We start from the raw sequence: 55,335 nt of genomic DNA on the forward strand, positions 1-55,335 counted from the left end.
CGGCCGCGAAGAGGCCGCTGCCGGCGTCCTCGACCTGCTCGGCGCCTCCCGGCTGGTCACCCTCACCGGCCCCGGCGGAGTCGGCAAGACCCGGCTGGCCGTGGAGGTCGCCCGGCGGTCCTCCGACGCGTACCCCGACGGTGTGTGGCTCGTGGAACTGGCCGCGCTCGCGCCTTCGCCGGGCCCTCGGGCCGATCCCGACGCGGTGAACGCGGTGGCCGAGGCCGTCATGAGGGTCCTGGACATCCAGGAGGGAGACGGGGCGGGCGGGGCCCTGTCACCGGCCCGTCGGCTGGCCGGTGCGCTGCGCGACCGGCGGCTGCTGCTCGTCCTGGACAACTGCGAGCACGTCGTGGATCCGGTCGCCGAGCTGACCGCCACGCTGCTCCCGGACACACCCGGCCTGACTGTGCTGACGACCAGTCAGGAACCGCTCACCATCAACGGCGAGCGGGTGTGGCCGGTACCGCCGCTCCCCCTGCCGAGCGCGGTCGCGCTGTTCACCGCCCACGCCGGGAGCGGGAGCGGGGACGTCGCCGAGGCCGAGGCGGTCGCCGAGCTGTGCCGCCGCCTCGACGGCATCCCGCTGGCACTGGAACTCGCCGCGTCGCGCGTGCGGACCATAGGCGTACACGGTCTTGTCGCCCGGCTGGACGACCGGTTCGCACTGCTGGCCGTCGGGCCACGGAACGCCCCCGACCGTCAGCGGACCCTGCGCGCGGTGATCGACTGGAGTTGGGGGCTGCTGACGGCGGCCGAGCGCGTCGTGCTGCGCAGACTGGCCGTTCACAGCGGGAGTTGCGCCCCGGAGGCGGCCGAGACGGTCTGCGCGGGGGGCGACGTGCGGTCCACCGATGTCTTCGAGCTGCTCGCCCGCCTGGTGGAACGGTCGCTGGTCGTGCTGTCCGACCGGCCGGAGGGTCCCCGCTACCGGCTGCTGGAGTCGGTCAAGGAGTACTGCGTCGAACAGCTGTGCGTGGCAGGCGAGTTCGACGCCGTACTGGAGCAGCACAGCCGGTACTACGGCGAACTCGCCGTCCACGCGGGGCCGTTGCTTCGGGGGCCCGAGCAACAGCGCTGGCTGGAGCGGCTGGACGCGGAGGCGGCCAACCTACGGAGCGCGCTCGATTTCGCCGTACGGCACGGGGCGGGCGAAAGGGCGTTGCGTACGGTGAACGCGCTGGCCTGGTACTGGGTGCTGCGCGGGCGACCGGCCGAGGCCCGGCGGTTCCTGGACGCGGCGCTCGCGGCCTTCCCCGCACCCGCACCCTCGCCCTCGCCCGATCGCGCCCTGGCGACGGCGTGGCGGGCGGGTATCGGCCTGCTGCAAGGCGAGTCCGGGAATTCCGGGGACGCGGTCCTGGCGGCGTACGAGAGCACGGAGGGGACGGAGTGGATCGACGACCCCCTCGGCCGTGCCACGGCCCTGTGGTTCCTGGGCTTCGCGCAGATGGGATCCGGTGACGTGGCCACCGGGGAGAGCCTGGTGAACCGGTCCCTGGACGCGTTCCACGCCATCGGCGACCCCTGGGGTACGGCGGCGGCCCTGAGCGTACGGGCCCGGCACGCCATGGCCCGCGGCGACCTCGACGCCGTCCGGCGCGACGGCGAACGGAGCGCACGGCTCTTCGAGGAGACCGGTGACCGGTGGGGACGGCTCCAGACCGTGTTCCCGCTGGCGGCGCTGAGCCAGATCACCGGCGACTACGAGCACGCCGCCCGTCTCCAGCGCGACGGGCTGGCCATCGCCGAACAGCTCGGGCTGTGGACCGAGGCCGCCAAACGGCTGTGTGGCCTGGGCAGGCTCCATCTCCTCACCGGCGATCACGCGCAGGCCCGCGCGTGCCACGGGCGCGCCCTCAAGCTGGCGCGCGAACAGAACTTCAGGTCGGGAGAGGTGGACGCCGAGCTCGGGCTCGGACTCGGCGCACGCCAGGAGGGCGACCACGACCTGGCCGAGCACCATATGCGCGGGCTGCTGGCCTGGTTCCGCGAGGTGGACTACGGCCCCGGCATCACGCTGGCGCTGGCGGAACTCGGCTTCGTCGCCGAACTCCGGGGCGACGCGGAGGCCGCCCGCACCCTGCACCTGGAAGGCTTCGACATCGCACGCGAACTCGGCGACCCCAGAGCCGTGGCCCTGGCGGTGGAGGGGCTGGCCGGCGCGCGGGCAGCGGCCGGCCGGTACGGGGACTCCGCGAGGCTGCTGGGCATGGCGGCGGCGGCCCGGGACTCCGTCCGCGCGCCACTGCCGCCCGCCGAACGCGGGGACGTGGACCGTGTGTCGGCGGTGGCGCGCGAGGCGCTGGGGACGGCGGGGGCCGCGGGCTTCGACGCGGAGTTCGACCGGGGCGCGCTGCTGGACACGGTCGGCGCGCGGGCTCTGGCGACGGCGTGAGCGTGGCCGAGTCGTGGGTGTTCGCGGACGGATCCGAGGGGCCGGTGACTCCCGGCGTGGCAGTCGATCTGCTGCGGAGCAGGATCGCCGGCGGGGCTCTTGAGTCGTGGCTGGTCTCTTCGGGCGGGCGGTCGCTCGCGGTCGTCAGCAACTCCGAGCGGGCGATGGTCGTGCTCCTCGACGGCGAGGGGGATCCGGGCGCGCACGCCACGGATCCGGGGGCCGACGGCGGGAGCGACGGGTTCGTGCTCGCGAACGGGCAGAGCGACACGTATCCCGATGAGGACACCGTGCCTCTCGGTGAGGCGCTTCGGATCGTCGGCCATGTCCTCGCCACGGGCGGGCCGCCGGCCGACGCGGCGTGGACGGTCGACCGCTGACCACCGACTGCCGCCCGGCTCAAGGGAGCAACCGCCGCTCCTTCGCCAGTGCCACCGCCCCCGACCGGGTCTCGACCCCCAACTTGCCGTAGATCCGGCCCAGATGGGTCTTCACCGTCGCCTCGCTGATGAGGAGCGCGCGGGCGATGTCACGGTTGCCCAGGCCGCGCGCCAGCTGCTGGAGTATGTCCAGTTCCCGTTCGGACAAGGTGGGCCGCGGGCTGCGCAGTTGGGCCAGGACCCGGTCCGCGACGGGCGCCGAGAGCGCGGTGCGGCCGGATGCCGCGCCGCGGATGGCGGCGAAGAGTTCGTCCGGCTGCTCCGCCTTGAGCAGGTACCCCGTGGCGCCCGCCTCGATGGCGCGGGTGATGTCGGCGTCCGCGTCGAACATCGTCAGGACCAGCACGCGCGGCCGGCCCCCGCCCACCGGCCCGTACGCCTCTCCCGCGAGCAGCCGCCCGGTGGCCACCACGCCGTCCATGCCGTCGCCGAGCTGGAGGTCCATCAGTACGATGTCGGGCCGTACGCGCGCGGCCGTCGCCAGCGCCTCCTCGCCGCTGCCCGCCTCGCCGACCACCTCGATGCCGTCGGTGCCGTCGGTGCCGTCGGTGCTGGACAACAGCGCGCGCAGACCGGCGCGTACGACCGCGTGGTCGTCGCAGAGCAGCAGCCGTACGGGAGTTGTGGTCTCGGGCGCGGTCATGACACCGCCTCTCGGGGACTGTCGATCACGGATACGAGGGGAACGGCCACCGACACCACCGTGCCCTCCCCCGGCTCGGACTCCACGGTGAGCGTGCCGCCCAACTGCCGCGCCCGCACACGCATGGCGGGCAGCCCGTGCCCGCGCCCCGGGCTGGCCGCCACGGAAGCGGGCCCAGAAGCGGGAGCAGGTCCAGAAGCGGGAGCAGGTCCAGAAGCAGGAGCAGGCCCAGAAGCGGGCGCGGGAGCGAAGCCGCGGCCGTCGTCGGCGATGTCCAGCGAGATCTGCTCGTCCAGGCAGGTCAGGGTCAGCGCGGCCCGCGTCGCCCCCGCGTGCTCGCGTACGTTGGCCAACGCGCCCTGCGCGATACGCAGCAGCGCCGCCTCCACCCGTTCCGGCAGCGGCCCCGGAGTGCCGTCCAGCCGGAAGACCACCGTCAGTTCCGCGCCGCTCTCGCGGTCGGCGAGCGCGCCCAGTGCCGGGGCGAGCGTGCGCTCGGCGAGGTCGGCCGGGCTCACACCCCGATCACCGCACCGATCACCGCGCCGATCGCGCAGCCGACTCCGCCAGTACCTCCCGCAGGAGCAGGCCGAATTCGTCCGGCCACTTCGCGTATCCGACGTGACCGCCGGGGAACATCACCAGCTCCTTGCCGAGGCGCTCCGCGAGGGCGACGGCCGGGCGGTGCACGTCGTGCGTGCGCGAGTCCTCGCCGCCGGCCACCGCCACGCGCCCGGCCAGCGGGGCGAGCGCGGCGAAGTCGGGTACGAAACGTGTGAACGGCCGCATCACATGGGCGAGGAAGAAGTCCGTGTTGTCGTTCGCCTCGGGCAGCACCGGCGCGGGACGGCCGCCGAAGACCGCGCTGAACTGCTCCATCGCCGCCGGGATCCCCTCGCGGCGGTACGTGGCGTGGACGGCGTCGATGAAGGCCAGCCGCTCCACGGCGTCCGGCAACAGCCCGAAGGCGGGCGGCTCGTGGACGACCAGCGCGGCGATCCGCGCCGGTAGCCGGCCCGGTCGCGGGTCGGCGAGTCGCTGCGCGAGCTGGAGGGCGAGCTGGAGCGCGATGAGCCCGCCCGAGCAGCTGCCGAAGACCCGGACCGGCTCGTCGGGTTCGGCCACCAGGTCGAGCAGGCGTTCCGCGTCGTCGGCGTGGACCTCGACGCGCTGGTCGACCGGGGGGCCGTCGAGCGGGCTGCGGGAGTTGCCGCGCGGGTCGAAGGTGAGGACGCGGTGGTCGACGGCGAAGTGGGCGGCCAGGCGGTCGAAGACGGCGGCGTCGGAGTTTCCGCCGCCCATGAGCAGCAGGAGCGGTCCGCTGCCCCGTACCTCGTAGTGCAGGACCGCGCCGGGCACCGCCAGCGTGCCGACCAGCGCCTCCGCCTCGGTCTCGGTCGGGGTGTCCACCGTGTCCATCGCGCTCCAGACCAGAATCGGCGTAACGCCGCAGCGTCATCACGTTTCCACCCAGAGTAGCCATGTCCAGTATCGTGCGAGGGGAGCGACAACCGCGCCGATCGCACCGATCCGTATCCCAGGGGGTGGCCGACATGGCAGACGACACCGGCGGCGCGGCCAGGCCGCGCCTCCTGCTGAACGCCCAGTCCTTCGGCTTCGGGCCACCGGCCGCGACGGCGATCCTCGCCCGCGAACTGGCCCCTTTCTGCGAGGAGTTGGCGTACTTCGGGGGTGGGCACACGCTCGACCTCCAGCACCGGCCGCCGTACCGGGCGGTGTACGGGACCACCGGCCTGTCCGACGAGGAACGGCTGGCGTCGCTGCGCCGACTGGCGCCCCGCTACGACCTGTTCGTCACGGCCATGGACTTCGCCGAGGCCGAACTGGCCCGCTGCGCCGGGCTGGAGGTGGCGGTGTACGACGCGCTCACCTGGTTCTGGCCCGAGATCCCGGCGGTCGCCGGGGACGCCGCGCTGTACATCGCGCAGGACTTCTTCGGGGTCCGGGAGCGGATCGCGGCGGACCCGGCGCTCCGGCGGAACGCCGTGATCGTGCCGCCGATCATCCCGCTCCTGCCGCCCCGGCAGATCTGGCGGCCCGAGCGCCCGGGGACCGGCCGGCGCCGGCACGTCCTGCTCAACCTGGGCGGTCTCCAGAACCCGTACTGGCAGCGGTCCGACGCCGTCGCGTACGCGCGGCTGATGCTGGACGCCGTACGGTCCGCGCAGCCCGCCGGCCGGCCGGTCGTCGTCACGACGAGCCGCGGGGTCGCCGAGGCGCTCGGCGACCCCGCCGTCCGTACCGCCGACCGCGACACCGTGCTCGACCTGATGAGCGGCGCCGCGTACGCGTGCATGACCCCGGGCCTCGGCAACATCTACGACTCGGCGGCGACCGGCGTACCGACCCTGTGGCTGCCGTCCGCCAACGAGACCCACCATCTCCAGGCCCGCCTCCTCACCGAACACGGCTGCTGCGACGCCCGGGTGGACTGGCCGGACGTGGGCGGCCCCGCCGACTACGGCGCACCGCGGCCAGCCACCCCGGAGGCGCTGACGAAGGCGATCGTGGACGTGGTGCGCCGCCTCTCGTCCGAGCCGTCCCTGCCTGCCCTGCGGGACCGGCTGGCGGACCAAGTGGCCAAGGCCACGGCCGGACTTGGCCTCGTACCCGGCGGGGCGCGGGCGCTGACGGAGCGATTCGGCCACGGCGGCACGCGGGAGGCGGCGGCGGCGCTGGTGCGCTGGTGCGGGGAGAACTCCGCCCGCCGACCCGCACCGGACCCGCGGCGACCGCCCCGTACCGGAACCGCTCCCCGTACGTGAGGATGGCCGGGACCGGCGCGCGGCCGGTCCCGGGAGCCGATGGGAGCGGGTCGTCGTGCTGTTGCGGCAGCTGGAGTACCTGGTCGCGCTCGCCCGCGAGCGGCACTTCGCGCGGGCCGCCGACGCCTGCTTCGTGTCGCAGCCCTCGCTCTCCGCCGCGATACGCAAGCTGGAGCACGAGCTGGGCGTGCCCATCGTCCGACGCGGCCGGCGCTTCGAAGGGCTGACCCCGGAGGGCGAGCGGGTACTCCTCTGGGCGCACCGGATCCTCGCCGAACGCGACGCGCTGCACCACGAGTTGTCGGTCATGCGCGGTGGCCTCACCGGCACGCTGCGCCTCGGCGCCATCCCCACCGCCCTGACCGCCGCGTCCCTGCTGACCACGCCTTTCTGCGAGCAGCACCCCCTGGTCCGTGTCTCGCTGGAGACACTGTCGTCGCGCGACATCACGCGGCGGCTGACCTCGTTCGAGCTGGACATCGCGCTCACGTATCTCGACGACGAGAGCCTGCGCCAGGTACGCAGAACGCCGCTGTACGAGGAGCGGTACCTGCTCCTCACACCCCACGACAGTCCGCTCGCCCGGCAGCGGTCGGTGCGCTGGGCCGAGGTCGCCGGACTGGCCCTGTGCCTGCTGTCACCGCAGATGCGCAACCGCCGGATCATGGACGAGTACTTCGCCGCCGAGGGCGCGAACGTCACCCCGGCCATCGAGACCGACACCGTCGCGGGTCTCTACACGCACATGTCGGCGGGCCGGTGGTCGAGCGTGATCTCGCACGCCTGGCTGCACATGTTCGGCGTCCCCGAGGCGATGCGGGTGGTCCCGCTGGTGCATCCGACGCACGGCCCGCGCGTGGGTCTGGTCATCGCCGACCGCAGCCCCGAACCGGTGCTCGCGAAGGCGCTGTTGGAGACCGCGCGGCGGGTGAGCGTACGGGAAGTGCTGAACGGCCTGCTCGACGCGCATCTCGCGCCGAGCGAAGCGGCGGAGCCGAAGCCCGAGCGATAGAGCCCGGGGCGAGAACCCGAGCAGGGGAACCCGCACGATCGAACCCGCACGTCCGAACCGAGCGATAGCCGGCGCCTATCCCGGCATAGAGAAGTTCGCTTTGCCAGGGCCGACGCCAGGACCCACCGTAAGAGGCACCTTCCGAAGCACTCCCGCAGCAACGGACGAGGAGCCGCAAGTCATGGCGAAGATCCTGTGTGTGCTGTACGACGACCCGACCGACGGCCAGCCCACCACGTACGCCCGCGACGACCTCCCGGTCATCGACCACTACCCGGGCGGGCAGACCACCCCCACCCCCGAGGGCACCGACTTCACCCCCGGCCATCTGCTGGGCAGCGTCTCCGGTGAACTGGGCCTGCGTTCCTTCCTGGAGAGCCGCGGCCACACCCTCGTCGTCACGTCCGACAAGGAAGGCGCGGGATCGGTCTTCGACCGCGAACTGGTCGACGCGGACATCGTCATCTCCCAGCCGTTCTGGCCGGCCTATCTGACGGCGGAGCGCATCGCCACCGCCAAGAACCTGAAGCTCGCCGTCACCGCGGGCATCGGCTCCGACCATGTCGACCTGGACGCCGCCATATCGCACGGCGTCACCGTCGCCGAGGTGACGTACTGCAACAGCATCAGCGTCGCCGAGCACGTGGTGATGACGGTGCTCGGCCTCGTACGCAACTTCATCCCCTCGCACCAGATCGTGCTCGACGGCGGCTGGAACATCGCGGACGCCGTCTCGCGCTCGTACGACCTGGAAGGCATGCACGTCGGTACGGTCGCGGCCGGCCGCATCGGGCTCGCCGTCCTGCGCCGCCTCGCCCCCTTCGACGTCCAGCTCCACTACACCGACCGCCACCGCCTGCCGGAGGCCGTCGAGCAGGAGCTGAACCTCACCTGGCACGAGTCGACCGCCGCCATGGTGCCGCACGTCGATGTCGTCACCATCAACGCGCCGCTGCACCCGGAGACCGAGGGCCTGTTCGACGACAAGCTCATCGGCACCATGAAGCGGGGCGCGTACCTCATCAACACCGCGCGCGCGAAGATCGTCGACCGCGACGCCGTGGAGCGCGCGCTGCGCAGCGGTCAGCTCGCGGGTTACGGCGGCGACGTCTGGTACCCGCAGCCGGCCCCGGCCGACCACCCGTGGCGCACCATGCCGCACCACGCGATGACGCCGCACATCTCGGGCTCGTCGCTCTCCGCGCAGGCGCGGTACGCGGCCGGCACACGGGAGATCCTGGAGTCGTACTTCGCCGGGAACCCGATCCGCGACGAGTACCTGATCGTGGAGGGCGGGGCGCTCGCCGGCACGGGAGCGCACTCGTACTCCACGAAGGAGAGCTGAGCCCCGGCGCGCGACAACTCCCCGCGAGGTGCGACCGTGCGCGCCCATGACGGCGTTCCGGGAGCACACGCGGCGGGCAGGTGAGTGGGTGAGCGGGCGCCGGAGGCGCTTCCGGCGCCGCTCAGGTCCGAGATCCGGGCGGTCCCGGACCGCATCCGGCGGCACGACTCGCCCGACAGCCGCCATCCGTACCTCGCGATCGGTCACCACACCGAGAGCGGGGTACGGCGCGTGGTGGCCGTTCAGCCGGTTCTGAAGGAGCTCGGACTCACCCCGCGCGCCCTCAGCTCGGCCACCACCTCCCGGCCGTCGGGAACGTACCTGGCGCCATTGCCGGTGAGAACGAGGTGCGTGAGCCCGCCGATCTCCAACAGCGGGGCCAGCGTGGGGACCTGGAGGGTGTACGTGCCCCGGAAGTCCATCTTGCTCAGGGCGGGCAGCTTCGCGAGCGCGGAGATGTCGCGCAGCCCGAGCGAGTAGCCCCTGATCGACTCCACCGTCGTGCTGCCGATCAGGAAGTCGTAGTCCGGCCACTCCTGATAGGCGAACTCCAGCTCGCGAAGCGCCTTCATCCGTCCCAGCGGGGGCGCCTTCAGCAGGTCGCAGCACTCGATCCTGAGCCGGCGCAGGGTGGGCGAGTCGACGAGGGCGCCCAGCGACTCCAGTTGTCCGGCCCACTCCAGCCGCAGTTCGGTCAGCGGAGCCCGGCCCACGAGACCGTCCAGGTCGTGCAGGAGGTGGCATCTGAAGATCCACACCTGCCGCAGCTCCGGCAGATCGCCGACCCGGCCGACATCGGTCAGTGCGGGGCAGCCGCGTACGTCGAGAACGCGCAGGTCGGGAAGGTCCGGCGCGCCGTCGAGGGTACGCAGGGCGGGGATCCGGTCGAGCGCCAGCACCCGCAGGCCCGGCAGATCGGGCAGGAACCCGAGATCGGGTCCGCCGTCGACGTTCGCCAGGAAGAGGCTGCGCGGGGCGGGTGCGCCGGCCAGCGAGGAGAAGTCGGACAGCGCCATGCAGTCGCGCACCCTGAGCAGATCGAGGCGGGTCAGGGCCTCGACCCCGGCGACGGAGGTGAGCCGTTCACAGAGGGCGAGTTCCAGGGTGGTGAGGCCGGGCAGGCCCGCTATCGCCCGCAGGTCCTGGAGTTCGTCGCATTCGGTGAGGATCAGCTCGGTGACGTCCGGGTGGTGGCCGAGGCCGTCCAGCGACCTGAGGCGGCGGACCTTGTCCATGCGCAGCACGCGCAGGCGGGGCATCTCCGCGATGCCCTGGAGGGTGGTGAGGTGGGCGCAACTGGTGAGGTCCAGCTCGGTGATCGCGCCGACGTCCGTCAGGGCGGACAGATCCTTGATCCCGGTCCAGCCCAGGTCGAGCGTGGCCAGCCGGCGCAGGCCGCTGAGCGGGCGGATGTCGCGCAGCCCCCGGCATCCCTGGAGGCTGAGGGATTCCAGGCCGGGCAGCGCCGCGCCCAGTCCGGCGACGGACTGGACGCCCGTCATGCTGAGGTCGAGCCGCCGCAGCACGCGCAGCTTCAGCAGCGGGCCGATGTCCTTGACCTTGCGGCAGCGGTGCAGGCGCAGACTCTCCAGAGCGGTGAGCCGACCGAGCGGCGTGAGATCGTCGATGCCCGAACAGCCGCCCAGATCAAGGCTGATGAGCCAGGTGTACTCGGCGAGCGGCGTCAGGTCGGTGAGCCCGGAGCAACGGTCGAGATGGAGCGCGCGCAGGACGGGGGCGAGATGCCGCAGCCCCTCCGGGAGGACCTTGCTCACCTTGAGATCGGTGCGGTTCTCGCGCGCGTAGGCGGGCACGAGGAGCAGTTCGGCGAAGCCGTCGGGGTCGGCGACCTTGGGCCACATCTTCAGGAGCACGTCGGTGCTCGGCTCCCCGACGACGGCGAACCGCGCGGCGAGCGCGACGGCCTCCCCGGGGTCGACGGCCGGGGCGCCGGCGCCCCGGACGAGCAGTTCGCGTACGGCCTTACGGGCCTGCGGCGGCTTCACGGTGGCCAGCAGCCCGCGCCAGGCGTCGAGTTCACCGGCGCCGTGGGAGGGGGCGCCGATCGGAGAGTTGGTCATGCCACGGCAGGATAGGTGCCGGGTCCGACAGCGCCGGCTGTGCGGCTGTGCTGGCTGTGCCGCACCAGGGCGCGCGGGAGCGCCACGGCGCGGTTCTCCTCGGGAGACCCCTCAGGCCCCGACCTCGAACGAACGCAGCCACAGCTCCAGCGTGAGGACCAGCCACAACTTGCCTCCCTGGCGCGGCAGCAGCGTGCCCTCCCTCCGTAGCCAGGACCGGATCGTGTCCTCACGGAACAGGCCACGGGCACGCGCCGACCTGCCGAGCAGCAGGTCGTGGCCCAGCTCGCGCAGGGGGCCGTCCAGCCACTGCTGGACCGGTACCCGCATCCCGCTCTTGGGCCGGTCCACGATCGTCGGCGGCAGCAGGTCCCGTACCGCCTCCTTGAGGATCCACTTCTCGCTCGTCCCGGCGAGCTTCAGCCGGGGCGGCACCCGGAACGCGTGGTCCACGACGGCGCGGTCGAACAGCGGGGCGCGGCCCTCCAGCCCTTGGGAGGCGGTGATGCGCTCCACCTTGGTGAGGATGTGGTGGGCGCCCTTGGTCCGCAGGTTGGTGTGGAGCAGCTGGTTGAGCAGGCCGGTCATCCGCCCCTGGCTCAGATAGGGCGTCAGCAGGTCCGTCACGGGCGGCGCGTCCGCCAGTTCGGCCAGCGCACCGGGCGTCAGCAGCACCGGCAGGTCGCCGTGGCACTTGCGGTACGAGTCGACGTAGGCCCGCGCCCGCGAGTCCACGCCCGGCTCGTCGCGGTGCAGTTCGTGGATGAGCATCGGCAGGTTCTTGGGGCCGCCGAAGACCGGGTCGCCGCCCTCCCCGTTGAGCACCACGCTCATGCCGTCCGCCGCGACCGCTTCGGCGAGCATCAGGTTGGGCACGGTGAGCGGGTCGCCGACCGGGCTGTCGAGCAGCGCGACGGTCTCCGGCAGCCGCGCCGCGACCGCCTCGCCGGGCACGGTGAGAACCTGGTGCTCGGTGTGGCAGTGGGCGGCGACCAGCCCGGAGTAGGCGAGTTCGTTCGGGGCGTCGCCGCCGAAGCTGATCGAGTACGACCGGACGGCCTGGTCGTGCAGCTTGGCGGCGAGGGCGGTGACCAGGCTGCTGTCCACACCGCCGGAGAGCAGGACGCCGACCGGTTCGGCGGCCGGCAGCCGCCGCGCGGTGGCGGACTCCAGCAACTCGCGCAGCTCCCGAGCGTGTTCGGCGGCCGGGCGCTCGTCGGCCACCTCGGCCGGCTCCCAGTACGTCTCCTCCACCGTGGACCCGTCGGGCTTCAGCCGTACGCACCGCCCCGGCAGCACCTCGTGGATCCCGCGCAACAGGGTCTCCCTGCCGGGCAGATACGCGAAGGTGAGGAACGACCGGACCGCCGGCAGATGCAGCCCGGTGTCCAGCGCCGGCCAGCGCTGGAGCGCCCGCAGCGAGGTGGACGCCGCCCATGCGGCCCGGTCGCCCGTGCCGGCGCGGGCGTGGAAGAGGGTGCGGGCGCCCATGTGGTCGCGTACGAGGACGAGTTCGTCCCGTTCGGCGATGGCGAGCGCGAACATGCCGTCGGCGGCGGCCAGTCCGGCGGCGCCGAACCTGACATACGCGCGCAGGAGCAGTTCACCGTCGGAGCAGTCACCGGGGGCGCCGTCCGCGCCGAGCCGGGAGCGGAGTTCGGGCGCGTTGTGGAGCGTGACCTCGCCGATCGCGTGCACGTCGCCCACCCGGTACGGCCCCGTCGCCGCGCCGGGCCCGTCGAGCAGGCCGAGCGCGTGACGGCCGTCCCGCGTCCGCACTGGACGGCCGCCCATGGCCGCCACCTGCCCGGCCGGGTCGTCGGCGGTCAGACACGCACACCAGCGGGACATCGCGTCCCCCTTCTCTTCTCTCTGTTTCTCAACTCCGGTGGCCTGTAGGCCCCGAGAGGGCCCGAACACCCCGGCTCAGCCGAAGTCGTCGTCGGTGTCTCCGGAACCGTCACCCCAGTCCCCGTAACCGCCGTCGTCCCCGCCGTCGCCCCCACCACCGCTGCCGCCGTCGCCGCCCGACGCGCTCGCCTCGGCCTGGCGGCGCAGTTCCTCCTCCTCATCCGGGGAGAGGAAGGCGGGCGGCATGGTGAGCGCCGCGCCGACGAAGGCACCGGCGGTCACCGCGCCCAGCACGGTGCCCAGCCGGCCGCCGAACGACGTCCGGTTCACCGTGAGCACCCCGTCGCTCCACAGCGTCCGGCCGTAGCCGGCCTCCCTGCCGTAGAGGGGACGGCGGCCGTCGGCGTAGACACGCTTGACGATGCGCCGTCCCAGCAGCTCGTCGGTGCCCGAGCCGCCGCGCTCGTCCCGCCACCGCACGACGCGACCACCCCGACCGCCGGCCTCCGCGCCGCGCCACTCCTGGCCGCCGTCCGAATACCGCCGGTGGACCGTGCGGTCGGCGAGCAGTTCGTCGGTGTAGGTGATCTCCCGCCTCTGCGGCTGCGGCACTGCGGTTCCTCTCATGCGGTGGGCCAGCTCAGGAAGCCCGCCCTGCGTACCTGACGAAGCTCGGTCAACTGCGAACGCGGCGTGCGTACTTCCCGTACGAGACGGTGCACCGTACGGAGCAGTGACGCCGGGTTCACGGCGGCGACCTCCACGAATCTGCCGCGCCGCAGCCAGTCGCGCTCCCAGCGACCGAGCTCGAACGCGAGCCCCTGACCGGGGCCGGGACCGGCCGCGGGAAAAGCCGCCGGAACGGCGGCGTACGCCGGGCCCCGGCCGTGCACCAGATGCAGCGCCCCCGCCTGCCGGGGCCGCAGGCCCAGCGGGACGACCCGCACCCCGTCCGGTACGTCGACGGACCGGACGAACCGCGCGGGAAAGGTGAGGCCGCGCGCGCTCGCGTCGTGCAGGAGATAGACCGTCGCCCGCTCCGCCAGTGCCAGCATCCTCAACACCCCTTGGTCGAGGGGCAGTTCGGAGGGGCCGTAGACCGGGCACGCCGACTCCATCGGCACGCCGTTGGCCCGCAGCATGGCCGCGATCTCGTCGGACTCGCACACCAGCAGTCTCGGCAGGCCGTAGTCGAACAGGTCGGCTTCCGGTGTGTGCCGTCCGGCCGCCCGCCGGGGCTTCGGCACGACGGGCGGCAGCAGGCCGTCCAGCGGGCCGGGCCCGTGGCGCCGCAGCGCGGCCAGGTACGCGTCGTACGTCAGCGCGGGGGCCGAGGTGAAGTGCGTACGCCGGGGCGCCCGGTGCCATGGCATCAGCACCCGGCACACCTCGTAGTACAACTGCCGCTCGGTGAAACGGAGTTGTCCGGGGGCGGCGGCCCTCTCCGCCGCCGTCCTCAGCACACGGTCGAGGATCGCGTCCCCCACATGCCTCGTCTGCCCTGCCTGCTCCTCGCCGCTCATGACGCCGTCGGCCAGGTGAGGAAGCCGACCTGTCGCGCCCGGCCCAGGTCCGGGTCGGCCAGCCCCTCCGCCCGGTCCACCGCCCGCGCGACGACGGCCAGCAGCTTCGCCGGCGGTACGGCCGCGAGCGGGGACCACCAGCCACGGGTCAGCCAGTCGGCCTCCGCGGCGGTCAGCGCCGACGACGACAGACGTATCGCGTCCAGGTCCCCGGGATCGAGCGGCTTCCGCAGCCGCACGGCGTTCTCCTTGTCCATCACGGTGCGCGGCAGCATCCCGGCGATCACCACCCGGCCGTCGAGCGCGGCCCTGGCGGCGGACGCGAAGGCGAGCCCCGCCGGGCTGGCGTCGTGCAGGACTATCCCCACGACCCCCTGTCCGCCGGGCCGGGCCGGGCCGGTGGATATGTGCCGGAGCTGGTCCGTCGACCCCACCAGCGCGAGCGAGTGCGTCTTGTGCGCGCCGTTCAGCGTGAGGCAGGCCAGCACGTCACGGTCCGGACAGAGGAGGGCCAGCCTCGGGCCCGGCTCCCCGACGCCGGGGACCACCGGGTACTGGGCGCTTCTCTCGTCCGTCAGCCCGGCCGGCGGCCCGCCGTGGACGACGGCCCAACGGCCGATGATCGCGGTCCGGAAGACGTCGAGCGACATCGGGACCCGCACCGTGCCGGTCCGCTTCGCGCGCCGGGAACCCCGCGCCGTCACCAGGAGACTCAGCGCCAGGACCAGCACGCCCACCACGAGGGCGGGGCGCACCACGTCCGGATCGAACCCGGAGCTGCCGCTGACCACCAGCAGGATGAAAGCCGTCAGGATGACGAGGAAGGCGGCGACGCATCCGTACTCCACAACCCGGGTGGGTGTGTGGTTGCGCGCGGCGGCGTACCAGAGCTGGGTGGGCGTGTAGCGCAGACCCTCGCCGTTGCCGAGCTTCTCGATGAGCTTGCGCATCCGGATGTCGTGCAGGCGGAAGGTGTTGTCCTTCGGTTCGAGCGCGAAGACGCGCTTGCAGACCGAGCAGGTCCTGCCCCCTCGTTCTCTGTACCGAAGGCTCTTCTCACAGTGCGGGCAGATCACGGCGGCCCCCTCCAACTGCCCCGACAAGCACATGGTTTCGTTATGTCGACCGGACAGATCCTAGACGACGGAGCTTGATTCACATGTCCAATTCCCATACAAGAATGAAACACGAGGCGAACGCGGAGAACGAGGTCCACGACGTCTCCGAATTCACCGATGCGGCCAGGAATGTGGTCACGCCTGTACTGCAACTCCCCGAAGACATCGCCCTGGCCGTGGTGAATGCCTTCACGAAGGTCGTGAGAGACGCGAAGAGAAGCGAATCGGCCACAACGTCGAACAGCGACGGGATAACACGCTTCCAGACTTTCGAGGAGGGCGACGTCTATATGCTCGAAGCGCCCTTCGATGATTTCTTCGCCGATCGCTATCTGATGGATTTCTACAATGTGGAGGAACGCGGCGTCTGCTCCCGTATGCATATGCACACCGGGCTGCGGTTCGTGCGGATGATGACGGGCCCGGACACGAGGATCCGGGTGAGCAGCCTCTCCCCGTTCGACATCACGGGCGTCTCCGGGGTCACTCCCTTCTCCCTGCGGTCCTTCGAGGACGAGCTGCCCGACACCCCGCCGGGTGTGGAGCGGACCCGCTACAACCTGGTCGTGCCGCCCTGCTCATTCGTGGACATGCAGATCCCGCGCGGGGTGAGCCACCAGTTCAACGCCGTCGGCGAGCACGCCGTGATCGATTCCGTGCACCCGGAGGAGTCCGTGGAGACATTCCGCGAAAAGATGTCCGGGTTCAAGATGATGGCCCAGACGGTATTCCTGGCGGACGAACTCCCCACGTCCGACACGTGCGCGGATCTGCCGGCATGAGGGCGGCTACGTGTCGTCCTCGGACGTCGTAGAGGTCGTGGACGCGGTGGACGCGGTGGACGTCGTAGAGGTCGTAGAGGTCGTAGAGGTCGTGGAGAGCCTGCGCAGCCATTCCGTCATCAGGGCCACTTCCGCGGTGCTGAGCCCCGACTCCGCCGACCGCCCCAGCAGGACGTTCAACTGGGCCGCCGCCGCGGGCAACCGCGTCCGGTTCGCGGCCCGCGTGCCCGTGCCGCCCTCCGCCGCCACGTCCGGGGTGAAGACGGTGGCGTGCACGGCGTCGCGGACCCGCCGGGAGGTGTCCCTGTCGGTGAAGGTCGAGGGACGGGCGACGAGCATCAGCGCCACCCCGACGTTGGCCGACATGACGACCTGGGCCGCCGCCTCGGGCGCCAGCCGCAACTTGCCCTCCTCCGCCGCCCGTCGCAGATCCCTGGTGAGGATCTCGTGGGACTCCAGGGCCGCCGCCGGGGGCGTACGCATCGCGGGGGAGTACATCAGCCGGTACAGATTCGGGTTGTCGAGCGCGAACTCCACATGGCTGTCCCAGCCCTTGCGCAGATCCTCTATGGGGTCGTCCGCCGCGGCGCGCTGCCGCTTGGTCTCCAGGTACTTGTCGAAGCCGTAGTCCACGACGGCGGACAGCAGCCCTTCCTTGTCCCCGAAGTGCCGGTAGAGCGCCGGGGCACCCACCTGCGCGGCGTCGCACACGGCCCGGGTGGAGACGTCCCCGTTGGGCGACTCGGCGACCAGCCGGGCCGCGACTTCCAGGATCCGCGCGCGTGTACTCATCGCCGACGACCGTATCAAGGGCCCCGTAGCGCTGTTACGCACGAGGAGCCTCCGGAGCGGTGGGAGCCGCGGCGGCGTGGGGAGCGAGGAGGTCGTCCAGGCCGATACGGGTGAGGAACTCGGCCCGTATTCGGTCCGCGACCCGGCTGACCTCTTCCGAGCCGTCGTTCGCGGGGTCCACATGGACCCGGAACGGTCGCCTGCCGTACGGGGCGTCCACGACGGCGACGATGGCGTCGGCGACCTGTGACACGTCGGCGCCGGCCGGCGCGAGGTCGGCCAGGCGCCGCGCGACCTGGTCCATGAGCCCGGCGTACCGCTCCTCGTAGGCGGGGACGACGTCCTGCTCGGACGGGTGCCCGCCGGTGGTGAAGTGGTTGGTGCCCGAGGTGAAGGAGCCGGGCACCACGATGCTGGTCTCGATGCCGAAGCGGGCCAGCTCGGCCGCGTACGAGACGGCGAGGGAGTCCATGGCGGCCTTCGCGGCGAAGTACGGCGCGAGATAGGGCGGGGTGCCGCCGCGGCTGGAGGTGGACCCTATCCACAGGACCAACCCGCGCCGCTGGGCGCGGAGATGGGGCAGCACGGCCCTGTTGACGCGCTGGGTGCCGAGCACGTTCGTGTCGTAGACGGCCATCAACTCCCGCGGCGTGAACGCCTCGGTGGGCCCGGTGACCAGGTGGCCCGCGTTGTGCACGATCACGTCGAGCCCGCCGGCCTCGGCCAGCACGGTGGCGGTGGCGGCGTCGGCCGACTCCTGGGAGAGCACGTCCAAGTCCACCGTACGCAGGTCCACTCCGTGCCCGGTGGCGTACGCCCGCGCCTCGGCGACCCGGTCCGCGTTACGGCCCGTGGTGTCGCGCATCGCGGCGTAGACGGTGTGCCCCGCGCGGGCGAGGGAGCGCGCGGCGAGCGCTCCGAAGCCGGAACCGGCACCTGTGATCACGATGGTTTTCGCGGTGTGACCCATAACAGAACTCCACTCCTCGATCATCGGACGAAACAGCGGAAACGGCGGACGGGACGGACGGGGCGGAGGGGCGGACGGCGCGTCAGATGATGCCGCCGTTGGCACGCAGGACCTGGCCGTTGACCCAGCGGGCCGGTCCGGCGAGGAAGGAGACGACCTCGGCGATGTCCTGCGGGCGGCCGAGCCGCTCCAGCGGGGCCTGGGCGGCCAGCTTCGAGACGGTCTCCTCGTCCTTGCCGTCCAGGAACAGGGCGGTGGCGGTCGGTCCTGGCGCCACCGCGTTGACGGTGATGTCGCGTCCGCGCAGCTCCCTCGCCAGGATCAGCGTCATCGCCTCGACCGCGCCCTTGCTCGCCGCGTACGCCGTGTATCCCGGGAAGGCCAGGCCCAGCACCGAGCTGGAGAAGTTGATGATCGCCCCGCCGCTCCGCAGCCGGCGCGCGGCCTGCTGGTCGACCACGAACGTGCCGCGGATGTTGGTGCGGTGCATACGGTCCAACGCGTCCAGCTCCGTATCGACCAGCGGAGTCACCGACATGACACCCGCCGCGTGCACGAGGACGTCCACGCCGCCGAAGGCTTCTTCCGCCGCGTCGAAGAGCGCGGACACCGCGACCTCGTCGGCCACGTCGGCGCGGAAGGCCATGGCCGTCCCGCCCGCCTCGGTGATGGCGGCCACCGCCGCCCGCGCCTCGGTCTGATTGCCCGCGTAGTTGACAACGACGGCGTGCCCGTCGGCCGCCAGGCGCTCCGCGCTCTCCCGGCCGATCCCGCGGGACCCGCCGGTGACGATCACTACTCGACGCGCTGTGCTCGGCTGCTCGCTCATGACGGTGCTCCCTGGATAGCGGTCTTCGCCTTCCGACAACAACAACGCTAACATGTTCGACGTAGCGACGCTACCCCTCTCTTCGGCATCGCCGTAACATCGCTATGCGCATCGCCCGCCCGGCCGCCGCGCCCCCGCCCTCCGGGGCCGACGGAGTGATTCGAAAGAAAATCCCGCGAGCTGTCGAGAAGCCGTCATCGGCTCCGACGTCCCCTGTGAGAGTTGCCCACAAGGGGCGACAGCACGGCACAGGGAGCGACGTCATGAAGTATCTGGTGATGGTCCAGGGTTCGCAGGCCGACTACGACGCGATGAGCGGCAAGGCGTCGGAGCACAGCGCGGCCTGGAACGAGAAGGACCTGCAAGCGATGTTCGCCTTCATGGGAGCGGTCAACGACGACCTCGCCGAGTCCGGGGAACTGGTCGACGCGAACGGTCTGGGCGCACCCTCGCAGACCCGCTTCGTCGGCGCGGACAAGGACGGCAAGCCGGTGATCACCGACGGTCCGTACGGCGAGACGAAGGAGCTGCTGGCCGGCTACTGGGTGCTCGACTGCGCGAGCCTGGAGCGGGTCACCGAAATCGCCGCGCGCGTCGCGGCATGCCCCCAGCCCGAGGGCGTCCCGTCCTACCCGGTCGTCATCCGGCCCATCCAGGAGGGCCCGGAGACCGACGGCTGAGACACCGTGCGCGCCCCGGCACGACGGGGTGTAATACGCGGTGTGAACGACGGCACGAGCGAGACCACGAACGACGGCACGGTCACACCGGCCGGCCCCACCACGACCGAGGACCTGCTGCGCCTGCACGCGCCGCAGGTCCTCGGCGCGCTCGTCCGCCGCTACGGGCACTTCGACCTCGCCGAGGACGCCGTACAGGAAGCGCTCATCGCCGCCGCCCAGCAGTGGCCGTCCGCCGGCCTGCCCGACAACCCCCGCGGCTGGCTGATCAGAACCGCCTCCCGCCGTCTCGTCGACCAGCTCCGCAGCGAGGAGGCGCGGCGCAGGCGCGAGGAGAGCGCCGCCGCGCTCGCCCCCCGGGACGCCTTCACCACGCCGCCGCCCGGTGAGAGCCGCGCCCCCTCGGAGGACGACACCCTCACCCTGCTCTTCCTCTGCTGCCATCCCGAACTGCCCGCCGCCGGCCGGACCGCGCTCACCCTGCGCGCCGTCGGCGGTCTGACCACCGCCGAGATCGCCCGCGCGCATCTGGTGCCCGAGGCGACGATGGCGCAGCGCATCAGCAGGGCGAAGCAGAAGGTCAAGGGCGTGCCCTTTCTCCAGCCCGGCCCCGAGGACCGCGACCGCCGGCTCGCCACCGTGCTCCAGGTGCTCTACCTGATCTTCAACGAGGGCCATACGGCCACCTCCGGCAGCGAGTTGCACCGCGCGGATCTCGCGCACGAGGCGATCCGGCTGACCCGGGCGGTACGACGGCTGCTGCCGACGGAGGGCGCGGTGACGGGCCTGCTCGCGCTGATGCTGCTCACGGAGGCGCGGAGCGCGGCCCGCACGGGACCGCACGGCGAACTCATCCCGCTGGACGAGCAGGACCGCTCCCGCTGGGACCGTGCCGCGATCGGTGAAGGGACGGCTCTGGTCGAGGAGGCGCTGTCCCAAGGACCCGCCGGGGCCTACCAGTTGCAGGCCGCCGTCGCCGCGCTGCACGACGAGGCGGCGAGCGCCGAGGACACCGACTGGCTCCAGATCGTGGCTCTCTACGACGAGTTGCTGCGCCGCGCTCCGGGGCCCGAACCGATGGCCGAGCTGAGCAGGGCGGTGGCCGTCGCGATGGCGCACGGCCCGGAGGCCGGACTCGCGGAACTCAAGGGTCTGGAGAAGGAGTTGGCGGGCCACCACCGGCTCGACGCGGTGCGGGCCCATCTGCTGGAGAGGGCGGGCGACACCGAAGGCGCCCTGGCCGCCTACCGGTTGGCCGCCGACCGCACGCTCAGTGTGCCGGAGACCCGCTATCTGATGATGCGGGCGGCCCGCCTGCACGCCTGACGGCCGCGCACCTCCCCACTACAGCGGTTCGCCGAGCGGCCCGAACTCCGCGACCAGCGACCTCGCCCAGTGCGCGGCGAAGTCCGGCCGCGTACCGTCCGCGTCCGTGAAGCCGTACTCCTCGTACAGCCCCCACGTGGCCAGCGCCCGCCCCGACTTGGCCATGATGTCCGGATCGGCGGCCAGCGCGGCGACCGCGCGCCCCAGATACGCCGGACTCTCCGAGTGGGCGAAGTTCGGGTCCTCGGCCACCGCGTCCCGCCAGGTCTCCTCGGTGACGCCGAAGCCCTCCAGCATCGCCTCGGAGCGCAGAAAGCCGGGCGTGATCGCGACGGCGGCGACACCGTACGGCTTCAACTCGGCCGCCTGCGCGACCGCGAGGCGGATCACCGAGGACTTCACGAGGTCGTAGAAGAAGGTCCCCCGGTAGCGGGCGGTGTTCCCGTCCGTCACCTCCACGACCAGCCCGCTCCGGCGGGCCACCAGCAGCGGCAGCGCGTAGCGGCTGGTGATCACATGCGTGTCGACCGCCTGTCGCAGCAGCCGGAACCCGGCGTCCAGGTCCTGCTCCCACAGCGGATGCTCCCAGTCGGTCAACGGGTCCCCGCCCCAGACGGAGTTGACGAGGATGTCCAGCCGCCCGTCCTGCTCGGCGGCGATGCGGTCGACCAGGGCGCGTACGTCGTCGGCACTGCTGTGATCGGTACGGACGGCGATGCCGCGCCCACCGGCGGCGGTGACCAGGTCGGCCGTCCCCTCGATGGTCTCGGGGCGGTCCAGGTCGGAGCGTCCGGCGGAGCTGCTGCGGCCGGTGACGTACACCGTCGCGCCGGCCGCGCCGAGTTCGACCGCGATGCCGCGCCCGCCGCCCCGGGTGCCGCCCGCGACGAGCGCGACCCGGCCGGCCAGCGGTCGCGACGTCCTGGCCGTGTCCTTCATGATTCCTCCTCGTCGGCGGGGACGGGCAGCTCCATGTGCCGGTCCGGCACCTCGTCGATCCCCTGCCGCGTCCGCCGCGTCCGCCGCGTCCGCCGCGTCCGCCGCGCGAGCGTGAGCCCGTCGGACCCGACACGTCAGACGGGCCCGACGCGTCCGACACGTCCGACGACGTCACCGGTCACGCGCGCGCTCACGGCGTCAGCACCTCCGTCAGCGCCCCCGGCGACACTCCCGGTGACACCTCCGGCGACGTCACCGCCGCCGGAAGGCGGATGCGTGTCGCCGAGGTGCCTGGGCCCTTGGGGGTCGGGGGAAGCCAGCGGGTGATGCCCGCGCGGTCGTGGAGCAGGTCCGCCTCCTTGTAGCGGTCGCAGCCGGCGTGCCAGACCAGGATGCCGGAGAGCCAGTTCTCCAGCTCCCTCACATAGCCGTCGAGAACCTCGCGCGCCTCGTCGTCCAGGGCGAAGTCGTCGTACAGAACGGGGAGTTCGTTGGCCGCGACATGCTGGAACTGGCGCATGCGGCCCTTCATCAGGTCGTGGACGATCGCGACGCCCGTCGGGTAGTCGCAGTTGAAGAAGGACTGCACCACCAGCACGCCGTTGTGGACCTCCCCCTCGAACTCGATCTCCTTCTGGTACGAGAAGAGGTCGTTCATCAGGCACGCGTAGTCCTGGGCCGCGTTCTCCAGGGACTTCATCGGGCCGCTGCGGTAGATCTCCGGCGGCACCACCCGGCCGTGGCCGATGCGGGACAGGCTCATCGTCATGTTGGAGCCGAAGGTCTGGCGGCGCATCTCGATGTAGTCGACGGGGTCCGGGATCCGGTTCTGGATCTGGTTGGCCAGCTCCCAGACCCAACTGGCCGTCATCTCCTCGACGGCCGTACGGAAGTCCCGCCGGGCGTCCACGTCCATCGGGCCCGCCGTACGCGTCCACAGGTCGGCCAGGCCGCGCTCCAGCGCGCTGAGCGGTGGCGGGGTGGCCGACGTCTCGATCGGCATGAAGAGGGACAGCCGTTCGTTGCAGACCTTCGCCGCCGCCAGATTGCGGGTGTTGCCGTACACGGCGGGGAAGAAGTCGTCGCCGTACGTCCCCCAGGCCAGCCAGTCCGAGGTCAGGTCGAGCCCCTCGGGGGTGGCGTCGGGGTGGATGCCGGCCGCGCAGAGCGGGAGGTCGATACGGCGGATCCGGTCCTCGTCCCAGACGTCCGAGCCGGGGACGCCCGGCTGCCCCTCCAGGATGCCCATCCGGCCCGCCCATTCCACGACGTGCTCCCGCGACGCCTCCAGATACGGGCTGAGCGCCGCCTCGAACGGCATCTCGAACTCGGGCAGGATCGACGGCCCCACCCGCTGGTACGGCACATGGCTGTGGCCGCGCGCCCTGGTGGGCGCGCCGTTGGTGAGGCTCTTGAGGTAGTCCGACGCCGCCGTCCAGCGCCCGACCGGGGTCAGCGAGAACAGCGGCCCCGCCGTCTCCCCCGCCCCGGCGCCACCGCCCGCCCCCGCGCCGTTCATGTACCGGCTGGAGCGCATGTGCCACTCGTGGCCGCCGGACTGCCAGTCCTGGAGGCCCTTCACGTACGCCAGGGTCCCCGCCGCCGCGACCGGATCGATGCCCTTCTCCACGAAGAGCGGGCCCAGCTCGGTCAGCGCCGTGTTCTCGAACTGGTGGAGGCGCGACGTCAGCAGGTCGTTGACCGCGTCGGCCGCCTCCTGTGTCGTGCAGCCCAGGAACGTCTCCAGGACGAGCACACCGTTGCTCAGCTCGCCCTCCTCCTCGATCTCCCGCTGGTACGAGAAGAGGTCGTTGCGCAGATGGACCCCGTCGGAGAACGCGTCCCGCAGGACCCGCATCGGACGGGAGTCGGCGATCCCGGCCGGCACCTCCGCCCCCGCCGCGTACTCGATGAGCCCGGCCGACCACGGCGCCCCGCCGACCTTGCGGCGCATCTCGATGTACTCGACGGGATTCGCGATCCGCCCGGCATTGATGTTGGCGAGCTCCCAGAGGGATTCGTTGAGCAGATTCTCCGTGCTCTCGGCGAACCGCGCCCGCCAGTCCAGGGACATCGACGGGACGGTGCGCTCCCAGAGATCGGCGAGACCCGCCTCCACCGGATTCGTCGGCTCGGGAAATCCGTCGGCGAGATCCATCGGCATGAAGGCCGCGAGCCGGTCGAGATACGCCTTGCCGCCCTCGCGGTCCTGCGTTCTCTTGAAGATCTCCAGGAAGTGGTCGTCGAAGAAGAAGACCCACACGTACCAGTCCGTGACCAGCGACAACTGCGGCCCTGTGCAGTCGGGATGGGTGTACGAGCACAGCAGCGCGTAGTCGTGGGCGTCGAGATCGCTCTGCTCCCAGACCCCGGAGCCCTCCAGCATCCCCATGTCCCGTGCCCACGTCCGGGAGTGCTCCCTGGCCTCCTCCAGACATGGATTCATACGCGCCGGATAAGGCATGTAGAAATCCGGCAGTTCAAAGGGCTGTGTCACTGGTGCGCGGCCTTTCCCGTGGATTCCGGAGGATTCCGGCAGCTGTCCGTGTCCAGCCCTACCCCCCGCCCCGTACCGCCATTCGCGCCATAAAACAGTCATATGAACACACCGTCAGGGCGTGGCCTCCCTGAAAATTTCCGCGTCCCGGTCCACCATCGGCCCATGAGCACGACGATTCGCATCGCACAGCGGCCCGAGGCCGACGAACTCCTCGGCCGCAGCCCGCTGGCCGCGCTGGTCGGCATGCTGCTGGACCAGCAGGTGCCCATGGAGTGGGCCTTCTCGGGGCCGTACACCATCGCCGTACGCATGGGGGGTGACGATCTGGACGCGCACGCGATCGCCGCGTACGACCCCGAGGCCTTCGCCGCGCTGCTCTCGGAGAAGCCCGCCGTGCACCGCTACCCGGGATCCATGGCCAAGCGCGTGCAGCAGCTCTGCCAGTTCCTGGTCGCGCAGTACGGCGGCGACGCCGCCGGGGTGTGGCGAGGTGCCGCCACCGGCGCCGAACTGCTCAAGCGGCTGACCGAACTCCCCGGCTACGGCAAGCAGAAGTCGCAGATCTTCCTCGCGCTGCTCGGCAAGCAGTACGGCGTACGGCCCGAGGGCTGGCGCGCGGCGGCCGGCGCGTACGGCGACGAGGGCTCGTACCGCTCGGCGGCGGACATCACGGGGCCCGAGACCCTGGCCAGGGTCCGCGCGCACAAGCAGGAGGCCAAGCGCGCCGCCAAGGCGGCGAAGGCGTCGGAGAGCTGAACGGACGCCGACGGGGCGCCCGGCGGAAGCAGATGACTTGTGGCACATCTGTTCCCTACAACGCCCCAGGTCGCTAACTTTCGGTAGCTCACTTCACACAGCTCCCGCTCGTCCGCACTCGTTCGCATCGGAAGGACCCCTGTGAACGCAACGTCCCGCAGACTCATGGCCGTCGCAGCCGCCACCGCGCTCGCCGCCCCGCTTCTGCTGTCCGCATCCTCCGCCTCCGCGCACAACAGGCCCGACCCGGCGAGGGACGCGGCGAAGCTCTCCAAGAAGCTCGTCAAGGAGGCGTCCGGCAAGGACGCGTACAAGCACCTGAAGAAGTTCCAAGACATCGCCGACTCCGCCGGCGGCCACCGCGCCGCGGGCTCGCTCGGCCACGACGCCTCCGGCGCGTACGTGTTCGGCCTCCTCAAGAAGGCCGGCTACAACGTCTCGTACGACAGCTTCGAGTTCGCGTACATCGAGACGCAGGCCGAGACGCTCAAGGTGACCGCGCCCACGCCGCGCGACTCCGAGATCAAGGCCATGTCGTACACGAAGTCCACGCCCAAGGGCGGTCTTCAGGCCGCCCTCGCCGTCGTACCGGTCGACGCGACCACCGGCTGCGAGGCCGGCGACTACGCCGCCGGTGCCTTCACCGGCAAGATCGCGCTCATCCAGCGCGGCGGCTGCGACTTCGCCACGAAGCAGCAGACGGCGGCCGCCGCGGGCGCGGTCGCCGCGATCGTCTCGAACAACACCGAGGGCGCCCTCAGCGGCACCCTGGGCGACCCGGCGGCGGCCAGGATCCCCACCGGCGGCGTCACCCAGGCCGAGGGCGCGAAGCTCGCCGCCGAGGCCGCGGCCGGGACCGTGACGGTCTCCCTGGACATCCGTCAGCTCCAGGAGAAGCGCACCACCCGCAACGTCATCGCCGAGACCAAGGGCGGCGACGCGGCCAACACCGTGATGCTCGGCTCCCACCTGGACTCCGTCACCGCGGGCCCGGGCATCAACGACAACGCGTCGGGCTCCGCCGGTCTGCTCGAAGTCGCCCTGGATCTCGCCAAGTCGCGCGAGAAGCCCGCCAACAAGGTGCGCTTCGCGTGGTGGTCGGCCGAGGAGCTCGGACTGCTGGGCGCCGAGGACTACGTGACGGGCCTCAGCCCCGAGCAGGCCGCGCAGATCAAGCTCTATCTGAACTTCGACATGATCGCCTCGCCGAACTTCGGCCAGTTCGTGTACGACGGCGACGACTCGGACGGCGTGGGCGCGGGCGCGGGTCCGGAGGGCTCGGCGCAGCTGGAGAAGGGCATCACCGACTTCCTCGACAGCAAGGACTACCCGCACGAGGGCACCGACTTCAGCGGGCGCTCCGACTACGGACCGTTCATCGAGGTCGGCATCCCCTCCGGGGGAACGTTCACCGGCGCCGAGGGCATCAAGACCGACGCGCAGGCGGCGAAGTTCGGTGGCGAGGCCGGGGTCGCGTACGACGCCTGCTACCACGCGGCCTGCGACGACCTGGACAACATCAACAAGGAGGCGTTCGACGTCAACATCGACGTCATCGCCAACGCCGTGGGCCACTACGCCCACGACCTGAGCCCGCTCACCGCGAAGGCCGGCGCACAGGCCGCGGCCAAGACGGAGCGCACCACGGGCGGCGACACCGGCGTCGGCGCGTCGAACGCGCACGACCACGAGCACGAGACGAAGGCCTGACCGGCTGACAGCCACTCATGGCGGGCGCCGGGGGAGCGAGTCCCCCCGGCGCCCGCCGTGCGTCGTGGCTTCGCCGAGCCTCTAAAGGAGGCGATTTCGGCGGCGCGGTCACCGGACGGGGCGGTTCCACTCATACGCCGCTCCTACTTTGAACCATATACATCCTTTTGCACCACCGCGCCATGGCTGCGCCCGGAGGCGCTCGCCCGGTAGGCTTTCCGTGTGATCTTCAAGCGCATCGGTAACGGGCGGCCGTATCCCGACCACGGCCGGGAAAGCACCCGGCAGTGGGCGGATGTAGCGCCGCGCCCGGTCCGCCTCGATCAGCTCGTCACCACCAAGGGCCAACTGGATCTGGAGACGCTGCTCGCCGAGGACTCGACCTTCTACGGAGACCTCTTCGCGCATGTCGTGAAGTGGCAGGGCGACCTCTATCTGGAGGACGGACTGCACCGCGCCGTCCGCGCGGCACTCCAGCAGCGGCAGGTACTGCACGCGCGCGTGCTCGAACTGGATCTGGGCTGACGGTCCCTCGACCGGCCCGGGACTGAGCCTTTCGGGGGCATTCCGGCCTCCAGAGGTCCAACCTATTGATCATTTAGTAGGAATCACTACCCACGCGCACTACGCTGCGCCCATGAGCATGCTCACCCCCCCTGGTCTGGGCGGCAAATATCGCATCACGGGTGGCAAGTACCCCCGCATGCGCCGCCCCCGTAACCGCCGCAGGATCGTGCTCGCGGCCATCGCCGCGGTAGTCGCCCTCGGCCTCGTCGGCTGGGGGACCGTACAGCTCATCGACGTGTTCACGGCGGACGACGGCACGAAGAAGAAGACCACGACCGCCTCGGACCGCAACCGCGAGCCCGGCTGCGAGCCGTCCCCGTCGGCCGTGACCGCCAAGACACTCCCCAAGCCGGCCCAGATCAAGGTCAACGTCTACAACGCGACGCCGCGCGCGGGACTCGCCAAGACCACCGCCGACGAGCTGAAGAAGCGCGGCTTCGTCATCGGCAAGGTCGGCAACGCGCCGGCGGCGTTCGACAAGAAGATCCCCGGCACGGGGATACTGCTCGGCGCCCCGGCCGCGGCGGGCGGGTCCTTCACCGTGCTCGGCGCCCAGCTGGCGGGCGCCAAGCCCCAGCACGACGCCCGGCAGACCAAGGACGTGGACCTGCTGCTCGGCACGGCCTTCAAGACCCTGAACGTGCAGAAGGACGCCGACCGGACCCTGGCCACCCTGGCCAGGGTCACACCCGGCGGCCCCTGCTGACCCGCGCCGTCCTACGGCTCCAGGTCGTGTCTTCAAAGTCCCGCCCGCCCTGCGGGCGGACGGCGCTACCTTGAAGACACGACCTAGTCGACCGTCCCGTACATGCGGTCACCCGCGTCGCCCAGCCCCGGCACGATGTACCCGCGGTCGTTCAGCCGCTCGTCCACCGCCGCCGTGACGACCGTGACCGGCGTGCCCGCCAGCTCGCGCTCCATCACCTCGACACCCTCGGGCGCCGCGAGCAGCACCACGGCGGTCACGTCGTCCGCGCCGCGCTTGATCAGCTCACGGATCGCCGCGACCAGCGTGCCGCCGGTGGCGAGCATCGGGTCCAGGACGTACACCTGCCGCCCCGAGAGGTCCTCGGGCATCCGGCTCGCGTACGTCGACGCCTGAAGCGTCTCCTCGTCACGGATCATCCCGAGGAAACCGACCTCGGCGGTCGGCAGCAGCCGCACCATGCCGTCGAGCATGCCGAGACCGGCCCGGAGGATCGGCACCACGAGAGGCCGCGGGTAGGACAGCCTCACACCCGTGGTCGGCGTCACCGGGGTCTCGATGTCGACCTGCTCGGTGCGCACGTCCCTGGTGGCCTCGTACGCGAGCAGCGTGACCAGCTCGTCGGCGAGGCGTCGGAAGGTAGGGGAGTCGGTGCGCTTGTCGCGCAGCGTGGTGAGTTTGTGCGCGACCAACGGGTGGTCGACGACGTGAATCCGCATGCCTCCACAGTAACCGTGGCCCGCCCGACGGCCCCCGCTGGCATCAATCCCCCGCGCGCAGGGAAGGTGATGGGGCACGCGGACAGGGGTCACAGTCAACCGAGTCGTGGGGTGGTGAGGCGGCGATGCCGGACCGGCAGCGGCGGAATCCGCAGGAGCGCGACGGCGACCGGCCGCCCGGCACCGAGCCGGACGCCACGCCCGGCACCGAGCCCGACGGCGACCCCGACCGCGCCTCCGACGCCGCGCCGGACGCCGCCCCCGACGGGAGCGACGCGGCCCGCCGGCGGCGGCGTGCGCAGTTCCTGCGGGAGTTGAACGAGGCCAAGGCCCTGCGCGAGCGGGTGAAACCTCGGCAGGCCCGCGCGGCCCGGATGCGCCAGCAGATGCGGATGCGGACCTTCCGCTGGTAGTCGCGCGCAGGTCACCCGGCGGCCCTCCGGCCGTCGCGGGACGGCCACTTGGGCATCGGCCGGCGCCCGCCGCACGGCCCTCCGGCACCCCCGCCCCGGCAGGCGTCCACCCCGGTCCAAAAAAATGCCTGCACGACGCAACGGCGGAAGACCTCTCGCAATCGCCGGGTTTCTGCCACGATTCCGAGTAGTGGGCGGGGCAGAGCGCAGCGCACCGCCGAATCGTCACCTCTGACCAGTGGGAGAGTCACGGTGTACTTCGCCGCACTGCTCGCGCGCACCGAAGACGGATGGCAAGCGAGCGACACAGAGCTCGACGACGTGGAAACCTTGTCGGATCTGACCGATCTGGCCCGCGAAGCCTCGGTGGACGAGGACACGGTGCTCGTCTTCATCGAGCAGGAGGACGCCTGGTTCGGCGTGCTCCGCGTGGAGGGCGAGGAGGATCCTCGCATCTACGTCTCGGACGCGGCCATGGCCGCACGCTCCTCGTACGGGGAGATCCTCACGGACGAATTGCTCGGCGGGGACGAAGACGACCTCGCCGACGCCTTGGACACGCTGGACCTCGACGGTACCGAGGACGGCGAGACTGAAGAGCAGGAGGACACGGAGCACTCGGACGGGGGCGCCGGCCCCGCCGACGCGGCCGGACCCGGGGCGGTTCCGGCGGGACCGGCGGGCGACCGCGCGATCCTCGCCGACCTGGGCCTCTCGGAGGCGGAGTTGCTGGCGCTGGAGACCGACGCCATGTCCGAGATCGCGGACGCGCTGGGCGCCTCCGAGGTGCTGGAGACCGCGCGCTAGTGACGGAGCACGACCCGGTGCGTGAGCCGTGGCGGGCGCCGATGCGCCTCGCCCTGGAACAGGCCGCACGCACGGCACCGGCCGGCGATGTGCCGGTCGGCGCCGTCGTGCTGTCCCCGGACGGCTCGGTGCTCTCCGCCGGCCACAACGAACGCGAGCTGACGGGCGACCCCACCGCGCACGCGGAGGTCCTGGCGATCCGCCGGGCGGCGGCGAGCCTCGGCTCCTGGCGACTGACCGGCTGCACCCTCGTGGTGACGCTGGAGCCGTGCACGATGTGCGCGGGCGCGCTCGTACAGTCGCGGGTGGCCCGCGTCGTGTACGGGGCGCTCGACGAGAAGGCGGGCGCGGCGGGCTCGCTCTGGGACGTCGTACGGGACCGCCGTCTCAACCACCGCCCGGAAGTGATCCACGGGGTGCTCGCCGAGGAGTGCTCCGAGCTGCTCACGGCGTTCTTCCGGGACCGCCGGATTATCGATTTCTGAGCAGGGGCCACCTTGGGCTAAGCTCTCTCTCGGTAGCGTGTCCGAGCGGCCGAAGGAGCTCGCCTCGAAAGCGAGTGTGGCGTAACCCGTCACCGTGGGTTCAAATCCCACCGCTACCGCAGATGAGCGAAGGGGCAGACCCATTTGGGGTCTGCCCCTTCGCTGCGTCCCGTCTCAGTTTCCGTCTCAGATGCCGTTAGAGCGACGGCAGGATCAGCGGATCGGCCGGGCGCGCACCAACGTCGTCCGGCAACCACGATTGACGCTGACGATGATTACGGGGCTGCTGCCGACGAGCGCGATCAAAGCCGCCGCCACGTCCCACCTCCCGGCAAGCACGACAACGTAGATCAGCAGGATGAACACACCCGCAGCCCCCGAAAGCTTCAGTGACTCGCCGTTCAGCCAGTCGCTTCCCTGCGAGTACAGCCATCCGGTACGGTCGGGATGAGATGTCATTGAGTGCCTCTTTCGTAGCTGAATGGGCTTGCATGACGTCATGGCGGAGGGACCCTCAGTCGATAGCTGCCAGGCCTGATTGAGGAGCCCTCCCGTCGAACTGACGGACCATGAGGCTGCGCCAAGCATAGCCGTTCGGACGGGTTCCCACAGAGCCGAACCACTACATCTAGTGGTTCAGGACCCGTTATCCCCCAACATGTTGTGGTGAACGTGATTTCACGTCGCCTTCCATGAGCGGCTGTGACCAGGGCTTTCCGGCCGCTTTCGTCCTCACCACGAGCGTCAGACGTCCGACGCAGCACCGAGATGATGTCGTGCCAACGCACGGCGTGTCGTGGCGCCTTCCCGGGCGTGTCTGCTGTTCGAGCGCCGCATATGGGCGTCAAAACTCAGGGACGTGGACGCTGCTCCCAGAGCAGCGCATCAACCTGCCCAGCCACGCTTGTACGGACGGTGTCGACCATGTGTTGATACCGAGCGGCCATGGCGGTGGAGGACCAGCCCATGAGCCCCATGACGGCCCGCTCCGAAACTCCCAGGATCAGAAGGACCGTCGCGGCCGTATGCCGAGCATCATGCAGCCTGCCGTCCCGTACCTTGGCGTCTCGCAACAGCTCCTTCCAGTCGTCGTAGTCGGTACGGGGTGACGTACCCCGGCCGGTCTCGGTGGCGAACAGCCATCCTTCCTCGGTCCATCGGTCACCGGCCGCTGCCCTCTCGGTCTCCTGCCTCTTCCTGTGGCTCTTCAACAGCTCCACGAGTTGGAGCGGAAGACCCACCGCGCGTCGCCCCGCGCGGGATTTCGTGTCAGCCGTCTCTGGGTTGGTGCGTTGCCGCTGCGGGCAGTACCCGGCCTTGCGTCCGCAGGACGATCCGCTGTTGGCACAGCCGTGGGCGTACTGCGGCCGGCGCCTGCTACGCCGGACCATGAGGACTCCCCTGCGCAAGTCCACGTCAGTCCACTTGAGACCGAGGGCTTCCCCTTGCCGTAGTCCGAGGGCGAGCGCCACGGCCCAACGAGCCGAGTTGCGCCGATCGTCAGCAACTCGCAGCAGGCGTTGAACCTCTTCGACCGTGAAGGGCTCGATCTCCTCTTCTCGTACACGGGGCGCCTTAGCCAGCCGTACCGGGTTCTGCCCTAGGTACCCCCGCCGTACGGCTTCGTTCAGCGCGGTCCGGAAAGTGCGGTGCACCTGATGCGCCGTGCCCGCCTTGCTGCCAGCCGCCATCATTCGGCCGTATAGGTGCTCGATGTGCTCCGGCTTGAGCTGGTCCAACTTGTGCGCGCCGAGACCAGGGATCAGGTGCTTCCGCACTGCGACCCCGTACCCGACCATCGTGTTCTCGTTGACTCCGAGCGGTGCGATGTTCTCCACCCAGTGCGTGAGCCACATGGCAACCGTCCACGGCCGACCAGGCTTACGGAGCACCTTCGCATCACGCTGCTGTTCAAGTTCCTTGACGGCCTTGGTGACCTCCGCGCGGGTCTTGCGTTCGACATGACGCCGGTCCGGCTTCCCGTCGTCGCGGATGCCGACTGTGACGCGGCCGTGCCACTTGCCGTCTTTGCCGAGGTAGATCGAGGATCGGCCGTTGGGCTGGCGGGTGCGCTTCTTCTTCTCTTCCATGGATCTGGCCTCTCAGGCGGCAGTAGCCGCGTGGGTGTTTGCGGCCCGGAGACGGGTTACGCAGTCCTGTATTGCGTCGGCGGGGACCCTCCGCAGACGGCCAAGGGGGATGGATTCGAGCTGTCCGGAGCGGATGAGGCTGTAGCAGAGGGTCCGGCCGATGCCGAGACGTCGGGCTGCCTCTTCCACGGTCAGGAGGGCAAGGGTCTGGTCGTAGTCGGTGAGCGCGGTGGCGCTCTCAGCGGTGTTCAAGGGCTCGCTCCTCTGCGAGTCGCCCACAGAAACCACGAAATACGCAGAAAGGCGGGACGGGCGTTCTGAGCTGGGAGAACACCGGTCTGGGCACGGTGGGGCGGGCCACCACAGAAAGCGCGGGAAGTCCCACAGAAATAGGCGGACCCCGGTGGGACTCGTATTTGTGTGGTGGTTCTGCGGGTTTCTGTGGCAGCCGCCTGCCTGCCGCCCTTGGCCGTGTTCGGGCAGGTCAGGGGCGGGGCGGGGTCATTTCTGTGATTCTGCGGTTTCTGTGGCGGGAGTCAGACGGCTGGTTCGCTCAGCTCGGGGTGGATGAGGTAGCGCGGGGACGGCGGCCGGCCGCGCCCACCGGTCCGGATCACGGGCTGTGCGCGGATGTATCCGTGGTCTTCCAGCAGGTTCAGTGCAGGGTCGAGATCGGCCACGGTGGGGAACTCGGAGCGGGAGAGCTTCGTCATGACCTCGCGCTTGCTGACCTCGGTCCACTCGCTGGCGCGCAGCAGGTCGTAGACGATGCGGGCGCGGTTGGCGGTGTGGTCGGCGCCCATGAGGTCGAAGACCGCGAGGGCGTGGCCGGTGAAGTAGTCCGAGAGCTTCACCGCGTCCCGCATGGTCTCGCCCGTGATGGGCTTGGTGTGGCCGTTGCTGGTGTGCGTGGCAAGGTGCAGCAGCCCGGCGAGGCGGCAGGTTGTGCCGCCGAGTTTCGCGGCCCAGTTCCCGACGTGTCCCAAGTCCCCGCCGCGCTTGCGTAGCCGCGGTTCCTGCCGCCGCTCATACGCCACCAACTCCTCATTGGCTTCGGGTGAGAGCTGGAGAACGGCGGGGTCGGTCCAGTCCGCGAGGGACATCGTCAGGTCGATGACGCGTTCCTCGTAGGTGTCGGCCACTTCGTCCGGGATGGTGTCGGGCAGGATCTTGCGGTGCCCCACGAGCGAGACGGGCAGCGAGTACAGGAAGCGGGCCAACAGGCCCCGGTCCCCTGCCCCCTTGATGCGGCCAATGTCTTCCAGTACCGACGGCTGGACCGTCAGGCCCATGGTCAACGCCGGGGATTCGATGAACTCCTCACGCCCGCGCCGGTCGATGCGCAGCCGGTCACCTGCCTGGCCCCTCAGGAAGACCTCCATGTTCGGGGTGCCCGAGTAGCGCCCGGCGATGATGTCGAAGATGCCGCCCTCAGCCGACATGACGGCAAGCCTGCCGCCCTGTTCGGCCAGGAGTGAGGCGATGACTTCCGGGGTGGCGTCGTCGGCCAGCAGCCGGGGCTTGGCGGGCACCGTGAGCGATTCGGCGGTCTGCGCCAGACCGATGGCCTCGGCCACGAGCGCTTCGCGCTTGTCGGCTTCCGCACGGGCCGCTTTGGTGGCCGCGTTCTCCGCCACCTCCTTGGCGAGCTTGGCCGTGATCTCCGCCTCGATGATGGCGCCGGCCGATGCGGCGGCCAGCAGCGCCTCCGACTTGTAGAGCGGGTTCGTCATCAGGGAGAACACGGCCGACTTCCGGTTGCCCGGCGGCAGTGCGACGACGACAAACGCGTTCGTCGGCTCGCGCCAGCGGCCCCGGACATGCACCACCGCCCGGCCACCGGCGGCGGTCGACAGCACCGCCAACGCGAGCGAGGCGGCCATGTCGACCGGCGTCTGTGTCTCCTCAGCGACCGCGCGCACGAAGTCCCCCAGCCACTCGGGAAAGACCTCGGTAGGGAAGGCAGGAAGCTCACGCCGTGCCGTGAGCGGGATCGGCTCCTCCCACGGCGCGGCGGCTGCCTGCTGCGCGTCCAAAGCCTCGAATCCGGCCCAGAGTTCCGAGCTGTCCACGGGCTTTGTGCTCATGCCGCGCTCCCCAGCCCCAGGCCGTTCGCGACAGCGCGGGCCGCGTACGGCTCGGGGACACCGACCGAGACAGCGGCGCTGATGATCTGCGAACCGAGGGTGTCCAGTCCGCAGGGGCCGGGGCACTGCGCGTGCTGCCGGGCGAGGAACTGCGCGACGCCGAATGCCTGCGATCCGGCGCCCGACTCGCTGCGGGCGCGGATCAGGGCCGTGCCCCGTTCGAGGCCGGTGCGTACGTAGCGCTCGGTGTGACGGCATCCGGTGGCCACCGAGGCGTCCCAAGTGGCGCGCTCCGGGGATGAAGAGACCACCTCCCCTCGGACGGGGGTGGTGTCTTCACTCGACACCAGCGCGACGACGGCAGACGGCAGAGGTGCCATCGTGCCTGTGCCTGGACCGAGCCAACGGGCGTACTGCATACGGGACTTGATGTCCACTTCAGGACGTACCGCGTTGGCGGACCGCATGGCACCGAGGTAGATCCAGTGCTCGCCACGAGTGGTGGGCACGGTCCGGCTGGGCGGCAGACTCTCCCGCGCCCATGCCACGGCCTGCGCGTTGTCGAGGTCCACGACGGTCAGCCCGGCACCGCCAGGGTGGTAGGCGACCGCTCGCGCCTCACGCCACGCCGTCCCCCACGGCAGGGAGGTCAGTACGGTGGTGTCGGTGGTCGCGGCGGCCCAGCCGTGGCACGGAGCGGGGCAGGCGCACCCACCGGCGCTCTTCATATGCGGGCGCCCGCCACAGGCACCACCGGCGCACGTCGGGCAGTTCCCGAACGGCAGCTTCCCCGCGCGCAGTGGAAGGACCGGCACCCCGGCCGTGGCGAGTTCCAGGGCCATTCTTAGGTGGGCCCCGGCGGGTGTCGTGCTGCGGGGCAGCGCGGTCTTGCAGTCAGGTGTCATGCTGGGGGTTCTCCTGTTTCTGCGAAGGGACGGAGAGCCGGGGCGGTCGCGGTCTTGTGGTGAGAGGCGACCGCCCCGGGCGTGTCTACTGCGGGCTCTGTGCGGAACGGCGGATGAGACTCGCGACGACGGCGACGGTCGACCAGTCCCATCCGGCGAGCCAGTCCACGATCCGGGCGTCGTACGTGCCGAGTTCGACCCCGGCCGCTTCGAGTTCCGCGAGCAGTGCGGCGCGCTGCCCGGCGGCATCCACGAAGCCGAACGGCGCACGCTGGATGGGACCGTCCGAGACCGGTTCGGGCGCCCTCATGACGTGCCGGTTCCTGTGCCCGGAAGCTCCGGAAGTCCGGCCCGCTTGACAGCGGCGGGGAGTTCGGGCAGTCCGGCGTCGGTGAGGGCGTGGGGGTTGAAGCCGGGGAGGGTGGCGCGGGTGATGAGCGCGGTGGCGAGTTGTTCGGCGTAGGCGGCACCGGCGCGGGCGCTCTCGATCTGGGCCCCGGCGCGCAGGGCTTCGACGCGTTCCACGTGTGCGTGCTCGGTCTGCCGCATGGTCGTGCCGCGGTGGTAGGCGACGGTGTCGCGGCGGTCGGTGCGCCAGTGGCGGGCGGCGATGCCGTACGCCACGGCGGTGGCGACCGCCCACAGCAGGACGGGCAGGGACCAGCCGTCGGCGTATCCGGCGACCCCAGCGAGTGCGAGGCTGCCTGAGGTGGCGAACGCGGTCCCGGCGAGCACGCCGTCACCGGATCGGCCGGCGGACGCGAACGCCCCGGCGGTGGCGGCCCCGGCGGTCAGCGCGACCATCAACGCGGCGTTGCCGGTGGAGTGTTCGGCGCCGTTGGCGTTCCAGATGCGTCCGAGGATGAGCACGGTGGAAGTGGCCACCACGGGCGCCACCTTGGGTGCGGCGTGGGCGAGCCAGTGCCGTTGGACGAGTGGTTCGTTCATCGGGTGCCTGCCTCTCTACACGTCGGGTATGGCGTCGACTACGGCGCGGGTGAGTTCGTTGATGGGCTCGGCGGCGCCGGTGGAGGCGAGGTAGAAGCCGAACATGACGGCGATGAACGCGGCGCCGTAGCCGAGGGTGTTGGAGCGGAGCAGGAAGAACAGGACGAGGCCGAACAGGAAGACGAGGGAGACGGTCAGAGCCACGAGGGGGCTCCCTTCGGGTCGTGGGTCAGCGAGTGCCGTTGTGGTGGATGCGGGCGGCGCGGTGGTAGATCCAGCGGCCGACGCGTATGCGTTTGCCGGTGGCCTTGCAGCGGCGGCAGTCCTTGCCGCGCTTGGGGCGGCCCTTGCGGTCCGTCTTCATGGCGTGGCCGAAGCCACGGCACTTGCGGCAGTTGCCGAACGGCGAGACCGCACACGTCCCGATGTAACACAGTGTGACGGCGAGCAGGCAAGTGATAGCAAGGAGAGTGGGGGTCATCAGTGGCCCTCCGGGCAGGTTTCAGGGGTTTCCGCAGGTGGGCCGCTATGTGCTAGCGGCCTGATCACGGGTGGTTTGGGGCGCTAGCGGGGGCGCTAACGTTAGCGACGGGTGCCGCTAGCGTTAGCGCCCCCGGACGGTCAGCCCGCGTCCCGGTTTCCGTCACGCTCCGCAATCGCGGTCGTGAGGTGGGCACGCTCGATCCCGCGCCGGTTGACGACCTTGCCCTCTACGCGGCGCCCGACCTGGATGGTGCCGATGGTGTGGGGCTTGAGCGCGGCGGCGAGCCCCTCGGGGTCCCACCCGCCGTAGACGTCCGGCCTCAGTTCGGCGAGCCGGGCGACGACCGTCTCGGACCACACCTTGGGCTCGGTAGCCGGGACGACGGCGAGGATGTCCCGCAGCAGGTCATACGCTGCGGACTCTGCGGCTTCGAACGCTTCCCCGAGCGCGTGCCCAGTGAGCGTGCCGGCCGTCTCGCGCAGCTTGCGGGCGCGCATGCCGATCGTCTCGGCTGCCGGGGCGTCGACGTAGACGGAGGACACGATCCGGGCATCGGCGCCTTCACCCACGAAGTAGTGGATGCCCTTGTCCTTCCAGGAGAACATCGTGGCCCGGATACCCCGCTTGTACGACGAGGTGCCCAGGACCATGTCGTTCTCCAACTGGCCCATGACCTTCAGGCAGAACCGGGCGGACGCGTTCGCGCTGATCCCGGTCGGCAGCGCCTTGGCGTCCGGGCGCTGCGTCGCCAGCAGCAGCACGATCCCGGTGGCGGGGCCGCGCTTGACCAGGTCGGTGCAGATCTCTTCGAACTCCCCGCCGTGCTTGGGGTGTTCGAACCACACCTGGCACTCATCCACACCCACGACGATCGGGTGCAACCCGAGCCCCGGCTTGCTCGCCAGCTCGGACGTCACCTTGGACTCCGGGCAGATGTCACGCGGCAACGAGCGGATCATCTTCGCCCGCCTGCGCAGCTCGGCACGCAGTTCCCGCAGGTCAGCCAGGGCGTATTCGATGTCCTCGTCATCGTCCCCGGCACGGTGGCGGTGCGAGACACGCTCGCCCACGGGGTCCAGGTCGCCGGTGCCCTTCAGGTCGTAGGTGTGCAGCTCAGCGCGCACATCCAACGCCGCAATGAGGAGCAGCAACCGGAGAAGGAACGTCTTGCCCATGCGGGGGATCGCGCCGATGACGGCGGCGATGTACATGAGGGTGATCTCCACCCAGCGTCCGCGCTGGTCGGTGCCGAACGCGACCGGCTTGAACAGGTCCACGCTGCCGCCCTTGGCCAGCGGCCACGCGGGCTTCTTCGCGGTCGACATGTCCTGATCCCCCACCCACATGACCAGGCGGCCGGTGTGTTCTTCGGGGACCGCTTCGGGCCACACGCACCCGAGCGGGCGGCGCAGACCGGACGCGAGCTTGTCGCGCTTGTCGATCACGTCCGTCACCGTGACGCCGTAGGGGAGGTCACCCTCCGCACGCCAGCCGGGCCCGTCCCTGGTGATGGGCGCGGTGAAGGTGAAGCCGTCACGGCCCTTGCCCTGCGCCTGGTTGATCGCCGGGATACCCAGCGCCCCCAGCGCACGGAGCACGATGTCCGACGTGAGCTTGGGCGACTTGGGCAGTTCCACCGCGCGGGAGACGACCGGTGCGTCCGCGCGTGTGCCGGCCGCCCCGAGAGCGAGCACCAGCGCGCCGACCGACAGGAGTTGCAGCCACCCCGGAGCCAGCACGTAGATCGCGAGCGCGGCGCCCATGCCAACGAACAGCGCCAGCGTCGCCACCAGCGTCCGCAGGCGCACACGGCCGTCGCGCTGCCGGGACAGCTTCAGGTACTCGGCAGCATCCTCCCGCCGGACCGAAGCCAGTCGGACCGGCTCACCCTCACGGTCGGCCACCCACCGCATCGAACCGCCCACGAACTTCGCGGCGCCGACCGGCGACTGAAGCGCCAACCTGCCCGCGTAGTAAGGCGAGCGGAGCGCGTGATACCCGGCAAGGTGCCCGTAGTGCCCGGCCGCCCAACGGGCCGCCGTCTTCAGCTCAGCGGCCGACCGGAGCCACGGCGGGACCACGTCCCGACGCTTCGCACCCATCAGCCGACCGAGATAACCCGGGCCGACCGGCGCCGGACCGTCCACCAACTCCGGTCGGGTCGGGTCACCCGACCCGGTACCCGACTCGTCATCCGACCGACCCGCGTTGAGGTCGGCCGACCGGTCGGCCGACTCGGTACGGGCCGACCGAGCCTTGTCGAGGTCGACCACATCCGCCCCCGAGTCGCCCGACCGGCCGACCGTCGGGTCGGGGGTCATGTCGGCTTCCAGTCGGTTGAACAACTCGTTCTCATCCTCGTGATTCACTGAATGTCCTCCCCGGACACATCGGGTGGGAAGGGGTCCGGACGGCGCTTGGTAGGCCCACCGTCCGGACCCCTGCTGGTGTGTGCTGCGTGCCCCGGGCCGGATTCGATCCGGCGCCCTCACGGCAGGAATGCCGGGGCGGTGCGTTCTACTTCGGCCGGGTGGTGCGGAAGTCCGTGTCGGTGGCGCCCTCGGCCCGCGCGGCGTTGACGGAGTCGCGGGCGGCCTGCATCGCACTCGCGGCCTCGGTGCTGTTCTGGCCGTAGCTGTTGATGACCGTGGTCGCGGTGGATACGGCGTTCACCGCTGCCTGTGTTGCCTCGCTCTTGTGTCCGAACATGGGTGACTCCTGTGTCTGGTGAAGGGGGTGTTCAAGCGGCGCGCTGATCAGTTGGGGTAGGCGCACGGGACGCACATGCCGAGCGAGGTCGGGATGCAGTACCCGGCGTCGGTGCGGCAGTTGGGGCAGGTACGGCGGGCGAGCATTGCCTTGGCGAGCGCGGCGGCACGGCCCGGCGTCATCGGGCGTACGGGCTTGGCGCGGTCGATGCGGTAGAGGTAGGCGACGGACACACCGGCCTTGCGGCGGCGCGAGCGGCGCATCACCTGTGCGGCGACCGGCTGGCCGCCGGGGCGCAGACCGCGCGCCCGCAGTTGGCGCCGGGTGGCGTATCCGTCCGGGGCGTACTTCCAGGGGAACGTCGGTATGCCGTGGCGGGCGCCGGTCGGGTCGTAGCACTTGCCGAACGCGTACGACATCAGGCAGCCATCCCCACGTCCGGCGTGCCAGTGCGGGCGCCGCGCCGTCCGGAACGACGGCCGGTGAGGGTGGCGAACAGGCTGCCGATACCAGCCCGGCGCACCCCGGCGCGGCCCTGTTTGGCCGTGTACATCGCCTCATCCGCCCGGCGCAGCAGGTCCGGCAGTTCCTCGCCGGGATGGTCCACGGCGCGGACCCACCCGAGCGAAACCGTCGTACGAACCGCCGGGTCAAGCCCGTCCGCCGGGCAGGCGAGCACACCGTGCAGTACGGCGAGCAGGTCGCCCACGGTGCCGTGCTTGTCGATGACGACGGCGGCGAACTCATCGCCCCCGAGCCGTCCCGCGACGCCGGCCGTGCCTACGTAGTGGGCCAGCCGATCGGCTGTCGCCTTCAGTAGCGCGTCCCCGGCGGCGTGGCCGTGGGTGTCGTTGATGTGCTTGAACCGGTCCACGTCCGCGAGCACCACCACCGCGCGCGGGTCCTTCAGCAGGACACGGGCGCGGCGGGTGAAGCCGTCGCGGGTGCGGAGACCGGTGAGCGGGTCACGGCGTGCCGTGCGAAGACGCGACCGCAGCAACCACGCGTGCACCGACCAACCGGCCACGACCGGGCCGGATGCGGCGAGAGCGGTTAACAGGGTGCTCATGCCGCCACCGCCCCGGAACCCTCGCCGTCGTCGTGCTCGGTGGTCGGCTCGGTGTCGACGGTGTGCAGCGGGCGGTTGGTCCGCTCCGTCTTCAGGGTGTCGCGCAGGGTGCGGGCGTTGGCCTGCGAGACGCGCAGCGCGGCCCGGATACGGTCCGCGGTAAGTTCCGCGTCCGTCCAACCGTCCGTGGCCTTGCGCGCTTCGGCCAGGATCTCGTCCGGGGTCCGCTTGGCCTTCCCCGCGCTTGTCCGGCGGCGGGGCCGGGATGCCTTCGCCTTGGGCTCGGGCTCGGTGGTGGTCTCCGGGGCGGGTACGGGCTCGGGCTCCGAGTCGGCCGGCGGGATGCCGGTGGCGTCGAGTTCCCCGAGCTTGAGCAGCACGCGCTGACGCCGAGGCGTCTTCCAGCGCCACTTACGGCCGTGCGCTTCACGCAGGTCCGCGCGGGCCAACTGGCGTTCCCGCTCACGGGCCAGTGCGTCGCTGTAGGAGGTGATCTCCCACAGCGTCATCCGGCGCCACAGCGCGAACGTGGACGGGAACGCGAGCAGCCACCGCGAGGCGCGGATCTTGTCCATGCGCCGGCCGGTGACGGCGCCGATCCTTACGGCGTAGACGTGCGCGCCGATCTCGGAAAACACCACCCACAACAGCGGCATCGTGCCGTGCGCGACCTTCGCCCACATCCCGTGTCCTGCCGAGACGTTGAGCCCGCAGGTCACCAGGGTCAGAATCCAGGGCACGAACCGCACCCACGACAACGCCATGTCCATACGGATGAGCAGCAGATTGGCCACCGTGAAGACGGGGATGGCCAGGTCGATACCGACCGGCAGCATCCACGGCTCGCTGAATCCCCACCGTGCCGCCGCTTCCGACACCGCGTCGAACGAGGAGATCAGTCCCAGGGCGCCGACCCCGGCAGCGGCGAACGCGCCGACCCCGGCCAGGCCCATCTCGGGGCGCGTGAGCGGGGGCACTGTCGCCGCGCTCATGCCGCTGCCTCCATGCCGGTGGAGCGGCGGGCGGCGCGCAGGAACGGCACGGTGCGGGTGAGCGCGTCGGCGTACAGCGCGTCCCACGCGGCGACCTCGTCGCCGTCCTCGCCCTGCCGGGCCATGTCCTTGATGGCCTCGCGGGCGACGTCCAGACGTGCCGCACGGTCGCCGGGCGACTCGGGGGCCAGCGGGCCCCGGAACAGCTCGCGGTCGATGCCCAGCGGCAGCTCGTCGAAGCCGAGCGCAAGCTCTTCGAACTCGCCCTGGTTCAGGGCCTGGTGATGGCCGATGTACGTACGCATGGTGGGTCTCTCCTGAAAGTGCGAAGGGAGCCGGGGCGGCCTCGGTCCGTGGTGAGAGGCAGCCGCCCCGGCGGGCAAAGAGGTGGTCGGTTCTCTTCTACGCACGGCGCCGCTCGCTCCGGGGAGATCCGAAATCCCGGACGTCTGGGGTGGCGGCAACAAGGTGTGCCGTGCGGTTCTTTAGAGCCGATGGCGTGTCCCCCATCTGGGGTGTAGGCCCCGGTTGTGACATCGGGTCCGTTCTCGATCGGCTGGTCTCCACTCGCCCCGGTCGGTGCAGTCACGGCCGTCAAAACACGGTGGATCACGCTATGGAGTTGTTGAACGACTACCGCTTGCTCCATGAGGAACATGTAGTACGTGTTCCTCATCATGCAGAGTGAGGTTCGCTCCGTCAAGCCCTTCGGTCGTTTGGTGTTCCGCGAGTCCCTCGCTCCGATGTACCTACAGACTGGAGCCCGCGGCCCAGACGATCGACTCCGCACCTGTACGACTCCAAGACGACTTCGCTACGGTGAAGTCGTCCCAAGTCGTCCCAGCGGGGGAGAACGCGACATGGCAAACGAGAAGCTTCGAGGCGCGATCGTCAAGAGCGGCATGACGCTCGATCAAGTAGCGGCGAGCCTTGGAGTATCGGCCAAGACCGTAGAGCGCTGGATCAACGACCCGGACCGCAAGCCCTACCGCCGATTCCAATACGCCACGGCATCGCTTTTGCAATGCGAGGTGTCGTACCTGTGGCAGGAGGAACGCACCTCAGCGGAGGTGACCGAGACCGGAAACGCCGAGCTGATCAGGCTCTACCCGCACCGATCCGTGGTTCCAAACCGCTTGTGGCCGCAGCTCTATGCGCAGGCAACTCGGCACTTCGACGTTCTCGTCTACTCGGGGTTCTGGCTCACCGAAGACGCAGCGTTCCGTCGAGTCGTGAAGGAGAAAGCGGCGGCCGGCGTGCCGGTCCGCTTCATGCTCGGCGAACCGAACTGCCCGGCTGTCGCAGCACGCGGTGCCGACGAGGGGATCGGGTCCGCCATGGCGAGCAAGATTCGAAACGCCCTGCTCAACTACGGCTCACTGTTCGGACTGCCGGGCGTCGAGTTCCGCCTCCACAGCACCACTCTCTACAACTCGATCTACCGCGCTGATGACGAGATGCTGGCGAATGGCCACCTGTACGGAGTGGGCGCCTACATGGCTCCGGTCCTGCACATCCAGCGCGTGCCAGGCGGCGAACTCTTCGACGCATACGCCGAAAGCGTCGAACGGGTCTGGGACAGCGCCCGTCCAATCTCAACGCCCGACGACATCGGAGACCAGCACACATGACCCGCATCGACCACTACAACGACCCGGCAGCACCACAGGCCAACTCCGTTGTCCCTTCGGTCACAGCAGTCGTCTGCGACGATGCCGGACGACTGCTGCTCATCCACAAGACGGACAACGGTCTGTGGGCACTGCCCGGCGGTGGCCACGACATCGGCGAGCGCGTCGGCGACACCGTTGTTCGGGAAGTGGCCGAGGAAACCGGGATTGACGTCAAGGTGGACGCCATCGTGGGCATCTACACCAACCCGCATCACGTCATCGCATATGACGATGGCGAGGTGCGACAGCAGTTCTCGATCTGCTTCCGCGCCCACCCGACCGGCGGTGCGCTGCGGACGAGCAGCGAATCCAAAGAGGTCCGCTGGATTGATCCAGCGGACCTCGACAGCCTCGACATCCATCCGTCCATGCGGCTCCGCATCGAGCATGGGCTGGACGGATCGCGCCATGAACCCTACATCGGTTGATCTCCAGTAGACGCTTCGGCCAGGCGGCCCTCGACCCGTTCCGAGGCTGCGTAGATCTCGGGTGCCGCTCGCTGGATGAAGCGGCCGACGATCGTGTCGGGTCCGTACCTCTGGACGATCTCACCCAGCCGTTCGGCCGGCGTTGTGTGCGTCCCGTCCGGCGTGGTCGTCATGTCGCAGAACAGCAGTGCGTCAACAAGGTCAGGGCGCTCTAGCTCGAACTCGCTCTCCAGTTCGTGCCTGAGTCCTCGCTCTTCAGCTTCCAAGACAGCGCACGAGTGATGTGCAACGAGGCGCACCACCCGTTCGTCCGCCCCTTCTTGGTCTCGGAGGAACCGGGCCCCGTCAAGCGGATGAAACCCTGTAGCCGCGATGCTGGGCGAGTAGCCGATGTCATGAAGCACCGCGGCTGCCTCAAGCAGTTCCGCATCGCCGCTCAGGATCGGCCCCAGGGAACGGGCGCGCTTGGCCACCCCAAGGGAGTGCGCCCACCGGCGCGGCAACGGATCGGACAGCAGCGATTCGGAGAGCGAGTAAGCCCACTGATTCAGTCCCATGACGGCCAAGGCTACGGCCGGTCCGTGGGCACCGGGAGGGCGCGTACAGTGCGCCCCTTGCCGTGAACCGTGGCGAGCAAGCCGCTTCCCTCCATCTGGGCAAGGCCACGCCTTACCGCCGTACGGGACGCTCCGAAGCGCTCGCAGAGCTTCGCCTCAGACGGGTAGTCGTCCCCGACTGTCAGTGAGTCCTCTTCGATGATGGCGGTCATGCGCTCAACGAGGCTGCGCTTGTCACCTCCCCGAGCGACGCGCCGCCCGACGCCGGGAGCGGTTTCGATCACGCCCTCCGCCTCCAAGGCTTGAAGAGCGCGTCGGATCGTATTCCGCGCGACTCCATGACTGGCCACCAGTTCCGCCTCAGATGGCAGGCCATCGGCGTACTCCCCCGCCTCGACTTCCTGCCGCAGCCTGTCTGCGATGACCAGGTACGTTCCCCGAGGGCTGGCCTGCTGTGACACCCGCTCTCCCTCCGTTGGCGCCATTGCCGGACGTGCGCCCGCCAATCTCTTGGCCGCCAATCATTGGCTGCCAATGGGCTCAAGCCTCGCACGTCTAGTCGTCTCAGTTCCCGTCTCATTCATCTCCGTCCAGCGACGTTCATGCGCGTTCGCGGCCCGGCGGTCAATAGCGTCCCAGCGGCCAGCCGAACGGGGATGAACGGCCGCGTACGCACCTCTGACCAGCAGGAACAGACCTCGAAAGCGAGTGTGGCGTAACCCGTCACCGTGGGTTCAAATCCCACCGCTACCGCTCTTACGACGAAGAGGCGGACCTCACGGGGTCCGCCTCTTCGCGTTGCCATGGGCGCGGCTCGCTGAGCGGCCCAGCGTGTGACCCCGGCGTGCGGCCCGGCGTGCGGCGGCGGTTCAGCGCAGGTGGGCGATGACCTTCGCGAAGTCCGTCATGTGGTCCTCGCGGACGGAGAAGTAGCTCAGGCCGTACGTCTCCCGGTAGCGGTGCAGCGTCTCGGCGATCCGCGGCACCGGGCCCGCCAGCAGGTTGGGGAGGCGCAGGACCTGGTCCTCGGTCAGGTTCGGGGCCCTTCGGCGGACCGGGGTCAGGGCCTCGGCGGTGACCGTCGTGATCACCGCCGCCACGAACAGGTTCAGCTCCAGGGAGCCGAAGCGCGCGCCCGCCTCGGCGCGGACATGGGCGACCCGGTCAGCGAGGACCCGCTGCGGGTCCGCCCCCGGCGGGGTCGTCAGTGCCATGACCGGGAAGCCGACGATGTCCGCCTCGCGGGCCGCCAGCCGCAGCGCGCGGTCGCCGAGGCCGGCCAGCAGCAGTGGTGGGGCGGGGCTCCGGCGGACCTTGGGCGGCTGGTCCGGGGTCGCGAACATGCGGTGCAGTTCGGCGACGGTGTGCGCCAGGTTGTCGACGCGTTCCGCGGGGGCGGGGTACGGCAGCTCCGCCGTACGGAACTCGGCCTCCACGTGTCCCGCGCCGAGGCCGACCTCCAGCCTGCCGTCGGTGAGCAGATCGGTGTCCGCGATGTCCCTGGCCAGCAGCGCGGGCCGGTAGAAGCCCGTGTTGAGGACGAGCGTGCCGAGCCGGAGGGTGGTGGTCGCGTCGGCGGCCGAGACCAGGGCGGGGAACGGGGCCGGCGCGCCGAGGTGGTCGGGGACCTGGAGGACGTCGTAGCCCAGATCCTCGGCCTGCCGGGCCTTGGCCTGCCAGGCGGAGCGCGATCCGATGGCCGGCACGCTGACGCCGAAACGGAACGGCCGGGTGGGCATGGGCTTCCTCCCGATGACGACAATGTCCCCGGAAGAGTACTTCGTCAGCTTTTCGCGGCGGTGGCCGCGACGCGAGCGGGGCCCGGCCTCTTCGGAACGAGGCCGGGCCCTGCTCTCCGGTCGCCTACTCCCCTACGGGAAGTTCACGATGTTCGACGGGACCGTCGACGTACCCGACGTCGGCGCTCCGGTGCTGTTGATCACGTGGTTGTACTGGCCCATGCCGCCGAGCGAGACGACCAGGATGTTGTGGAACTTCACCCCTGGCTTCACCGGCGCCTGGAAGCCGTGCTCCTGACGGATGTTCGGGTCGGACGTGTAGTTGCAGTAGCTGCCCATCGCCCAGCCCTCATGGGTGACGACGGAGTCGTCCACCTTGTAGCCGGCGTAGCCCTGGACGCTGCCGTTCTGGATGGCGGCCTGGTTCGGGGCGTCGTACGCCTTCTCGTTCTGGAAGAAGATCGTCCGCCCCCGCTCACCGCTCCACCGCACGTCGTACTTGTTGAAGTGTTCGACGAACAGACCCGTCGCGAGGACGTCGTCGCCGTTCACCTGGAGGCCGTAGTCGGCGCGGTTGGTCTCCCAGCCGACACCGTCACCGTGGTCGGCCCGCCAGATCCAGGTGTGGTCGATGATCGCGTCGTCGCTGTTGACGACCATGCTGGTGGTGGCCTTGCCGGGACCCGCGCCGCCGATGCGGATGAAGACGTCCTGGACGGTCGTCGGGTTGGCGGAGTGGTCGGCCGACGCGTTCTGCGGGCCGACCTCCAGCAGGGTCGGGGAGTTGACCGGTCCGGCGTCGATCAGGAAGCCGGCCAGCTTCACGCCGTCCACGTCGGCGACCTTCATCGCCGTCACCCCGTTGTCCGGGATGATCGTGGCGTAGCCGAGGCCGAGGACCACGGTGTTCGCCCGGTTGACGTTGATGGACTGGTCGACGTGGTAGATGCCCGGGGTGAAGAGCAGGTGCAGGCCCTGGGCGAGCGCCGCGTTGATCGTGGCCGCCGAGGCGCCCGGCTTGACCACGTAGAACTGGTCGAGCGGCAGGGACTCACCCTGGGGGGTGCCGTTCCAGGAGACGCCGCGCGCGTTGGTGCGCTTGGCCGGCACGAAGACCTTGTACGTGTTGCCGTCCAGGTAGAGGAACGGCTTCTCGCGGGAGGTCGGGGTGTTGTTCAGCGTGGTGTACGGCGGGTTCGGGAAGGACTGCGCGGGCGCGCCCTCGACCCCGGAGAACGCCATGTTCCAGACGCCGTTGCCCCAGCCGCCGATGGCGCTGTCGCGGGTGTACCACTGCTGCTGGGAGTAGGGCGTGATCTGGCCGTCGACCTTGCTGTCGGCGATGTAGCCGCCGCTGGCCCAGCCGTATCCGTTCGGCGCGAGGTTGAGCCCGCCCTTGACGTGCATACGGCGGAACGGGGCCGCCTGCGCGACCGCCCAGCGGTTGCTGCCGCTGACCGGGTTGAGCGCGAGGTTCTCGGCCGAACGCCAGAAGTTCTGGGTCGCGTTGCCGTTGAACCAGCCGGCGTCGACCGTCACGTCACCGTTGATGTTCGTGTCGTCGGGCTTGAGGCCCAGACCGGAGATGGAGGTGTAGAAGCCGAGTTGGGCGTTGAGGTTGTTGTACGTGCCCGGCTTGAACAGCAGTTGGTAGCGGCCCGTGCCGAACTGGGCCTTCTCCTGCTGCGCGAAGATCTGGTCGAGCGTGCCCTGGATGTTGGGCGTCGAGGGGTCGAAGACCTTGACGTTGGGGCCGAGGTCACCGCCGCCCTGGATCGGGCCGCCGGGGCCGCCGCTCTCGCCGTACACCTGGAACTCCCAGAGGGAGTAGCCGTACTGGGTGGCGCGGGTGGTGCCGGTCAGCTTCACGTAGCGGGCGGTGCCGGAGACGTTCAGCGTCTCGTTGCCACCGGGGCTCGTGGTGGTGGAGTACGCGCTCGTCCAGCTGGTGCCGTTGGTGGAGAGCTCGATCTTGTACGCCTTGGCGTACGCGGTCTCCCAGCGCAGCACGACCTGGCTGACCGCGACCGAGGAGCCGAGGTCGATCTGGATCCACTGCGGGTCGGCGGCGGCGCTCGACCAGCGGGTGCCGTTGTCGCCGTCGACGGCGGCGCCGGCGGGGGTGCCGCCGTTCTCCGTGCTGGAGACCGTCACCGGCTTGCCCTGGGAGATCAGGGTCGGTGCGGCGCTCGCGGCGGTGGTGGTGGGGATGAGCATCAGCAGGGAGGCGACCAGGGTGGCGGCGATGGACGCGGCTATCCCGCGGCGGCGCACCGACGCGGGTCTCCGGAACACCGGAAGAACGGACAGCGGAGCGTGCATGGGCAGGTCTCCTGAAGTCTCGGACGACGAAGGGGAGTTCGGGACGCGCAGCGGAGAGATCCCGGCGGAAATCCGGAGAGCGCTCTCTCGTTACGGCAGATGGTTCTCCCGTGTTTCGTACACGTCAAGAGTTGTGCACGCACCGGCCGTCACCGGTTGCCATCCGATCAACAACTAACCGACCATGCGGGGCTTTTGCTCCGGTTCGCGATGTGTCTTGCGGAGTATGCGTTCAGATCCTGACGGCGCGGGCCGGGCGAATACCGCGTACGACACCCCGGCCGGGCGGCGACGACCAGGCATCGACACGGTGTGGCCGGAAGCGGTCACGCGGGTGATCGAAATCGGCCTCCGGACCGACCCATTCGTACGGTTAGACTCACGCGATCGCACTGGGGACGGCAGGGGAGGCAGCGCTGATGGTGCAAACGAAGAAGCTCGTGCTCTATCTGGTCATTGTCTTCGTGCTGTATACGATCATCACCTCACCCGAACGGTCCGCCGATCTCGTCCAGGTGGGGTTCGAGGGCATAGCCAGCGCGGCCGAGGGTGTCGGCGAGTTCATGACCGAGCTCGTAGAGTAGCCGCGGCCGGTGACACCGTCACCGCGCCACACACCCAGCCCTCCGCCGCACCTGGGAGAAGCCCGTGATCCGCCACCTGGTCCTCTTCAAACTCAACGAGGGCGTCTCGCGCGACGAGCCCCGGGTGGTCGCCGGCGCGCGGGCCTTCGCGGAGCTGGGCGAGAAAATCCCGGAGCTGGAGTTCTGGGAGTGCGCCTGGAACATCAGCGACCGGCCGATCGCCTACGACTTCGCCATCAACGCGGCGGTCGCCGACGCGGGCGCGCTGACCCGTTATCTGGAGCACCCCGACCATCAGGCGGGCGTCGGTCAGTGGCGCGAATTCGCCACCTGGGTGATCGCCGACTACGAGTTCTGATCGTTTCCGACTCGGCTCCGGCCGGTCCCTCCCGTCACTTCCGACCGGGATTCCCACCCTTGACCCTCCTGGCCCCATGCCTCACCGGCGTGGGGCTTTTCGGGTTTGAACGGCCGATTCCTCGCCAACACGGAGCTTTCTGGTGCTTGCACACAGTGGGCATGTCTTGTGATGCTATGACCGCTTTTGACGGATGAGTTGACCGTAGTTGACCGCAAAGGGGTGGCGTGACCGTGCCGGCCAGTACAACGCCTCAAATGCCACCCCAGATCGAACCCCGTACCGAGGCCCCCCTCATCGAGGCCCCCCTCGTCGAGACGCCGAGCGAGAGCGAACCCCGGCCGTCGACGCCGCAGACACGGGGCGCCGACACCAGGGCGCTGACACAGCTGCTCTTCGCGCAGATCAAGGATCTGGAGCGCGGCAGCCCCGAGCACACCCGTCTGCGCAGCGCGCTGATCGAGGCGAATCTGCCACTCGTGCGGTACGCGGCGGCCCGCTTCCGCAGCCGTAACGAGCCGATGGAGGACGTCGTCCAGGTCGGCACGATCGGTCTGATCAACGCGATCGACCGGTTCGACCCGGACCGCGGCGTGCAGTTCCCGACCTTCGCGATGCCGACCGTCGTCGGCGAGATCAAACGGTACTTCCGCGACAACGTGCGGACCGTCCACGTACCGCGCCGACTGCACGAGCTGTGGGTCCAGGTGACCGGCGCCACGGAGGATCTGACGACGGCCCACGGCCGCTCCCCCACCACCGCCGAGATCGCCACGCGGCTGAAGATCTCCGAGGAGGAGGTCCTCGCCTGCATCGAGGCGGGCCGGTCCTACCACGCGACGTCGCTGGAGGCCGCCCAGGAAGGTGACGGGCTGCCGGGTCTGCTCGACCGGCTCGGCTACGAGGACCCGGCGCTGGCCGGCGTCGAGCACCGCGATCTGGTCCGGCATCTGCTCGTCCAGCTGCCCGAGCGGGAACAGCGCATCCTGATGCTGCGCTACTACAACAACCTGACGCAGTCGCAGATCAGCCAGGAACTGGGCGTCTCCCAGATGCATGTGTCAAGGCTTCTGGCGCGGAGCTTCGCACGTTTGCGATCCGCAAACAGGATCGAGGCGTAGCTCTCCCGGGTAGTAACCCCGCAGCGCCCCCACCGGCAGCAAATTCGCATACCCCCTTATTCCGGTGCAGATATGTCGACTTGGCGCTACAGCGTGTTGACGACATGTGACATTCTGCTGGAACCGCGTTTGCCGCAGTCCCACCGCCGGTATTCAGGTGGAGGCTGCGTTCCTTCGACGGGAGCGGCCACCGCGACCGTCAGCGACCTCAAGGGGGTGGCATGTCCGTAGAACAGGGCAGCTCGAAGGTGCTCACGCTCAACAAGAGCGACCAGGCACCGCAGGCACCGGATGCACCGGGTGCTCTCGACCGCGTGGCCGAACCGCGCGTGTCCCAGCCGGAAGCCATCGACACCCGCACTCTGTCCCGCTCCCTGTTCCTGCGGCTCGCCGTGCTCGCACAGGACAGCCCGGAGCGCACCTACGTACGTGACACCCTCATCGAGCTGAACCTGCCACTGGTGCGTTACGCGGCGGCCCGCTTCCGCAGCCGTAACGAGCCGATGGAGGACATCGTCCAGGTCGGCACGATCGGCCTCATCAAGGCGATCGACCGGTTCGACTGCGAACGGGGCGTGGAATTCCCCACGTTCGCGATGCCGACCGTCGTCGGCGAGATCAAGCGCTTCTTCCGCGACACGTCGTGGTCCGTGCGTGTGCCCCGCCGGCTCCAGGAGCTGCGGCTGGCGCTCACGAAGGCCAGCGACGAGCTGGCGCAGAAGCTCGACCGCTCGCCGACCGTCCCCGAACTCGCCCTGGTGCTGGGTGTGTCGGAGGAGGACGTGGTCGACGGCCTGGCGGTCGGGAACGCGTACACGGCCTCCTCGCTGGACTCCCCGTCACCCGAGGACGACGGCGGCGAAGGCTCGCTCGCGGACCGTCTGGGGTACGAGGACACGGCCCTGGAGGGGGTGGAGTACCGCGAGTCGCTGAAGCCGCTGCTGGCCAAACTCCCGCCCCGCGAGCGGCAGATCATCATGCTGCGCTTCTTCGCGAACATGACGCAGTCCCAGATCGGCGAGGAGGTCGGCATCTCGCAGATGCACGTCTCACGCCTGCTGACCCGCACGCTCGCGCAGCTGCGGGAAGGGCTGATCGCGGACTGAGAAGAGGGCGTCACCGCGAGGACGACCTCGGCGGACGACGTCGTCGGAGTGTTGTCGAAGCGGTGGCGCCCCGCACGAGGCGGAGCGCCACCGTCAGAGGTGGAGACCTGCCGTCAGGCGAGTGCGAGCCAGGCGACCGCGCCCAGAATCGCGATCACGGCCACGACGCCGACGATCAGTCCGGTCTTCGGTCCGCTCTTCTGTGGCGCCTGCCGACGCGTCGGCTCACCCTCGTCGACGAAGGCGCGGAACATCTGGGTGTTGCCCGCGGGGTCGGGATTTCCCTCGGGGCCCTGCGGGGCATGGGGGTTGTGTGCCATGAGCCAGGACCCTAGCGAACGACGCTCCGCCGCCCAACCCCCGGGGCCGCCCCAAGGCCAACTCCGGGCTCTCGGCGCCCTCCCGCCCCCTGTTCGCCATTGACCTCGCACATGCGAAGCCTTTTGGGTTCCTTTACTCCTGATGCCCGCTTTTAGTTTGCCTTCAGCAACCAACTGCTTCTATGGTTGCCCTAAGCAACAACATAGGTACGACAGGTGCGCGAGGGGTCCTCGGAGGGGTCATGGCCGCCAAGAGTCAGTACGCGGAACTGGCCCGTCAGCTCAGTGCCATCGGGGCCGTGAAACGGGGTCTGTCCCGCGTCCTGCCGCCCGACTGTCCGGGCGGCTCCGCCGCCGTACTGACCCTGCTGGAGCGGCACGGCGAGATGCGGATGAGTCGTCTCGCCGAGCTGCTGGCCGTGGACATGTCCGTGACCAGCAGACATGTGGCTCACGCGGTGGAGCGCGGCTGGATCGAGCGCGCGCCCGACCTCGCCGACCGGCGGTCCCGCATCCTGCGGCTCACACCGGCGGGCCGCGACCTGCTCGACGAACTCGCGCGCCGGACGACCGAGGTGTTCGCCCGCGCGCTGTCCGACTGGACCGACGACGAGGTCGGACAGCTGAACACCATGCTGGCCCGCCTGCGTGAGAACTTCGGCGACTGCCGGCCCGGCCGCTAGCGCCGCGTGACAACACCGGCCGCTGGCGCCCGCGTGACAACAGACGTAACAGCGGCAACAGACGCAACAGACGTAAGACAAAGGAATTCAATGGCTACGACCACCACACCAACGGGTGTACGGGGCGGCCACGCCAAGCACGGCGGCGGCTCACCCGCCCCCGCCGCACCCGGCACGCCGATGACACACCGTCAGATCATGGAGGCGCTCTCCGGGCTGCTGCTCGGCATGTTCGTGGCGATCCTCTCCTCGACGGTCGTCACCAACGCCCTGCCCGAGATCATCTCCGACCTCGGCGGCGGACAGAGCGCGTACACCTGGGTGGTGACCGCGTCACTCCTGGCGATGACGGCCACCACTCCCCTGTGGGGCAAGCTCGCCGACCTGTTCAGCAAGAAGCTGCTGGTCCAGATAGCACTGACCCTCTACGTGGTCGCCTCGGCGGCGGCCGGACTCTCCCAGAGCGCGGGGACGCTGATCGTCTTCCGCGTCATCCAGGGCATCGGCGTCGGCGGTCTCACCGCCCTCGCCCAGATCATCATGGCCGCGATGATCTCCCCGCGTGAGCGCGGTCGCTACAGCGGCTACCTCGGTGCGACCTTCGCCGTCGCCACCGTCGGCGGGCCGCTCATCGGCGGAGTCATCACCGACACCTCGTGGCTCGGCTGGCGCTGGTGCTTCTACGTCGGCGTCCCGTTCGCCGTCATCGCGCTGATCGTGCTCCAGAAGACCCTCAACCTCCCGGTGGTCAGGCGCAAGGTCAAGATCGACTGGACCGGCGCCTTCCTCATCAGCGCGGCCGTCTCGCTGCTGCTGCTCTGGGTCACCTTCGCCGGGGACAAGTACGACTGGGTCTCCTGGCAGACGTACACGATGCTCGCCGGCACGGTCGTGCTCGGCGCGCTCTTCCTCCTCACCGAGTCGCGGGCCAGCGAGCCGATCATCCCGCTGCGTCTCTTCCGCAACCGCACGATCACCCTGGCCTCGCTGGCCTCGCTGTTCGTCGGTATCGCGATGTTCGCGGGCACGGTCTTCTTCAGCCAGTACTTCCAGCTCGCGCGCGACAAGTCACCGACGATGTCCGGCGTGATGACCATCCCGATGATCGGTGGTCTCTTCCTCTCGTCGACGGTCTCGGGCCTCGTCATCACCAAGACGGGCCGCTGGAAGGCGTGGCTGGTCTCCGGTGGTGTGCTGGTGACGGCGGGTCTCGGACTGCTGGGCACCATCCGGTACGACACCGTGTACTGGCACATCGCGATCTTCATGGCGATCATGGGCCTCGGCATCGGCATGATGATGCAGAACCTGGTCCTGTGCACGCAGAACCAGGTCTCCCCTCAAGACCTCGGCGCCGCGAGTTCCGTCGTGACCTTCTTCCGCTCACTCGGCGGCGCGATCGGCGTCTCGGCGCTGGGCGCGGTGCTGGGCAACCGGGTCGCGAGTTATGTCAAGGACGGGCTCGCCGACCTCGGCCCTGAGGCCGCGGCGGCCGGTCACGCCGGTACGGGTGGCGGGGGCATCCCGAATCTGGACGCGCTGCCAGGACCGATGCGGACCGTCGTGGAGTCGGCGTACGGGCACGGTGTCGCCGACGTCTTCCTCTTCTCGGCGCCGGCCGCGCTGCTCGCCTTCCTCGTGACGCTGTTCATCAAGGAGGTCGCGTTGAAGACGCGCGCCGCGGGTGACGCGGTGGAGAGCCTGGAGAACGCGCCGGCCGGCTCGGCGGAGTCGGGTGTTCCGGTGGCCGTCGGCGGCGAGGCGCCTGTCACCGTCGCCGCCGAGGCGACCACGACCGTCCTCGCGGCCGGCACCCCGGGCATCCCGGGCACTCCGGACATCCCGGACGCGGTCGGCATCCCCGTCCACGGTGTCGTGCGCGGCGGCGAGGGCCGAGCCGTGCCACGGGCGGCCGTCACCCTCGTCTCCCCCGCCGGGCGCCAGTTGGGCCGCGCGGTCGCCGGTGACGACGGCCGCTACACGGTGGACGCGCCCGAGTCCGGCTCGTACGTCCTGATCGCCTCGGCCGACGGCTTCCAGCCGCAGGCCGCCACGGTGGCCGTCGGCGCCGAGCCGCTGGCGTACGACATCCTGCTCGCCGGTACGGGCGGCCTCACCGGTTCCGTACGGAGCGCGGAGGGCGATACGCCCGTCGAGGGCGCGATGGTCATCGTGGCCGACGTGCGCGGCGACGTGCTGGCGACCGGCAAGTCGGCCGAGGGCGGCGAGTTCGCCTTCACCGAGCTGCCGCCCGGCGCGGTGACCGTCGCCGTGAACGCCGCCGGCTTCCGGCCGCTGGCCCTGCCGGTGGACATCGGCGCCCAGGGCGTGACCCGCGTCGAGGCCGTGCTGCGGTCGGGCGCGCTCGTCCAGGGCACGGTCCGGGCGGGTGCCGACCGGCGTCCGCTGCCGGACGCGCGTGTCACGCTGATCGACGCGGCCGGGAACGTGGTCGCGACGGCGACGACCGGGGACGACGGGGCGTACGGCTTCGTGGACCTGGACGCGGGCGAGTACACGGTCATGGCGACCGGGTACCCGCCGGTGGCCGGCGCCCTGACGGTGGCCGGGCACGGCGTCGACGGCCACGACATCGAGCTCACGCACGCGGACGAGTAGCCCGCGAGCGAGCCGAAGCCCCCGGACGGGGCGCGTCCCCCAGCGGAGGCGCGGCCGGTCCGGTGGAAAGGGGCCCCGGCGCGGTGACGGCAGCCTGGGGACGGCGCGCCGCCACCGCGCCGGGGCCCACCCCTCGGCCCATGGGGCGGGGTCTGACGGGCCGTACGGGAACTGCGAACGAGGAGAGTGACGGGATGGGACTTCGCGCACAGGTACGGACACCGGACGGCTGGGCCGTCCAGGACGCCGCCGTGACCCTGACCGACAGGACCGGCGCGCAGATGGTGCGCGCCGACGCGGACGCCGACGGGGTGGTGGCCGCCGACGTGACGCTGGCGCCGGGGCCGTACACCGTGATCGTGA

General features: G+C 70.4%; 57 protein-coding genes, 1 tRNA gene and 1 pseudogene (1 of these 59 only partly in view). 25 read left to right on the forward strand and 34 right to left on the reverse strand.

The annotated features are described in order from the left end of the window. The coding region (locus P3L51_RS07850; protein ID WP_354604355.1) for an ATP-binding protein at positions 1-2,398 on the forward strand (2,398 nt) is incomplete at its 5' end. After that, the gene (locus P3L51_RS07855; RefSeq protein WP_354604356.1) at positions 2,395-2,778 is read left to right on the forward strand and encodes a hypothetical protein; all 384 of its coding nucleotides are present in this window, start codon (positions 2,395-2,397) and stop codon (positions 2,776-2,778) included. The genes P3L51_RS07850 and P3L51_RS07855, both read left to right, overlap by 4 nt. A gap of 19 nt (positions 2,779-2,797) precedes the next feature. Here the strand turns inward: P3L51_RS07855 and P3L51_RS07860 are convergent, their stop codons facing one another. The 3 genes and pseudogenes from P3L51_RS07860 to P3L51_RS07870 form a co-directional block, all read right to left on the reverse strand. Then, on the reverse strand, positions 2,798-3,481 hold the full coding sequence (locus P3L51_RS07860; protein ID WP_354604357.1) for a response regulator: 684 nt from the start codon (positions 3,479-3,481) through the stop codon (positions 2,798-2,800). Then, positions 3,478-3,999: pseudogene (locus P3L51_RS07865) on the reverse strand (sensor histidine kinase); the annotation flags it as partial. The gene P3L51_RS07860 and the pseudogene P3L51_RS07865, both read right to left, overlap by 4 nt. Before the next feature lie 19 nt (positions 4,000-4,018). Continuing rightward, positions 4,019-4,900 (reverse strand): alpha/beta fold hydrolase, encoded by an 882-nt coding sequence (locus tag P3L51_RS07870; RefSeq protein ID WP_354604358.1) that lies wholly within the window; start codon positions 4,898-4,900, stop codon positions 4,019-4,021. 134 nt (positions 4,901-5,034) lie between these two features. Here P3L51_RS07870 and P3L51_RS07875 point away from each other — a divergent pair, with 134 nt between their 5' ends. The 3 genes from P3L51_RS07875 to P3L51_RS07885 all read left to right on the forward strand — a co-directional run bounded on the left by P3L51_RS07875 (position 5,035) and on the right by P3L51_RS07885 (position 8,624). Beyond that, positions 5,035-6,267: a hypothetical protein gene (locus P3L51_RS07875; protein ID WP_354604359.1), complete on the forward strand. Its 1,233-nt coding sequence runs from the start codon at positions 5,035-5,037 to the stop codon at positions 6,265-6,267. 55 nt (positions 6,268-6,322) lie between these two features. Next, a complete protein-coding gene (locus P3L51_RS07880) occupies positions 6,323-7,279 on the forward strand; it encodes a LysR family transcriptional regulator (RefSeq protein WP_354604360.1) in 957 nt (318 codons plus the stop codon). A gap of 181 nt (positions 7,280-7,460) precedes the next feature. Then, positions 7,461-8,624 carry an NAD-dependent formate dehydrogenase gene (locus P3L51_RS07885; protein WP_354604361.1) on the forward strand — a complete coding sequence of 388 codons (1,164 nt, stop codon included), beginning with the start codon at positions 7,461-7,463 and terminating at the stop codon, positions 8,622-8,624. Between the two features lie 242 nt (positions 8,625-8,866). On the opposite strand, the gene P3L51_RS07890 is transcribed toward P3L51_RS07885, so the two are convergent. The 5 genes from P3L51_RS07890 to P3L51_RS07910 all read right to left on the reverse strand — a co-directional run bounded on the left by P3L51_RS07890 (position 8,867) and on the right by P3L51_RS07910 (position 15,188). Then, entirely contained in the window at positions 8,867-10,705 is a 1,839-nt protein-coding gene (locus P3L51_RS07890) for a leucine-rich repeat domain-containing protein (protein WP_354604362.1), read from the reverse strand. Positions 10,706-10,816: 111 nt separating this feature from the next. Continuing rightward, positions 10,817-12,556 carry an asparagine synthetase B family protein gene (locus P3L51_RS07895; RefSeq protein WP_354604363.1) on the reverse strand — a complete coding sequence of 580 codons (1,740 nt, stop codon included), beginning with the start codon at positions 12,554-12,556 and terminating at the stop codon, positions 10,817-10,819. Between the two features lie 75 nt (positions 12,557-12,631). Continuing rightward, a complete protein-coding gene (locus P3L51_RS07900; RefSeq protein WP_354604364.1) occupies positions 12,632-13,168 on the reverse strand; it encodes a hypothetical protein in 537 nt (178 codons plus the stop codon). Positions 13,169-13,179: 11 nt separating this feature from the next. Then, positions 13,180-14,079 (reverse strand): hypothetical protein, encoded by a 900-nt coding sequence (locus tag P3L51_RS07905; RefSeq protein WP_354604365.1) that lies wholly within the window; start codon positions 14,077-14,079, stop codon positions 13,180-13,182. Then, on the reverse strand, positions 14,076-15,188 hold the full coding sequence (locus tag P3L51_RS07910) for a hypothetical protein (protein WP_354604366.1): 1,113 nt from the start codon (positions 15,186-15,188) through the stop codon (positions 14,076-14,078). Before P3L51_RS07910 ends, P3L51_RS07905 begins: the two co-directional genes overlap by 4 nt. Before the next feature lie 71 nt (positions 15,189-15,259). Between P3L51_RS07910 and P3L51_RS07915 the strand changes: the two genes are divergently transcribed. Then, entirely contained in the window at positions 15,260-15,979 is a 720-nt protein-coding gene (locus P3L51_RS07915) for a hypothetical protein (RefSeq protein WP_354604367.1), read from the forward strand. A 6-nt stretch (positions 15,980-15,985) separates the two neighbouring features. Here P3L51_RS07915 and P3L51_RS07920 read toward each other — a convergent pair whose 3' ends face one another. The 3 genes from P3L51_RS07920 to P3L51_RS07930 all read right to left on the reverse strand — a co-directional run bounded on the left by P3L51_RS07920 (position 15,986) and on the right by P3L51_RS07930 (position 18,570). Further along, complete coding sequence (locus tag P3L51_RS07920; RefSeq protein ID WP_354604368.1) at positions 15,986-16,771, reverse strand: TetR/AcrR family transcriptional regulator; 786 nt, start codon at positions 16,769-16,771, stop codon at positions 15,986-15,988. Between the two features lie 34 nt (positions 16,772-16,805). Next, positions 16,806-17,741, reverse strand: coding sequence for an SDR family NAD(P)-dependent oxidoreductase (locus tag P3L51_RS07925; RefSeq protein ID WP_354604369.1), 936 nt, complete (start codon positions 17,739-17,741; stop codon positions 16,806-16,808). 82 nt (positions 17,742-17,823) lie between these two features. Beyond that, positions 17,824-18,570, reverse strand: a complete 747-nt coding sequence (locus P3L51_RS07930; protein WP_354604370.1) for an SDR family oxidoreductase — start codon at positions 18,568-18,570, stop codon at positions 17,824-17,826. Positions 18,571-18,833: 263 nt separating this feature from the next. On the opposite strand from P3L51_RS07930, the gene P3L51_RS07935 reads away from it, so the two are divergent. Both P3L51_RS07935 and P3L51_RS07940 read left to right on the forward strand, forming a co-directional pair. Further along, positions 18,834-19,250 (forward strand): YciI family protein, encoded by a 417-nt coding sequence (locus P3L51_RS07935; RefSeq protein WP_354604371.1) that lies wholly within the window; start codon positions 18,834-18,836, stop codon positions 19,248-19,250. Between the two features lie 114 nt (positions 19,251-19,364). Beyond that, positions 19,365-20,576 (forward strand): RNA polymerase sigma factor, encoded by a 1,212-nt coding sequence (locus P3L51_RS07940; protein WP_354604413.1) that lies wholly within the window; start codon positions 19,365-19,367, stop codon positions 20,574-20,576. Positions 20,577-20,594: 18 nt separating this feature from the next. Here P3L51_RS07940 and P3L51_RS07945 read toward each other — a convergent pair whose 3' ends face one another. Both P3L51_RS07945 and P3L51_RS07950 read right to left on the reverse strand, forming a co-directional pair. After that, positions 20,595-21,515, reverse strand: coding sequence for an SDR family oxidoreductase (locus P3L51_RS07945; protein ID WP_354604372.1), 921 nt, complete (start codon positions 21,513-21,515; stop codon positions 20,595-20,597). 190 nt (positions 21,516-21,705) lie between these two features. After that, a complete protein-coding gene (locus P3L51_RS07950) occupies positions 21,706-24,012 on the reverse strand; it encodes a terpene synthase family protein (RefSeq protein WP_354604373.1) in 2,307 nt (768 codons plus the stop codon). 165 nt (positions 24,013-24,177) lie between these two features. Here P3L51_RS07950 and P3L51_RS07955 point away from each other — a divergent pair, with 165 nt between their 5' ends. The 4 genes from P3L51_RS07955 (at position 24,178) to P3L51_RS07970 (ending at position 27,754) form a co-directional block, all read left to right on the forward strand. Next, complete coding sequence (locus P3L51_RS07955; protein WP_354604374.1) at positions 24,178-24,771, forward strand: HhH-GPD-type base excision DNA repair protein; 594 nt, start codon at positions 24,178-24,180, stop codon at positions 24,769-24,771. Positions 24,772-24,936: 165 nt separating this feature from the next. Further along, positions 24,937-26,481, forward strand: coding sequence for a M28 family metallopeptidase (locus P3L51_RS07960; RefSeq protein ID WP_354604414.1), 1,545 nt, complete (start codon positions 24,937-24,939; stop codon positions 26,479-26,481). Between the two features lie 222 nt (positions 26,482-26,703). Then, on the forward strand, positions 26,704-27,006 hold the full coding sequence (locus tag P3L51_RS07965) for a type II toxin-antitoxin system VapB family antitoxin (RefSeq protein WP_023540426.1): 303 nt from the start codon (positions 26,704-26,706) through the stop codon (positions 27,004-27,006). Between the two features lie 112 nt (positions 27,007-27,118). Continuing rightward, positions 27,119-27,754: a LytR C-terminal domain-containing protein gene (locus P3L51_RS07970; protein ID WP_354604375.1), complete on the forward strand. Its 636-nt coding sequence runs from the start codon at positions 27,119-27,121 to the stop codon at positions 27,752-27,754. Between the two features lie 83 nt (positions 27,755-27,837). On the opposite strand, the gene upp is transcribed toward P3L51_RS07970, so the two are convergent. Next, positions 27,838-28,473 (reverse strand): uracil phosphoribosyltransferase, encoded by a 636-nt coding sequence (upp, locus tag P3L51_RS07975; protein ID WP_354604376.1) that lies wholly within the window; start codon positions 28,471-28,473, stop codon positions 27,838-27,840. A gap of 125 nt (positions 28,474-28,598) precedes the next feature. Between upp and P3L51_RS07980 the strand changes: the two genes are divergently transcribed. The 4 genes from P3L51_RS07980 to P3L51_RS07995 all read left to right on the forward strand — a co-directional run bounded on the left by P3L51_RS07980 (position 28,599) and on the right by P3L51_RS07995 (position 30,297). Then, complete coding sequence (locus P3L51_RS07980) at positions 28,599-28,886, forward strand: hypothetical protein (protein WP_354604377.1); 288 nt, start codon at positions 28,599-28,601, stop codon at positions 28,884-28,886. 252 nt (positions 28,887-29,138) lie between these two features. Further along, positions 29,139-29,693, forward strand: coding sequence for a tRNA adenosine deaminase-associated protein (locus P3L51_RS07985; protein WP_354604378.1), 555 nt, complete (start codon positions 29,139-29,141; stop codon positions 29,691-29,693). Between the two features lie 41 nt (positions 29,694-29,734). Further along, positions 29,735-30,178, forward strand: coding sequence for a tRNA adenosine(34) deaminase TadA (tadA, locus tag P3L51_RS07990; RefSeq protein ID WP_354604415.1), 444 nt, complete (start codon positions 29,735-29,737; stop codon positions 30,176-30,178). A 31-nt stretch (positions 30,179-30,209) separates the two neighbouring features. Next, positions 30,210-30,297: transfer RNA gene (locus P3L51_RS07995), tRNA-Ser, on the forward strand. A gap of 94 nt (positions 30,298-30,391) precedes the next feature. Here P3L51_RS07995 and P3L51_RS08000 read toward each other — a convergent pair. From P3L51_RS08000 to P3L51_RS08070, 15 genes are all read right to left on the reverse strand, one after another. Then, entirely contained in the window at positions 30,392-30,637 is a 246-nt protein-coding gene (locus P3L51_RS08000) for a hypothetical protein (protein WP_354604379.1), read from the reverse strand. A gap of 392 nt (positions 30,638-31,029) precedes the next feature. Further along, the gene (locus tag P3L51_RS08005) at positions 31,030-32,268 is read right to left on the reverse strand and encodes a tyrosine-type recombinase/integrase (protein WP_354604380.1); all 1,239 of its coding nucleotides are present in this window, start codon (positions 32,266-32,268) and stop codon (positions 31,030-31,032) included. Between the two features lie 12 nt (positions 32,269-32,280). After that, positions 32,281-32,520: an excisionase family DNA-binding protein gene (locus P3L51_RS08010; protein WP_354604381.1), complete on the reverse strand. Its 240-nt coding sequence runs from the start codon at positions 32,518-32,520 to the stop codon at positions 32,281-32,283. Positions 32,521-32,804: 284 nt separating this feature from the next. Then, positions 32,805-34,355, reverse strand: coding sequence for a YfjI family protein (locus P3L51_RS08015; protein WP_354604382.1), 1,551 nt, complete (start codon positions 34,353-34,355; stop codon positions 32,805-32,807). Continuing rightward, a complete protein-coding gene (locus P3L51_RS08020) occupies positions 34,352-35,260 on the reverse strand; it encodes a bifunctional DNA primase/polymerase (RefSeq protein ID WP_435594404.1) in 909 nt (302 codons plus the stop codon). The genes P3L51_RS08015 and P3L51_RS08020 overlap by 4 nt, the downstream gene beginning before the upstream one ends. An 85-nt stretch (positions 35,261-35,345) precedes the next feature. Then, positions 35,346-35,570, reverse strand: coding sequence for a hypothetical protein (locus P3L51_RS08025; RefSeq protein WP_354604384.1), 225 nt, complete (start codon positions 35,568-35,570; stop codon positions 35,346-35,348). Next, a complete protein-coding gene (locus P3L51_RS08030) occupies positions 35,567-36,208 on the reverse strand; it encodes a hypothetical protein (RefSeq protein ID WP_354604385.1) in 642 nt (213 codons plus the stop codon). Before P3L51_RS08030 ends, P3L51_RS08025 begins: the two co-directional genes overlap by 4 nt. Positions 36,209-36,223: 15 nt before the next feature. Next, positions 36,224-36,412 carry a hypothetical protein gene (locus tag P3L51_RS08035; RefSeq protein WP_354604386.1) on the reverse strand — a complete coding sequence of 63 codons (189 nt, stop codon included), beginning with the start codon at positions 36,410-36,412 and terminating at the stop codon, positions 36,224-36,226. 25 nt (positions 36,413-36,437) lie between these two features. Continuing rightward, on the reverse strand, positions 36,438-36,689 hold the full coding sequence (locus P3L51_RS08040) for a hypothetical protein (protein WP_354604387.1): 252 nt from the start codon (positions 36,687-36,689) through the stop codon (positions 36,438-36,440). 140 nt (positions 36,690-36,829) lie between these two features. Next, positions 36,830-39,061, reverse strand: a complete 2,232-nt coding sequence (locus tag P3L51_RS08045) for a cell division protein FtsK (RefSeq protein ID WP_354604388.1) — start codon at positions 39,059-39,061, stop codon at positions 36,830-36,832. 148 nt (positions 39,062-39,209) lie between these two features. Next, positions 39,210-39,401 (reverse strand): hypothetical protein, encoded by a 192-nt coding sequence (locus P3L51_RS08050; RefSeq protein WP_354604389.1) that lies wholly within the window; start codon positions 39,399-39,401, stop codon positions 39,210-39,212. A 47-nt stretch (positions 39,402-39,448) separates the two neighbouring features. Beyond that, positions 39,449-39,820 (reverse strand): RRQRL motif-containing zinc-binding protein, encoded by a 372-nt coding sequence (locus P3L51_RS08055; RefSeq protein ID WP_354604390.1) that lies wholly within the window; start codon positions 39,818-39,820, stop codon positions 39,449-39,451. Continuing rightward, positions 39,820-40,470 carry a GGDEF domain-containing protein gene (locus P3L51_RS08060; RefSeq protein ID WP_354604391.1) on the reverse strand — a complete coding sequence of 217 codons (651 nt, stop codon included), beginning with the start codon at positions 40,468-40,470 and terminating at the stop codon, positions 39,820-39,822. The genes P3L51_RS08055 and P3L51_RS08060 overlap by 1 nt, the downstream gene beginning before the upstream one ends. Next, positions 40,467-41,462: a DUF2637 domain-containing protein gene (locus P3L51_RS08065; protein WP_354604392.1), complete on the reverse strand. Its 996-nt coding sequence runs from the start codon at positions 41,460-41,462 to the stop codon at positions 40,467-40,469. Before P3L51_RS08065 ends, P3L51_RS08060 begins: the two co-directional genes overlap by 4 nt. Continuing rightward, on the reverse strand, positions 41,459-41,767 hold the full coding sequence (locus tag P3L51_RS08070; RefSeq protein WP_354604393.1) for a hypothetical protein: 309 nt from the start codon (positions 41,765-41,767) through the stop codon (positions 41,459-41,461). Before P3L51_RS08070 ends, P3L51_RS08065 begins: the two co-directional genes overlap by 4 nt. A 555-nt stretch (positions 41,768-42,322) precedes the next feature. On the opposite strand from P3L51_RS08070, the gene P3L51_RS08075 reads away from it, so the two are divergent. Both P3L51_RS08075 and P3L51_RS08080 read left to right on the forward strand, forming a co-directional pair. Next, positions 42,323-43,093, forward strand: coding sequence for a helix-turn-helix domain-containing protein (locus tag P3L51_RS08075; RefSeq protein WP_354604394.1), 771 nt, complete (start codon positions 42,323-42,325; stop codon positions 43,091-43,093). Then, positions 43,090-43,563 carry an NUDIX domain-containing protein gene (locus P3L51_RS08080; protein WP_354604395.1) on the forward strand — a complete coding sequence of 158 codons (474 nt, stop codon included), beginning with the start codon at positions 43,090-43,092 and terminating at the stop codon, positions 43,561-43,563. The genes P3L51_RS08075 and P3L51_RS08080 overlap by 4 nt, the downstream gene beginning before the upstream one ends. On the opposite strand, the gene P3L51_RS08085 is transcribed toward P3L51_RS08080, so the two are convergent. The 4 genes from P3L51_RS08085 to P3L51_RS08100 form a co-directional block, all read right to left on the reverse strand. Further along, a complete protein-coding gene (locus tag P3L51_RS08085; protein WP_354604396.1) occupies positions 43,551-44,120 on the reverse strand; it encodes an HD domain-containing protein in 570 nt (189 codons plus the stop codon). The two genes, P3L51_RS08080 and P3L51_RS08085, sit on opposite strands and share 13 nt — an antisense overlap. Before the next feature lie 11 nt (positions 44,121-44,131). Next, entirely contained in the window at positions 44,132-44,581 is a 450-nt protein-coding gene (locus P3L51_RS08090) for a GntR family transcriptional regulator (RefSeq protein WP_354604397.1), read from the reverse strand. Positions 44,582-44,989: 408 nt separating this feature from the next. Further along, entirely contained in the window at positions 44,990-45,859 is an 870-nt protein-coding gene (locus tag P3L51_RS08095) for a TIGR03621 family F420-dependent LLM class oxidoreductase (RefSeq protein WP_354604398.1), read from the reverse strand. Positions 45,860-45,991: 132 nt separating this feature from the next. Continuing rightward, positions 45,992-48,181 carry a pectate lyase-like domain-containing protein gene (locus P3L51_RS08100; protein WP_494338538.1) on the reverse strand — a complete coding sequence of 730 codons (2,190 nt, stop codon included), beginning with the start codon at positions 48,179-48,181 and terminating at the stop codon, positions 45,992-45,994. A gap of 419 nt (positions 48,182-48,600) precedes the next feature. Here P3L51_RS08100 and P3L51_RS08105 point away from each other — a divergent pair, with 419 nt between their 5' ends. The 4 genes from P3L51_RS08105 (at position 48,601) to P3L51_RS08120 (ending at position 51,350) form a co-directional block, all read left to right on the forward strand. Further along, complete coding sequence (locus tag P3L51_RS08105; RefSeq protein ID WP_354604399.1) at positions 48,601-48,765, forward strand: hypothetical protein; 165 nt, start codon at positions 48,601-48,603, stop codon at positions 48,763-48,765. A 64-nt stretch (positions 48,766-48,829) separates the two neighbouring features. Then, positions 48,830-49,123, forward strand: coding sequence for a Dabb family protein (locus P3L51_RS08110; protein WP_354604400.1), 294 nt, complete (start codon positions 48,830-48,832; stop codon positions 49,121-49,123). A gap of 233 nt (positions 49,124-49,356) precedes the next feature. Beyond that, positions 49,357-50,244, forward strand: coding sequence for an RNA polymerase sigma factor SigF (locus P3L51_RS08115; RefSeq protein WP_435594405.1), 888 nt, complete (start codon positions 49,357-49,359; stop codon positions 50,242-50,244). Between the two features lie 221 nt (positions 50,245-50,465). Further along, a complete protein-coding gene (locus P3L51_RS08120) occupies positions 50,466-51,350 on the forward strand; it encodes an RNA polymerase sigma factor SigF (RefSeq protein WP_354604402.1) in 885 nt (294 codons plus the stop codon). 113 nt (positions 51,351-51,463) lie between these two features. Here the strand turns inward: P3L51_RS08120 and P3L51_RS08125 are convergent, their stop codons facing one another. Further along, the gene (locus tag P3L51_RS08125; protein ID WP_354604403.1) at positions 51,464-51,670 is read right to left on the reverse strand and encodes a hypothetical protein; all 207 of its coding nucleotides are present in this window, start codon (positions 51,668-51,670) and stop codon (positions 51,464-51,466) included. 242 nt (positions 51,671-51,912) lie between these two features. Between P3L51_RS08125 and P3L51_RS08130 the strand changes: the two genes are divergently transcribed. The 3 genes from P3L51_RS08130 to P3L51_RS08140 form a co-directional block, all read left to right on the forward strand. Then, positions 51,913-52,353, forward strand: a complete 441-nt coding sequence (locus tag P3L51_RS08130) for a MarR family winged helix-turn-helix transcriptional regulator (RefSeq protein WP_354604404.1) — start codon at positions 51,913-51,915, stop codon at positions 52,351-52,353. Positions 52,354-52,533: 180 nt separating this feature from the next. Continuing rightward, on the forward strand, positions 52,534-54,972 hold the full coding sequence (locus tag P3L51_RS08135; RefSeq protein ID WP_494338539.1) for an MFS transporter: 2,439 nt from the start codon (positions 52,534-52,536) through the stop codon (positions 54,970-54,972). A 194-nt stretch (positions 54,973-55,166) separates the two neighbouring features. Further along, positions 55,167-55,335 carry the 5' portion of a YceI family protein gene (locus P3L51_RS08140; protein WP_354604406.1) on the forward strand. It continues 659 nt past the right edge of the window, so 169 of the gene's 828 nt are visible here — the first part of the coding sequence; the start codon lies at positions 55,167-55,169; its stop codon lies off the right edge, out of view.

This window comes from Streptomyces panacea (assembly GCF_040560175.1).
GTDB classification, from domain to species: Bacteria; Actinomycetota; Actinomycetes; order Streptomycetales; family Streptomycetaceae; genus Streptomyces; species Streptomyces panacea.

Bases quoted from the DNA above. Each gene is read 5' to 3' on its own strand.
- P3L51_RS08025 (WP_354604384.1), bottom strand. From the start codon at position 35,570: ATGAGGGCGCCCGAACCGGTCTCGGACGGTCCCATCCAGCGTGCGCCG.
- P3L51_RS07910 (WP_354604366.1), bottom strand. From the start codon at position 15,188: ATGTGCTTGTCGGGGCAGTTGGAGGGGGCCGCCGTGATCTGCCCGCAC.
- P3L51_RS07980 (WP_354604377.1), top strand. From the start codon at position 28,599: ATGCCGGACCGGCAGCGGCGGAATCCGCAGGAGCGCGACGGCGACCGG.
- P3L51_RS08125 (WP_354604403.1), bottom strand. From the start codon at position 51,670: ATGGCACACAACCCCCATGCCCCGCAGGGCCCCGAGGGAAATCCCGAC.
- P3L51_RS08075 (WP_354604394.1), top strand. From the start codon at position 42,323: ATGGCAAACGAGAAGCTTCGAGGCGCGATCGTCAAGAGCGGCATGACG.
- P3L51_RS08135 (WP_494338539.1), top strand. From the start codon at position 52,534: ATGACACACCGTCAGATCATGGAGGCGCTCTCCGGGCTGCTGCTCGGC.
- P3L51_RS08060 (WP_354604391.1), bottom strand. From the start codon at position 40,470: ATGAGCACCCTGTTAACCGCTCTCGCCGCATCCGGCCCGGTCGTGGCC.
- P3L51_RS08070 (WP_354604393.1), bottom strand. From the start codon at position 41,767: ATGCGTACGTACATCGGCCATCACCAGGCCCTGAACCAGGGCGAGTTC.
- P3L51_RS08000 (WP_354604379.1), bottom strand. From the start codon at position 30,637: ATGACATCTCATCCCGACCGTACCGGATGGCTGTACTCGCAGGGAAGC.
- P3L51_RS07860 (WP_354604357.1), bottom strand. From the start codon at position 3,481: ATGACCGCGCCCGAGACCACAACTCCCGTACGGCTGCTGCTCTGCGAC.
- P3L51_RS07960 (WP_354604414.1), top strand. From the start codon at position 24,937: ATGGCCGTCGCAGCCGCCACCGCGCTCGCCGCCCCGCTTCTGCTGTCC.
- P3L51_RS08130 (WP_354604404.1), top strand. From the start codon at position 51,913: ATGGCCGCCAAGAGTCAGTACGCGGAACTGGCCCGTCAGCTCAGTGCC.
- P3L51_RS08030 (WP_354604385.1), bottom strand. From the start codon at position 36,208: ATGAACGAACCACTCGTCCAACGGCACTGGCTCGCCCACGCCGCACCC.
- P3L51_RS08015 (WP_354604382.1), bottom strand. From the start codon at position 34,355: ATGAGCACAAAGCCCGTGGACAGCTCGGAACTCTGGGCCGGATTCGAG.
- P3L51_RS07895 (WP_354604363.1), bottom strand. From the start codon at position 12,556: ATGTCCCGCTGGTGTGCGTGTCTGACCGCCGACGACCCGGCCGGGCAG.
- P3L51_RS07925 (WP_354604369.1), bottom strand. From the start codon at position 17,741: ATGGGTCACACCGCGAAAACCATCGTGATCACAGGTGCCGGTTCCGGC.
- P3L51_RS08105 (WP_354604399.1), top strand. From the start codon at position 48,601: ATGGTGCAAACGAAGAAGCTCGTGCTCTATCTGGTCATTGTCTTCGTG.
- P3L51_RS07945 (WP_354604372.1), bottom strand. From the start codon at position 21,515: ATGAAGGACACGGCCAGGACGTCGCGACCGCTGGCCGGCCGGGTCGCG.
- P3L51_RS08085 (WP_354604396.1), bottom strand. From the start codon at position 44,120: ATGGGACTGAATCAGTGGGCTTACTCGCTCTCCGAATCGCTGCTGTCC.
- P3L51_RS07920 (WP_354604368.1), bottom strand. From the start codon at position 16,771: ATGAGTACACGCGCGCGGATCCTGGAAGTCGCGGCCCGGCTGGTCGCC.
- P3L51_RS07905 (WP_354604365.1), bottom strand. From the start codon at position 14,079: ATGAGCGGCGAGGAGCAGGCAGGGCAGACGAGGCATGTGGGGGACGCG.
- P3L51_RS07915 (WP_354604367.1), top strand. From the start codon at position 15,260: ATGAAACACGAGGCGAACGCGGAGAACGAGGTCCACGACGTCTCCGAA.
- P3L51_RS08065 (WP_354604392.1), bottom strand. From the start codon at position 41,462: ATGAGCGCGGCGACAGTGCCCCCGCTCACGCGCCCCGAGATGGGCCTG.
- P3L51_RS07890 (WP_354604362.1), bottom strand. From the start codon at position 10,705: ATGACCAACTCTCCGATCGGCGCCCCCTCCCACGGCGCCGGTGAACTC.
- P3L51_RS07875 (WP_354604359.1), top strand. From the start codon at position 5,035: ATGGCAGACGACACCGGCGGCGCGGCCAGGCCGCGCCTCCTGCTGAAC.
- P3L51_RS08040 (WP_354604387.1), bottom strand. From the start codon at position 36,689: ATGACCCCCACTCTCCTTGCTATCACTTGCCTGCTCGCCGTCACACTG.
- tadA (WP_354604415.1), top strand. From the start codon at position 29,735: ATGCGCCTCGCCCTGGAACAGGCCGCACGCACGGCACCGGCCGGCGAT.
- P3L51_RS08005 (WP_354604380.1), bottom strand. From the start codon at position 32,268: ATGGAAGAGAAGAAGAAGCGCACCCGCCAGCCCAACGGCCGATCCTCG.
- P3L51_RS07955 (WP_354604374.1), top strand. From the start codon at position 24,178: ATGAGCACGACGATTCGCATCGCACAGCGGCCCGAGGCCGACGAACTC.
- P3L51_RS07870 (WP_354604358.1), bottom strand. From the start codon at position 4,900: ATGGACACGGTGGACACCCCGACCGAGACCGAGGCGGAGGCGCTGGTC.
- P3L51_RS08020 (WP_435594404.1), bottom strand. From the start codon at position 35,260: ATGACACCTGACTGCAAGACCGCGCTGCCCCGCAGCACGACACCCGCC.
- P3L51_RS07970 (WP_354604375.1), top strand. From the start codon at position 27,119: ATGAGCATGCTCACCCCCCCTGGTCTGGGCGGCAAATATCGCATCACG.
- P3L51_RS08095 (WP_354604398.1), bottom strand. From the start codon at position 45,859: ATGCCCACCCGGCCGTTCCGTTTCGGCGTCAGCGTGCCGGCCATCGGA.
- P3L51_RS08120 (WP_354604402.1), top strand. From the start codon at position 50,466: ATGTCCGTAGAACAGGGCAGCTCGAAGGTGCTCACGCTCAACAAGAGC.
- P3L51_RS08050 (WP_354604389.1), bottom strand. From the start codon at position 39,401: ATGTTCGGACACAAGAGCGAGGCAACACAGGCAGCGGTGAACGCCGTA.
- P3L51_RS08055 (WP_354604390.1), bottom strand. From the start codon at position 39,820: ATGTCGTACGCGTTCGGCAAGTGCTACGACCCGACCGGCGCCCGCCAC.
- P3L51_RS07935 (WP_354604371.1), top strand. From the start codon at position 18,834: ATGAAGTATCTGGTGATGGTCCAGGGTTCGCAGGCCGACTACGACGCG.
- upp (WP_354604376.1), bottom strand. From the start codon at position 28,473: ATGCGGATTCACGTCGTCGACCACCCGTTGGTCGCGCACAAACTCACC.
- P3L51_RS08100 (WP_494338538.1), bottom strand. From the start codon at position 48,181: ATGCACGCTCCGCTGTCCGTTCTTCCGGTGTTCCGGAGACCCGCGTCG.
- P3L51_RS08080 (WP_354604395.1), top strand. From the start codon at position 43,090: ATGACCCGCATCGACCACTACAACGACCCGGCAGCACCACAGGCCAAC.
- P3L51_RS07885 (WP_354604361.1), top strand. From the start codon at position 7,461: ATGGCGAAGATCCTGTGTGTGCTGTACGACGACCCGACCGACGGCCAG.
- P3L51_RS07930 (WP_354604370.1), bottom strand. From the start codon at position 18,570: ATGAGCGAGCAGCCGAGCACAGCGCGTCGAGTAGTGATCGTCACCGGC.